49 protein-coding genes and 2 tRNA genes (1 of these 51 running past the window's edge) are annotated in these 57,671 nt (G+C 58.4%); 25 read left to right on the top strand and 26 right to left on the bottom strand.

What is annotated here, in order from left to right:
- The first annotated feature begins 1 nt into the window (after position 1).
- Positions 2–76 (top strand) — tRNA-Asn (locus AC2FJB_RS00005).
- A 126-nt stretch (positions 77–202) separates the two neighbouring features.
- A tRNA-Asn gene (locus AC2FJB_RS00010) sits at positions 203–277 on the top strand.
- A gap of 21 nt (positions 278–298) precedes the next feature.
- On the opposite strand, the gene AC2FJB_RS00015 is transcribed toward AC2FJB_RS00010, so the two are convergent.
- The 4 genes from AC2FJB_RS00015 to zwf form a co-directional block, all read right to left on the bottom strand.
- The gene (locus AC2FJB_RS00015; RefSeq protein WP_496719327.1) at positions 299–1,918 is read right to left on the bottom strand and encodes a long-chain-fatty-acid--CoA ligase; all 1,620 of its coding nucleotides are present in this window, start codon (positions 1,916–1,918) and stop codon (positions 299–301) included.
- 185 nt (positions 1,919–2,103) lie between these two features.
- Positions 2,104–3,708, bottom strand: coding sequence for a glucose-6-phosphate isomerase (gene pgi, locus AC2FJB_RS00020; protein WP_496719326.1), 1,605 nt, complete (start codon positions 3,706–3,708; stop codon positions 2,104–2,106).
- Between the two features lie 4 nt (positions 3,709–3,712).
- Positions 3,713–4,384 (bottom strand): 6-phosphogluconolactonase, encoded by a 672-nt coding sequence (pgl, locus tag AC2FJB_RS00025; RefSeq protein ID WP_299643068.1) that lies wholly within the window; start codon positions 4,382–4,384, stop codon positions 3,713–3,715.
- Entirely contained in the window at positions 4,381–5,835 is a 1,455-nt protein-coding gene (gene zwf, locus AC2FJB_RS00030) for a glucose-6-phosphate dehydrogenase (RefSeq protein WP_496719325.1), read from the bottom strand. Before zwf ends, pgl begins: the two co-directional genes overlap by 4 nt.
- Positions 5,836–5,998: 163 nt before the next feature.
- On the opposite strand from zwf, the gene AC2FJB_RS00035 reads away from it, so the two are divergent.
- The gene (locus tag AC2FJB_RS00035; RefSeq protein ID WP_496719336.1) at positions 5,999–6,952 is read left to right on the top strand and encodes a radical SAM protein; all 954 of its coding nucleotides are present in this window, start codon (positions 5,999–6,001) and stop codon (positions 6,950–6,952) included.
- Here the strand turns inward: AC2FJB_RS00035 and AC2FJB_RS00040 are convergent, their stop codons facing one another.
- Together AC2FJB_RS00040 and AC2FJB_RS00045 are read right to left on the bottom strand one after the other, a co-directional pair.
- On the bottom strand, positions 6,953–7,630 hold the full coding sequence (locus AC2FJB_RS00040) for a lipid-binding SYLF domain-containing protein (protein WP_496719324.1): 678 nt from the start codon (positions 7,628–7,630) through the stop codon (positions 6,953–6,955).
- Positions 7,631–7,731: 101 nt separating this feature from the next.
- Positions 7,732–8,001: an usg protein gene (locus tag AC2FJB_RS00045; RefSeq protein WP_117868812.1), complete on the bottom strand. Its 270-nt coding sequence runs from the start codon at positions 7,999–8,001 to the stop codon at positions 7,732–7,734.
- A gap of 193 nt (positions 8,002–8,194) precedes the next feature.
- On the opposite strand from AC2FJB_RS00045, the gene gyrA reads away from it, so the two are divergent.
- Positions 8,195–10,921 carry a DNA gyrase subunit A gene (gene gyrA / locus AC2FJB_RS00050; RefSeq protein ID WP_496719323.1) on the top strand — a complete coding sequence of 909 codons (2,727 nt, stop codon included), beginning with the start codon at positions 8,195–8,197 and terminating at the stop codon, positions 10,919–10,921.
- Between the two features lie 131 nt (positions 10,922–11,052).
- Complete coding sequence (gene trhA, locus AC2FJB_RS00055) at positions 11,053–11,715, top strand: PAQR family membrane homeostasis protein TrhA (RefSeq protein ID WP_117868810.1); 663 nt, start codon at positions 11,053–11,055, stop codon at positions 11,713–11,715.
- A gap of 157 nt (positions 11,716–11,872) precedes the next feature.
- Here trhA and AC2FJB_RS00060 read toward each other — a convergent pair whose 3' ends face one another.
- The 4 genes from AC2FJB_RS00060 to AC2FJB_RS00075 all read right to left on the bottom strand — a co-directional run bounded on the left by AC2FJB_RS00060 (position 11,873) and on the right by AC2FJB_RS00075 (position 16,193).
- The gene (locus AC2FJB_RS00060; RefSeq protein WP_496719322.1) at positions 11,873–12,595 is read right to left on the bottom strand and encodes a CE1 family esterase; all 723 of its coding nucleotides are present in this window, start codon (positions 12,593–12,595) and stop codon (positions 11,873–11,875) included.
- A gap of 175 nt (positions 12,596–12,770) precedes the next feature.
- Positions 12,771–14,240 (bottom strand): carboxypeptidase M32, encoded by a 1,470-nt coding sequence (locus AC2FJB_RS00065; RefSeq protein WP_496719321.1) that lies wholly within the window; start codon positions 14,238–14,240, stop codon positions 12,771–12,773.
- 1 nt (position 14,241) lies between these two features.
- Positions 14,242–15,390 (bottom strand): heme A synthase, encoded by a 1,149-nt coding sequence (gene ctaA, locus AC2FJB_RS00070; RefSeq protein WP_496719320.1) that lies wholly within the window; start codon positions 15,388–15,390, stop codon positions 14,242–14,244.
- Positions 15,391–15,449: 59 nt separating this feature from the next.
- Positions 15,450–16,193 (bottom strand): RNA methyltransferase, encoded by a 744-nt coding sequence (locus tag AC2FJB_RS00075; RefSeq protein WP_117868805.1) that lies wholly within the window; start codon positions 16,191–16,193, stop codon positions 15,450–15,452.
- A gap of 155 nt (positions 16,194–16,348) precedes the next feature.
- Here AC2FJB_RS00075 and AC2FJB_RS00080 point away from each other — a divergent pair, with 155 nt between their 5' ends.
- A complete protein-coding gene (locus tag AC2FJB_RS00080) occupies positions 16,349–16,969 on the top strand; it encodes a thiamine phosphate synthase (RefSeq protein WP_496719319.1) in 621 nt (206 codons plus the stop codon).
- On the opposite strand, the gene AC2FJB_RS00085 is transcribed toward AC2FJB_RS00080, so the two are convergent.
- Positions 16,966–18,108: a HupE/UreJ family protein gene (locus AC2FJB_RS00085; RefSeq protein ID WP_496719318.1), complete on the bottom strand. Its 1,143-nt coding sequence runs from the start codon at positions 18,106–18,108 to the stop codon at positions 16,966–16,968. The genes AC2FJB_RS00080 and AC2FJB_RS00085 overlap by 4 nt on opposite strands.
- 171 nt (positions 18,109–18,279) lie before the next feature.
- Between AC2FJB_RS00085 and AC2FJB_RS00090 the strand changes: the two genes are divergently transcribed.
- The 3 genes from AC2FJB_RS00090 (at position 18,280) to AC2FJB_RS00100 (ending at position 20,823) form a co-directional block, all read left to right on the top strand.
- Positions 18,280–19,173: a PfkB family carbohydrate kinase gene (locus AC2FJB_RS00090; RefSeq protein ID WP_299893700.1), complete on the top strand. Its 894-nt coding sequence runs from the start codon at positions 18,280–18,282 to the stop codon at positions 19,171–19,173.
- Positions 19,170–20,081, top strand: coding sequence for a pseudouridine-5'-phosphate glycosidase (locus AC2FJB_RS00095; RefSeq protein WP_496719317.1), 912 nt, complete (start codon positions 19,170–19,172; stop codon positions 20,079–20,081). Before AC2FJB_RS00090 ends, AC2FJB_RS00095 begins: the two co-directional genes overlap by 4 nt.
- 64 nt (positions 20,082–20,145) lie before the next feature.
- Positions 20,146–20,823, top strand: coding sequence for a DUF502 domain-containing protein (locus tag AC2FJB_RS00100; protein ID WP_117868800.1), 678 nt, complete (start codon positions 20,146–20,148; stop codon positions 20,821–20,823).
- Here the strand turns inward: AC2FJB_RS00100 and AC2FJB_RS00105 are convergent, their stop codons facing one another.
- Complete coding sequence (locus AC2FJB_RS00105; RefSeq protein WP_496719316.1) at positions 20,824–21,849, bottom strand: patatin-like phospholipase family protein; 1,026 nt, start codon at positions 21,847–21,849, stop codon at positions 20,824–20,826. It lies immediately after the preceding gene.
- A 67-nt stretch (positions 21,850–21,916) separates the two neighbouring features.
- Complete coding sequence (locus tag AC2FJB_RS00110; RefSeq protein WP_496676456.1) at positions 21,917–22,690, bottom strand: 3-hydroxybutyrate dehydrogenase; 774 nt, start codon at positions 22,688–22,690, stop codon at positions 21,917–21,919.
- 298 nt (positions 22,691–22,988) lie between these two features.
- Here AC2FJB_RS00110 and AC2FJB_RS00115 point away from each other — a divergent pair, with 298 nt between their 5' ends.
- Both AC2FJB_RS00115 and AC2FJB_RS00120 read left to right on the top strand, forming a co-directional pair.
- Complete coding sequence (locus AC2FJB_RS00115; RefSeq protein ID WP_496719315.1) at positions 22,989–24,806, top strand: extracellular solute-binding protein; 1,818 nt, start codon at positions 22,989–22,991, stop codon at positions 24,804–24,806.
- Between the two features lie 558 nt (positions 24,807–25,364).
- Positions 25,365–25,604 (top strand): hypothetical protein, encoded by a 240-nt coding sequence (locus AC2FJB_RS00120; RefSeq protein ID WP_117868796.1) that lies wholly within the window; start codon positions 25,365–25,367, stop codon positions 25,602–25,604.
- Here the strand turns inward: AC2FJB_RS00120 and AC2FJB_RS00125 are convergent.
- Positions 25,593–26,216, bottom strand: a complete 624-nt coding sequence (locus AC2FJB_RS00125; protein ID WP_117868795.1) for a helix-turn-helix domain-containing protein — start codon at positions 26,214–26,216, stop codon at positions 25,593–25,595. The two genes, AC2FJB_RS00120 and AC2FJB_RS00125, sit on opposite strands and share 12 nt — an antisense overlap.
- 64 nt (positions 26,217–26,280) lie before the next feature.
- Between AC2FJB_RS00125 and AC2FJB_RS00130 the strand changes: the two genes are divergently transcribed.
- From AC2FJB_RS00130 to AC2FJB_RS00145, 4 genes are all read left to right on the top strand, one after another.
- Positions 26,281–27,798 carry a class I adenylate-forming enzyme family protein gene (locus tag AC2FJB_RS00130; RefSeq protein WP_496719314.1) on the top strand — a complete coding sequence of 506 codons (1,518 nt, stop codon included), beginning with the start codon at positions 26,281–26,283 and terminating at the stop codon, positions 27,796–27,798.
- Positions 27,795–28,454 carry a DsbA family oxidoreductase gene (locus AC2FJB_RS00135; protein WP_496719313.1) on the top strand — a complete coding sequence of 220 codons (660 nt, stop codon included), beginning with the start codon at positions 27,795–27,797 and terminating at the stop codon, positions 28,452–28,454. Before AC2FJB_RS00130 ends, AC2FJB_RS00135 begins: the two co-directional genes overlap by 4 nt.
- Positions 28,455–28,530: 76 nt before the next feature.
- A complete protein-coding gene (locus AC2FJB_RS00140) occupies positions 28,531–29,739 on the top strand; it encodes a multidrug effflux MFS transporter (RefSeq protein WP_299893715.1) in 1,209 nt (402 codons plus the stop codon).
- A gap of 58 nt (positions 29,740–29,797) precedes the next feature.
- Positions 29,798–31,456: a tetratricopeptide repeat protein gene (locus tag AC2FJB_RS00145; RefSeq protein WP_496719312.1), complete on the top strand. Its 1,659-nt coding sequence runs from the start codon at positions 29,798–29,800 to the stop codon at positions 31,454–31,456.
- A 144-nt stretch (positions 31,457–31,600) separates the two neighbouring features.
- Here the strand turns inward: AC2FJB_RS00145 and mfd are convergent, their stop codons facing one another.
- Both mfd and AC2FJB_RS00155 read right to left on the bottom strand, forming a co-directional pair.
- A complete protein-coding gene (mfd, locus tag AC2FJB_RS00150) occupies positions 31,601–35,059 on the bottom strand; it encodes a transcription-repair coupling factor (protein WP_496719311.1) in 3,459 nt (1,152 codons plus the stop codon).
- 21 nt (positions 35,060–35,080) lie between these two features.
- Positions 35,081–35,605: a component of SufBCD complex gene (locus AC2FJB_RS00155; RefSeq protein ID WP_496676474.1), complete on the bottom strand. Its 525-nt coding sequence runs from the start codon at positions 35,603–35,605 to the stop codon at positions 35,081–35,083.
- Between the two features lie 120 nt (positions 35,606–35,725).
- Between AC2FJB_RS00155 and hemB the strand changes: the two genes are divergently transcribed.
- The 4 genes from hemB to AC2FJB_RS00175 all read left to right on the top strand — a co-directional run bounded on the left by hemB (position 35,726) and on the right by AC2FJB_RS00175 (position 40,575).
- Positions 35,726–36,724, top strand: coding sequence for a porphobilinogen synthase (gene hemB / locus AC2FJB_RS00160; RefSeq protein WP_299893725.1), 999 nt, complete (start codon positions 35,726–35,728; stop codon positions 36,722–36,724).
- A gap of 142 nt (positions 36,725–36,866) precedes the next feature.
- Complete coding sequence (locus AC2FJB_RS00165; protein WP_117868788.1) at positions 36,867–37,439, top strand: lipid-binding SYLF domain-containing protein; 573 nt, start codon at positions 36,867–36,869, stop codon at positions 37,437–37,439.
- A gap of 168 nt (positions 37,440–37,607) precedes the next feature.
- On the top strand, positions 37,608–40,070 hold the full coding sequence (locus AC2FJB_RS00170; protein WP_496719310.1) for a penicillin acylase family protein: 2,463 nt from the start codon (positions 37,608–37,610) through the stop codon (positions 40,068–40,070).
- Positions 40,071–40,179: 109 nt separating this feature from the next.
- Positions 40,180–40,575, top strand: a complete 396-nt coding sequence (locus AC2FJB_RS00175) for an SgcJ/EcaC family oxidoreductase (RefSeq protein ID WP_496719309.1) — start codon at positions 40,180–40,182, stop codon at positions 40,573–40,575.
- A gap of 1 nt (position 40,576) precedes the next feature.
- Here AC2FJB_RS00175 and AC2FJB_RS00180 read toward each other — a convergent pair whose 3' ends face one another.
- From AC2FJB_RS00180 to trkA, 5 genes are all read right to left on the bottom strand, one after another.
- Positions 40,577–40,882 carry a putative quinol monooxygenase gene (locus AC2FJB_RS00180; protein ID WP_496680772.1) on the bottom strand — a complete coding sequence of 102 codons (306 nt, stop codon included), beginning with the start codon at positions 40,880–40,882 and terminating at the stop codon, positions 40,577–40,579.
- Between the two features lie 14 nt (positions 40,883–40,896).
- Positions 40,897–42,174, bottom strand: coding sequence for a GTPase HflX (gene hflX, locus AC2FJB_RS00185; RefSeq protein ID WP_496680774.1), 1,278 nt, complete (start codon positions 42,172–42,174; stop codon positions 40,897–40,899).
- The gene (gene hfq, locus AC2FJB_RS00190; protein WP_005982826.1) at positions 42,174–42,413 is read right to left on the bottom strand and encodes an RNA chaperone Hfq; all 240 of its coding nucleotides are present in this window, start codon (positions 42,411–42,413) and stop codon (positions 42,174–42,176) included. The genes hflX and hfq overlap by 1 nt, the downstream gene beginning before the upstream one ends.
- Before the next feature lie 132 nt (positions 42,414–42,545).
- Positions 42,546–44,084 (bottom strand): TrkH family potassium uptake protein, encoded by a 1,539-nt coding sequence (locus tag AC2FJB_RS00195; RefSeq protein ID WP_117868784.1) that lies wholly within the window; start codon positions 44,082–44,084, stop codon positions 42,546–42,548.
- The gene (trkA, locus tag AC2FJB_RS00200; protein WP_496676491.1) at positions 44,084–45,460 is read right to left on the bottom strand and encodes a Trk system potassium transporter TrkA; all 1,377 of its coding nucleotides are present in this window, start codon (positions 45,458–45,460) and stop codon (positions 44,084–44,086) included. The genes AC2FJB_RS00195 and trkA overlap by 1 nt, the downstream gene beginning before the upstream one ends.
- A 96-nt stretch (positions 45,461–45,556) precedes the next feature.
- Here trkA and AC2FJB_RS00205 point away from each other — a divergent pair, with 96 nt between their 5' ends.
- On the top strand, positions 45,557–46,036 hold the full coding sequence (locus tag AC2FJB_RS00205; RefSeq protein ID WP_171632096.1) for a hypothetical protein: 480 nt from the start codon (positions 45,557–45,559) through the stop codon (positions 46,034–46,036).
- 77 nt (positions 46,037–46,113) lie between these two features.
- Here AC2FJB_RS00205 and ntrX read toward each other — a convergent pair whose 3' ends face one another.
- From ntrX to dusB, 5 genes are all read right to left on the bottom strand, one after another.
- A complete protein-coding gene (ntrX, locus tag AC2FJB_RS00210) occupies positions 46,114–47,523 on the bottom strand; it encodes a nitrogen assimilation response regulator NtrX (protein ID WP_117868782.1) in 1,410 nt (469 codons plus the stop codon).
- A complete protein-coding gene (locus AC2FJB_RS00215) occupies positions 47,520–49,784 on the bottom strand; it encodes a sensor histidine kinase NtrY-like (RefSeq protein WP_496719335.1) in 2,265 nt (754 codons plus the stop codon). The genes ntrX and AC2FJB_RS00215 overlap by 4 nt, the downstream gene beginning before the upstream one ends.
- A gap of 123 nt (positions 49,785–49,907) precedes the next feature.
- A complete protein-coding gene (locus AC2FJB_RS00220) occupies positions 49,908–51,275 on the bottom strand; it encodes a response regulator (RefSeq protein WP_299893740.1) in 1,368 nt (455 codons plus the stop codon).
- The gene (locus tag AC2FJB_RS00225; protein ID WP_496719308.1) at positions 51,275–52,363 is read right to left on the bottom strand and encodes a two-component system sensor histidine kinase NtrB; all 1,089 of its coding nucleotides are present in this window, start codon (positions 52,361–52,363) and stop codon (positions 51,275–51,277) included. The genes AC2FJB_RS00220 and AC2FJB_RS00225 overlap by 1 nt, the downstream gene beginning before the upstream one ends.
- Positions 52,360–53,343, bottom strand: a complete 984-nt coding sequence (dusB, locus tag AC2FJB_RS00230) for a tRNA dihydrouridine synthase DusB (protein ID WP_496719307.1) — start codon at positions 53,341–53,343, stop codon at positions 52,360–52,362. The genes AC2FJB_RS00225 and dusB overlap by 4 nt, the downstream gene beginning before the upstream one ends.
- 182 nt (positions 53,344–53,525) lie before the next feature.
- Here dusB and AC2FJB_RS00235 point away from each other — a divergent pair, with 182 nt between their 5' ends.
- From AC2FJB_RS00235 to AC2FJB_RS00255, 5 genes are all read left to right on the top strand, one after another.
- On the top strand, positions 53,526–54,656 hold the full coding sequence (locus AC2FJB_RS00235; protein ID WP_496719306.1) for a bifunctional 2-C-methyl-D-erythritol 4-phosphate cytidylyltransferase/2-C-methyl-D-erythritol 2,4-cyclodiphosphate synthase: 1,131 nt from the start codon (positions 53,526–53,528) through the stop codon (positions 54,654–54,656).
- Entirely contained in the window at positions 54,653–55,150 is a 498-nt protein-coding gene (locus tag AC2FJB_RS00240; RefSeq protein WP_496719305.1) for a phosphatidylglycerophosphatase A family protein, read from the top strand. Before AC2FJB_RS00235 ends, AC2FJB_RS00240 begins: the two co-directional genes overlap by 4 nt.
- Positions 55,147–55,623, top strand: a complete 477-nt coding sequence (locus tag AC2FJB_RS00245; protein WP_496719304.1) for a CinA family protein — start codon at positions 55,147–55,149, stop codon at positions 55,621–55,623. The genes AC2FJB_RS00240 and AC2FJB_RS00245 overlap by 4 nt, the downstream gene beginning before the upstream one ends.
- Positions 55,624–55,820: 197 nt before the next feature.
- Entirely contained in the window at positions 55,821–57,002 is a 1,182-nt protein-coding gene (locus AC2FJB_RS00250; protein ID WP_496719303.1) for an ammonium transporter, read from the top strand.
- Positions 57,003–57,144: 142 nt separating this feature from the next.
- Positions 57,145–57,671 carry the 5' portion of an orotate phosphoribosyltransferase gene (locus tag AC2FJB_RS00255; protein WP_117868774.1) on the top strand. Its footprint extends 151 nt past the window's final position, so the window shows 527 of its 678 coding nt (coding positions 1–527); the start codon lies at positions 57,145–57,147; its stop codon lies beyond the right edge, outside the window.

Raw genomic sequence — 57,671 nt, forward strand, 5'->3', positions numbered from 1 at the left:
TTCCGGCGTAGCTCAGCGGTAGAGCAGTTGACTGTTAATCAATTGGTCGTAGGTTCGATCCCTACCGCCGGAGCCAAATCCCCCCTCGTTCAGACCTTCAATGACGCCAAAAATCGCATCGGTTTCTGCCGGTTTTTTCGTCGAAAAAACACACGCCCCCTCTGGACGCCGGGAAACCGGATTGCTATACGGCGCGAACCGTTCCGGCGTAGCTCAGCGGTAGAGCAGTTGACTGTTAATCAATTGGTCGTAGGTTCGATCCCTACCGCCGGAGCCAATTCCCCAAAACGCAGCAGACCTACCCTGTCAGGGCATTCCCGAACTCTGCTCGCAGCTTGCGTTTCAAGACCTTTCCTGTTGCACTCAGTGGCAGCGCATCAACAAAGACAACCTTGTCAGGAATCTGCCATTTGGCGATTTTGCCATCGAAAAAGGACAGCAAATCCTGTTCGCTAGGTTCTACTCCATCGGCTTTCACGGCAACCAGCAAGGGGCGTTCATCCCATTTCGGATGCGGAACACCGACCACGGCGGCCGTCGCAAGCTGGGGGTGGGCCACGGCGATGTTCTCAAGCTCGACCGAACTGATCCATTCCCCACCGGATTTGATGATGTCCTTGGATCTGTCGCGAATAGTCATGTAACCATCCGGGTCCAAAGTGGCCACATCCCCGGTCGCGAACCAACCATCCTGCAACAGATTCTGATCCTGCAACTGGAAGTAGCTGTCCAGAACCCAGTGGCCTCGCACTAGCAAATCGCCCTGAGTTTCACCGTCATGCGGAAGATCATTCCCATCTTCGTCCACGATTTTCAACTCAACCCCAAAGGGCGGTCTTCCCTGGCTCAGGCGAATCTTGTGCTGTTCTTCCGGCGGCAGCTTCAGGTGTTTGGCCAGTGGGTAATTCGTCGAGCCCAGCGGGCTCATCTCGCTCATGCCCCAGGCGTGAACCGTGTCAACGCCATAGGTTTCGCGGAACGTTTCGATCATCGACGGCGGACAGGCTGCGCCGCCAATAACAGTGCGATCAAGACTTTTGAGTTCGGTTCCGCATGCCGCGGCATGGGCCAGCAGACCCTGCCAGATGGTAGGCACGCCCATGGCCAGTGTCACGCCATAGGTATCGATCAGATTGACCAGCGCTTCACCATGTAAATCCGGTCCAGGCAACACAAGCCGCGATCCCGACATAGCACAAGCGTAAGGCGACCCCCACGCGTTGACATGGAACATCGGCACAACAGGCATAACAACATCCATCGCAGAATACCCGATCACATCCCGTGTGTTCGATGCAAAACTGTGCAGCAGTGTTGACCTGTGAGAATACAACACGCCCTTTGGATTGCCCGTCGTTCCCGACGTGTAGCACAGACCGCAAGCGGTTTTTTCATCCAGGTCGGGCCACTGGAAATTCGCATCTCCTGTCTGGATCAACTCGTCATAGAACTTCAGATCAGGAACCTGAGCCGCAGCCTCTTCATTGCGAGGCCCCATGAGGATAAAATGCTGAACCTCGGACAAAGCGTCATGCAGCGCGGCGACCAGCGGAATGAACGTCGCATCAAAGAACAGAACCCTGTCCTTGGCATGATTGATGATAAAGGTCAGCTGCTCGGGGAACAGGCGGGGATTGACCGTGTGACAGACATAGCCCGCGCCGGAAGTGGCAAAATAGATCTCAAGATGCCGCCGATTGTTCCAGGCCAGTGTCCCGATCCTGTCCTGCGGCTCCAGCCCCAGAGTCGTCAATGCCGACGCCATTCGTCGTGCATTGACTGCAATCTCGGACCAGTTGGTTTCAGTGACCGTTCCATCCGTTTCGACCGAGACAATCTCGGTCTGACCGTGATAGCGCTTTGCGTGTTCGATCAGCGACGAAATCAGCAGGGGCTGCGTCATCATCTGTCCCAGCATGGACATCCTCCCGTCCTTGGCGAGACCTTAGACGGCCTCTGCCTTTTCCACCTGACATTGACAGCTTGGGGCGTGACCCGATGCGTCAATCCAGTCGTTTCCTACGGAGGAACCCTGCCAATCATTTAATTGTCTGACAATAAAAGAATGCTGTCCACCAAGGTGACAGGCAGCATTTTCTGCCGTTAATCCCGGTGTTTCAGCGCATAGGCGACCAATGCAGCGGTTGATCCGTCTTTATCTTCAGCGCTCGCAACACCATCCACGACAGGCCCAAGAGAGTTGGCAAGCTCTTTGCCCAACTCCACCCCCCACTGATCAAAGGAATTGATGCCCAGCAGAACGCCTTCAACGAACACACGATGCTCATACAGCGCGATAATCTGCCCCAGAACGAACGGTGTAAGCTTCGGATACATCAGCGTTGTGGAAGGACGATTACCGGGAAATACCCGGTGTCGCGCCTGCCGATCAAGTTCGTCGCCATCAAGGCCTTTTTCCGCCATGCGTGCACGGGCTTCATCCAAAGAACGACCACGCATCAAAGCCTCTGACTGCGCCAGACAGTTGGCCAAAAGCAGGCGGTGATGGTGAATCAGCTCAGGTTCGTGCCCTTCGGCAGCGACCATGAATTCGCAGGGTATGACATCCGTGCCCTGATGGATCAGCTGATAAAATGCATGTTGACCGTTGGTTCCCGGCTCACCCCAGACAACGGGCCCCGAAGGGACGGTCAGGGTTGATCCGTCCATCGCGACAGATTTGCCATTCGACTCCATTTCCAACTGCTGGAAATATGCAGGCAGGCGCAGCAGCCGCTGATCATAGGGCAGCACGGCCCGGCTGGTATAACCCAGAACCTGACGATGCCAGATGCCGACCAGCGCCAGTATCACAGGCATGTTTTCACCCCAATCCGCCGAGCGGAAATGCAGATCCATCGCCTGCCCGCCGCGCAGAAACGCGTCAAATGCATTTGAACCGACGGCAATCATGACTGGCAATCCAACCGGCCCCCAGACCGAATAGCGTCCGCCCACCCAATCGGCGAAACCAAATACATGTGCCTCGGGGATGCCGAAAGCCTGCGTCTTGTCCAGCGCGCTGGATACGGCAGCAAACTGGCGGGACGGATCCCCCCCACCCTCAGACATCCAGGCGCGGGCCGTGCGCGCATTGGTCATCGTTTCGATCGTGGTGAATGTTTTCGACGCGACAATCACCAGCGTCCGTGTCGGGTCCAGCTGGCGCAACGTGTCTGCAATATGGGCCCCATCCACATTAGAGACGTAATGCACACGCGGACCATCGTGATAAGGGGCCAGTGCGTGCGTGGCCATCACCGGGCCAAGGTCAGATCCTCCGATGCCGATATTCACCACATCGGTAAAACTGCCCCCTGCCCCTGCAATGGCGCCGCCGCGCACCTCCTCGGCAAAGACACGCATCCGATGCAGTGTGCCCAGAACCCCGGGCATAACATCCTGATCGTCCACCTCGATCGGCCCGCCATCAAGGTTGCGCAAGGCAGTGTGCAGCACCGCGCGCCCTTCGGTTTCGTTGATCTTCTTCCCGGCAAACATGGCGTCGCGCTGTGTCGCAAGCCCGGCTTCTTCGCACAATTGCAGCAGCGCCACGCGCACGTCTTCATCGATCTGTGTTTTCGAATAATCGAACAGCATATCCTTGGATGAGACTGAAAACGACCCGGCTCGGTTTGCATCCTCTGCGAACAGATCGACGATACGGCGTTCGGCCGTCGCAAGTGTCTTCAAAGCATTCAGCTGCATTGCCTCACTCCGCCCAATGAACCGTCACGCCACTGAGAACGGCGGCGATCGGTGCCTCTTCCGGTGGCATTGACATGGCTTTTTCCAAAACGTCTCGTTTTGCCTGCCCGTAGATGACCAGATGTTTCGACAAAGCCCCGTCCAGAACAGGGGCCGTCAAAGAAATCCGAGCTTCTGGCTGCACATCGGTCCGGGCGACGATCAAGGTTGGCGCTTGGCTGTCGAGAGCCTTGGCAAGCCCCTCCATTCCGGGGAACAACGAGGCCGTATGCATGTCTTCCCCCATCCCCAGGACCAGAACCGACAATGGCAGCACTGGCGCGATCAGCGATTCAACCTCGGGCAACGCCGCTTCAGGCTCTGTGCCCGGCACATAGAGTGGAATAAACTGCGCCACGGATGCCCGGTTGGTCAGCAGTCTCTCCCGGATCAGGCGTTCGTTCGAACGTTCATGATCAGCCGGTACGCAGCGCTCATCCGTGGGCAGAACGCGTACGCGGTCCCACTCAAGATCAGCGGCGCACAGACTGTCAAAAATCGGCCCCGGCGTTGTCCCGCCGGGGACGGCCAACGCAACCGTGTCGTTGTGCAACAAAGCGGCTTCAAGCTCACCCGCCAACGCGTTTGCCACATCGATCGCAAGCATTTCCCGATCGGCATATTCCTGAATGTTCATGGCTTTATTCCTTGCCAGCGGCGACCGTCGCGTTTCATCAGCAGCTCGGCGTCGCCAGGCCCTGTGCTGCCGCTGTCATAAGGTTTGGGCACGTCCCCACGCGCCAGCCATCCGGCGATGATCGGATCGGTCCAGGCCCATGCGGCCTCGACCTCGTCTCCACGCATGAACAGCGTCTGGTTACCCCGGATCACGTCCATAACGAGGCGTTCGTAAGCATCTGGCGGGTCCTGGTTTTCCGGCCCCAGCGCTTCGGCAAAACTCATATCCAAAGGCACGTCGATCAACCGCATCCCGCCCGGCCCTGGTTCCTTGATCGTCACTTTCAGCGTGATCCCCTCATTGGGTTGCAATCGGATCGACAACGCATTGGCGTGACGCCCGGCTTCTTCCCCGAAAATCGAATGCGGTGCGTCCTTGAACATCACGTTGATAATCGAAGAGCGCGCCACCAGCCGTTTACCCGTACGCAAATAAAACGGCGTACCCGCCCATCGCCAATTGCTGACATGCGCCTTCAGCGCCACGTAGCTTTCGGTGGTCGAGCGTGGATTGCCAACACATTCACGGTATCCCGGCCCGTCCGGCCCCTCCGAAAACTGGCCGCGCACGATGTGATGCGGTTCCACAGGATCAAGCGCCCGGATCACCTTGAGCTTTTCATCTCGTACAGCGTCCGGATCGAACTTTGCCGGGGGTTCCATGGCAATCAGACACAGCAGCTGCATCAGGTGGTTTTGCACCATGTCACGCATCGCACCCGCGCGCTCATAGTATTCTTCGCGCCCTTCGATACCGACGGTTTCCGCAACCGTGATCTGGATGTGGTCTACATACTGGCTGTTCCACAGCGGTTCGAACAACATATTGCCAAACCGTACCGCCATCAGGTTCTGGACGGTTTCCTTGCCCAGATAATGATCGATCCGGTAAATCTGGCTTTCATCAAAATGCGCAGCGAGTGTGGCATTCAGCTCTCGCGCACTGTTCAGATCATGCCCAAACGGCTTTTCCACCACAATGCGCGTCTCTTCCGTCGCCAGATCATAGGCCCGGACACGCTCGGCCAGGGGTCCAAACAGACTGGGGCCGACCGAGAAATAGAACGCGCGCACGCGGTTGGGTGAGAGTTTTTCACCCAGCACATCCCATCCTGCGTCTGACATAGCATCCAGCGGGACATAGTCGACCCGCTGCAGGAAACGGGACAGTGCCTGCGAATCCGCGGCCCGGACCACGGCATGCTGGTGAAGCGACTTTGTGACCATCCGTCGGAAATCATCTGCGGATTGGCCCGCACGCGCTGCTGCGATAATCTTCGCATCTTCATGCCATTGCCCGGCGCAAAAGCGACGGTAAAGCGCAGGCAGGATCTTGCGCTGCGCCAGATCGCCGGTGCCACCGAAAATAATCAGATCAAAGGGATCAACTGGTATGACGCGTGAAACCATGAGTTGTCCTTACCTCGCCCCTTCCGGCATGTCCAATGTTAGCGCAACCATATACCGAGAAATCACACTGATCAAAACTCTGTCAGAACCGCTGCGTCACCCTTACCAAATCGGCGGCGAAGGGCTAGATCAGAGCGACGACCTCAAAGAACCGGATGCGGGAATGAAAGACAACGCCCCTCAGCTTGCCAATAACGGCAAGTTTCAAAACAAATCGGTGACAGCTGACGGACAGGCCCGCGCAACGGTTTCCCTGACACGCCCCGAAACCCTTTGGTTCAATACAGGCACGTTGTGCAACATCGAATGTGTGAGTTGCTACATAGCCAGCAGCCCCACCAATGATGCTTTGGTTTACATCACGGCTGACGAGGTTCGTGACTACCTGGATCAAATCGAAGCTCGCAATTGGCCCGTGCGCGAGATCGGGTTCACGGGTGGTGAGCCGTTCATGAACCCGGAAATGATCGACATGACACGCTCCGCGCTGGAACGAGGATACGAGGTTCTGGTCCTGACCAACGCAATGGCTCCGATGATGCGCCGCAAAATGCGCGAAGGCTTGCTGGGGTTGCAAAAGGAATTCAACCACATGTTGACTCTGCGCATTTCGGTCGATCACTTCCGCCCGGCCCTGCACGATGAAGAGCGCGGCGAGGGCAGTTTCGACAAAACCCTGGCCGGGATGGAGTGGTTGCGCGACCACGGTTTCAACATGGCCATCGCCGGACGCACCGTCTGGGGAGATTCAGAGGCGGAAAGCCGTACGGGTTATGCCAGGTTCTTTGCCGAGCACGGATTCGATATTGACCCGCAAAACCCGGCTCGGACCGTTCTGTTCCCCGAAATGGACGAAACTGTTGAAGTCCCCGAAATCACCACGGCTTGCTGGGGAATCCTGGGCAAATCCCCCAACGACGTCATGTGCGCAAGCGCCCGCATGGTGGTCAAACGCAAGGGGGCCGAAAAACCTGCTGTCCTAGCCTGCACCCTACTGCCCTACGAGCCGGAGTTCGAGATGGGTCATACCCTTGCCGAGGCCGAGTCGGACGTGCATCTGAACCACCCTCATTGCGCCAAGTTCTGTGTCCTGGGCGGCGCCAGCTGTTCTGGCTGATCAGTTCAGCTCGGGCGATTCCCAGAACTTGGTGCCCGACGCGCCGGCCGATACGCGCCACCCCTTTTTGTTGAGAACAAAGAACGAGCGCCCATCGGTAAAGCGCAGGGTTTCGCCGGTTTTATCCTCGCCATACATGGCCCCTGTTTCTGCGGTCGCGTCGTAACCCTGGCTGATGAACTTATCCAGATCAGCAGGGGTTTCGAACAGGATCACGAATTTGGTCTCGAAACCGCCGATGCCGATGGCACCGCCAACACCGCCTGTCCCCATGTTCATATACGTATGCTGTCCGGTGTCTTTCGACACTGCTACGCCACGGCCATAGCCCGCCGACACGGGAAACACTGTCACCTTACGAGAATCGAACACCGCATATCCGGCACTGATGTCATACAGGGCCTGCGCCTCGGGGTTCTCCGTCAGAAGCTGATCCAGAATTTCGCCTGCCATCGCGTCAAGCTTGGCGCGCGTTTCCTCCGGTGTTGCCTCATTGGACAGCAATTCTGAAGTTGAATCGATGGTCTCATCGACGGCGGCGGCACCTTTGTCGATCGTGTTCCCGACGCTCTCGGCGCCTTTCTTGATCTTGTCCAGAACACCTTCTGCAAAAACAGGGCGGTTCACGCAAAGCGCTGCAGCAATAAGCGCCGCAGCAAAGAGAAAGGCTCTTGTCATGATTTGTTTTCCTGTGACACCAACAGATTGGCTGCCACCATACGCGACTTGCCTCAAATGAGAACGGGATTTCCGACGTTCAGGCAAACTTAGCCGACCGCTCAGTTCACGCGAAACTCACCGACCATGTTGCGCCACTCACCCGGCGCAATCATCTTGCGGTGAGTGAATTTGACAGAATGCAGCGGCCCTTCGATCTCTCGCTGCCAAAACTCGATGAATTCGAACAGCTTGGGATGATCCGGCGCAAGGTCATATTCCTGCCAGATGAAGGTATTCAGGACGTGGATATAATCGGGCATATGGTAGAAGAATTCAGCCGTTGTCAGACCATAGCCCTTGAGCATCAATTCTGTTTCGCTTGTCTTCATGCAGACCTCCGGTTTGTTGCAAGATGTCTTCAGGTTAGCACGAAAACTTCCTAATTCTTAGATAACAATATGTTACTTGGGTGTTACCGAGGATTTCAGCCTCAGGAAACGCTGCTTGCTTGCACCTTATGTGCCGGGTCTGATAAGGTGCATCCACAAGATATAGACCCAGCACAATATACGGGCAGTTTACGTGAGCGATACGCCAGAAATTCCTGAAAACATGGACGAAACCCCGCCCGAGCGCCCTGTCTACGACGGCCCGACGGTCTCCATCGAATCCGAGATGCGCACCTCCTACCTGGATTATGCCATGTCGGTCATCGTCAGCCGCGCGATCCCCGATCTCCGTGATGGGCTGAAACCGGTTCACCGCCGCATCCTGTATGCGATGCACGAAACCGGAAACACCCACGACAAATCTTATCGCAAATCGGCCCGTCCGGTTGGCGATGTGATGGGTAAATACCACCCGCACGGTGACAGCGCGATCTATGACGCGTTGGTGCGGATGGCACAGGATTTCTCGATGTCGCTGCCCTTGCTGGATGGACAGGGCAACTTTGGCTCGATGGACGGCGACAACCCGGCGGCCATGCGATATACCGAAGTGCGAATGGACAAGCCCGCAAGCGCCCTGCTGGCGGATATCGAAAAAGAAACGGTCGATTTTCAGGACAACTACGATGGCAAGGACCGGGAACCGACCGTCTTGCCCGCCCGTTTCCCAAACATGCTCGTCAACGGTGCCGGTGGTATCGCCGTGGGTATGGCGACCAACATTCCGCCGCACAATCTGGGCGAAGTGGTCGATGCCACGCTGGCACTGATCGACGACCCGGACCTGACGTCAGAACAACTGATCGAATATGTCCCCGGTCCCGATTTCCCGACCGGCGCCGTTATGCTGGGACGGTCCGGCGCGCGCAAAGCTTATCTTGAGGGGCGCGGCAGCGTCATCATCCGCTCTAAGACCCGCGTCGAAGAGATCCGTAAAGACCGTTACGCCATTGTGGTTGATGAGATTCCCTATCAGGTGAACAAGGCCGCGATGATCGAAAAGATCGCCGAAGCCGTGCGCGAGAAACGCATCGAAGGCGTCAGTCACGTACAGGATGAGTCCGACCGCAACGGTGTTCGTGTCGTAGTGGAACTGAAACGGGATGCCACGCCTGAAGTGGTGCTGAACCAACTTTTCCGCTTCTCGCCGATGCAGACTTCGTTCGGCTGCAACATGCTGGCGCTGAATGGTGGCCGACCCGAGCAACTGACACTGCGCCGGTTCCTGACCTCGTTTATCGACTTCCGCGAGGATGTTGTCGCGCGACGTACTGCATACGACCTGCGCAAGGCCCGCGAACGTAGCCACATTCTGTGTGGTCTGGCCGTGGCGGTATCCAACGTCGATGAAGTGGTCGCGACGATCCGTTCGTCGGCAGATGCGGCTGAAGCGCGCGAAAAGCTGATGACCCGCCGCTGGCCCGCATCCGAGATCGAAAGCTATCTGCGCCTGATCGACGATCCGCTGTCCAAGATGAACGACGACGGAACCTACAACCTGACCGAGGTTCAGGCCCGCGCAATCCTTGATCTTCGACTACAACGGCTGACCCAAATTGGCGTCAAAGAAGTCACCGACGAGCTGGAAGAACTGGCTGGTAAGATCCAGGAATACCTTGATATTCTGTCTTCACGCGAACGCATCATGAGCATCATTGCTGATGAACTGCGCAGCGTACGCGAGCAATTTGCAGTACCGCGCCGCACCGAGATCGTCGACTGGTCCGGCGACATGGAAGACGAAGACCTGATTGAACGTGAAGACATGGTCGTGACCGTCACCTCGGGCGGCTACATCAAGCGAACCCCGCTGGCCGATTTCCGAGCGCAGAAACGCGGTGGCAAGGGTCTTTCGGGAATGCAGACCAAGGAAGAGGATGTTGTTACCAACCTCTTCGTGGCGAACACGCATACCCAACTGCTGTTCTTCACCACAGAAGGCATGGTCTACAAACTCAAGACCTGGCGCTTGCCGCAGTCCAGCCGTACCGGCAAAGGCAAGGCGATCGTCAATATCCTGCCGATCCCAACCGGGGTTTCCATCGCCGCGATCATGCCTGTCGATGTGCCGGATGAAGAGTGGGAGAACCTTCAGATCATCTTCGCCACCAGCGCGGGTGACGTGCGCCGCAACCGCCTGTCGGATTTCACCAACGTCCGCCGAAACGGCAAGATCGCAATGAAACTGCCTGAAGGCGTGGAACTGGTGAATGCGCGCATCTGTTCGGAAGATGAAGACGTGATGCTTGTGACCAACTCAGGTCGGGCCATCCGCTTCCGGACTACGGATGTGCGCGTCTTCAACTCGCGCGAGTCGACCGGTGTGCGTGGCATCAAACTGACCAATGGCGACCGCGTGGTCTCGATGTCGGTGATCCGCCACTTTGAAGCTGACTCAGACGAGCGTGCCGCGTACCTCAAGATGCGCCGCGCCGTAGCCGGTGTCACCGACGATGGTGAGACGGACGATGAGGAGGGCAATGCCGACAGCCTGCTGCCGCAGGAGCGGTACGCCGAGATGTCAGCGGCGGAAAACCTGATCCTGACCATCACTGCCGGCGGTGCGGGCAAGCTGAGTTCCAGTCACGACTACCCTGTCCGCGGACGAGGCGGCATGGGTGTTGCTGCGATGGACAAGGCGATGCGCGGCGGAGAACTGGTGGCTTCTTTCCCGGTTGAACTCGACGACCAGATCATGCTGGCGACATCCAAAGGCCAATCGATCCGGGTTCCGGTGGAAGGTATTTCCTTCCGCTCCCGCTCGGCAGGTGGCGTGAAAGTCTTCAATACCGGAAAGGGCGAAGTGGTCGTCAGCGTTGCCTGGATCGCTGATCAGGGTGATGAGGAAACCGAAGAATAACCCTCACGCTCAATTACGGATCTGAAACAAAACGCTCGCTCTGCGGGCGTTTTGTCATTCTGGATCACGATATCGACAACTCTCCGGATGATCCGCTTGCCCGAAGCCATTCTGCCGCCTAGCTTTTTCATATGTGGTCATTTGCGCATATCCGACCAGCTTACAGTCGCACGGAACGTATCAGCGACGGGGTGGTCCATGTGCTCGGTGTCTCAAGTGCGTTGGTTGCCGTACCACTGCTGATCACAATGACCATCTATTACCGGTATGATCAATCTGCGGTTCTGGGTGCCTCGGTTTACGGGGTGACGCTGATACTCATGCTCACGTTTTCCGCCTTGTATAACATGGTCGAAAACGAGGAATGGCGCGGGTTCCTGCAGCGCCTCGATCATTCCGGCATCTACGTCAAGATCGCAGGGACCTACACACCGTTTCTACTGTTGTCCGGTGCTCAGCCCCCGGGGCTATTACTCGGATTGTGGTCTTCGGCAACACTTGGGTCGGTTCTCAAGATGCTGGACCCAAACCGGTTCCGATGGTTCGGGCTTGCGCTATACCTATTGATGGGTTGGGCGGTGGTCTGGGCCGGGCAATCCATGTTGGCAGACCTGTCGCCTACGATCGTTACACTGATGATTGCCGGAGGGCTCGTGTACACGGCCGGGGTCGCCTTCTACCTGCTGGACTGGCTGCCGTTCCACAACACGATCTGGCATGTATTTGTGCTGCTGGGCAGCGTTTTGTTCTTTGCAGCGGTCGCGGCCCGAATCGAACTGTTTCAGGTCGTTTAGGTTAACCTGCGCGTATTTGTTCGGGAGAAAGTTTGCGTAAAACGAAAGTTGGCGTCGCCCGAAAATAGTATTCCGCGTGAAGCCGAAGACAAATTGCGCGGCATGTCCCGCGACCGTCTCTCCGTCTTCACCAGACCCGATTTGTGTTGGAAGCCCCCTATTCCAAAGCGCTCACTGTCTCAAACCAGTCAAGCATCAGATCGCTCCAGCCATTTGGAACGCCATGCCCGACCTCATCGCCGATAACAGAAATGGTCGAACCAGTATCACAATCGCTCAGAACGCGCTGATCATAGCTATCCTGCGGAACGACTTTATCCCTTTTACAGCCCGCAGAGACCCCAAGCCTTAGTGTGGCTTCCACTGCCCCCATATATCCCGGATCAGACCACGAAGACCCGGAACCCGCGAAAGGAATAACTGTGTCGTCATAACCATGGCTAAAGTACATGTTGAAATCGAAATCTGCTGACGCACATTTCCCAGGTTCGCCGCGCACTGGTGTTCCAGCAACGGGGGCAAAAGCCTTCAGACGTGGGTCAACATCTGCACAGGCAAGATACCAAGCGAAGGATTCACCTCGGGAATGGCCAGTGGTTACGATCTGCGCCGGATCAATAGGGGATCGAGCTAAAACGTCCTCAAGCACATTCGCAATGAACTCAAAATCATGCCGGCCATAATATGCGTCATTCCAAACCCATCCTGTGCCCGGGCCGCTTTGGTACTCAATTTCCAGCGCAGTCGGAGCGACGATGGCATACCCGTGTTCCAGTATCGACTTGACGGGAAATGCACTCTGGATAGCCTTTTGCCCCGTTCCGCGGGATCCATGAAGAAAGATCACGGCCGGGAATGGTCCTTCGCCCTTGGGATTCAATACGTTTTATTGTCGCCTGGAAACCATACATGGGGTACTACGCCATCACATCCCTGTGCTTGATACAGATGTGAGAAGCTATCCGCAGGTCGCGCTGGTTTGAGTGCTAAAACCAGAGCCATTGCTTCAATGCCAAGAGCAATGAGCCTTACTGTTCAGTTGCCGCTCCGTGCTTTCACAGCCCATATATCGCGCTAAACTTCTGTTCCAGATATCCCAGCAAAGGTTCGGGTCCCGGCTCAATGCCGCTTGCCCGTCGGATAATCTCGCGCGGGGCATAAAGCCCGCCGTGCTGCTGGACGTGTTCGCGCAGCCAAGCAGTTGCGCCAGATGTGTCGCCTTCTGCCAGTTGCGCATCCAGATCGGGCACGCCACCGCGCAGGGCCTGATACAGGCATCCAGCATAGACGTTGCCCAGCGAGTAGGTCGGAAAGTAACCAAACAGCCCGACCGACCAATGCACATCCTGCAAACAGCCATTCGACGGCTTGTCCACCGCATAGCCGAAGTCAGCCTTGAAGCGGTCGTTCCACGCCGCCTCAAGTTCGCTGACCTGCAAGTCTCCGGCCATCAGCGCGCGCTCCAGATCGAACCGCAGCATGATATGCAGGTTATACTGGACCTCGTCCGCTTCGGTGCGGATATAGCCGTTGTGAACCCGGTTGACAGTGGCGTAGAAAGCGTCAGCATCGGCAATTCCGAAATCGCCGAATGCGCCCTTCATCTGATCGAACAACCAGCCCGTAAAGGCACGGGAACGGCCGAGCTGGTTTTCATAGATCCGGCTTTGGCTTTCATGCACGCCCATGGACACGCCGCACCCCAGTGACGTCAGCAGGTAGTCGCGGTCGATCCCCTGTTCGTAAGCGGCGTGGCCGACCTCATGAATGGTTGAATAAAAGCAGTTGAATGGGTCTGTTTCGCTGGTTCGCGTGGTGATGCGCACATCAAGACCCGAGCCCGAGCTGAACGGGTGAACCGCCTTATCCACACGGCCGTTGTTGAGGTCATAGCCGAAAGCGACCGCCAGCTTTTGCGCAAGCTGCATCTGGGTCATCTCATCAAAGCTGCCGCTCAGCGCAGCAGGTTCCGGGCGATCCAGAACGGCCGCGCGCAAGGCCACCAGACGCGGGCGCATCTCATCGAAAATGGCCGCGATCTGAGCGCCAGTCGTATAGGGTTCGTAATCTTCAACCATGGCGTCATAGACATCTCCGCCCTGCGCCAGCGCCTCACCTTCCTGACGCTTCAGCGATACGACCTCTTCCAGCACCGGAAGGAACGCCGAGACATCTTCGTCCGCGCGCGCCTGGGCCCAGGTTCCCTGTGCGGCGGACGTAATTCGGGCAATCGCCGTAGCCAGATCGGCAGGCACCTTGACCGCCCGATCATAGGCGCGCCGGATTTCGCGCAGTTGCGCCTTACCGACTTCATCCTGTGGGGCAGCCTGATCCAGCCACTCTGCAACGCGTGGATCCGATCGGCGCGCATGAAGGACCGCCTCGATAGCCGCCATTTCTTCGGCACGTTGGGGAGCAGCCCCGCGCGGCATGACGGTTTCCTGGTCCCAGCCGAGCCGACCCGCGATCTGGCCCAATGCTGAGGTTTCACGCTGAAAGGCCATCAATTCGTTGAAAGCGGTCATATTATGTTGCTCCGCGCAGAGATGTTGCGATTGGGTAAGCCGTGAGGAACCGAGCGCGCAGGATCAGGGTCCAGACAACGACGGCCATGAACTGGTGGAAGATCGCTATCTGCCATGGGGCGCCGTAGACGACCGTCACGATGCCGACGACGACCTGCAAAGACAGCGCTGCGAATGCCGCATTGAAGGCAAAGCGCGTTTGAGGATGCGCACTGGCACCACCACGTCGCCACACGACAATGGCAAAGATAAACAGCAGGTAACCGGCACAACGGTGAATGAACTGCACCAGTCCGGGGCTTTCAAAGAAGTTTCGCCACACCGGCTCCAACGCAGTGGCATCCGGTGGCAACAATTGCCCCCCAATCAACGGCCAGTCGGTGTAAGACCTCCCGGCGTCGATCCCGGCGACCAGCGCGCCGATGAGTATTTGCAAAAAAGCGAAATGCATCAGGCCAGTCGCAAGCGAGAACAGTTTTGCCTCTTTGGCACGACGCGCCTGCATCAGGTCACGTTCATCGCGGCCAAGCTCAAAGATATACCACGCCAGGAAGCCCAGAATCACGAAGGCTAGCCCCAGATGCGTGGCCAGACGATAACTGGCAACCGCCGTCATGCCTTCGCCCTGCGTTACGCCCGAGGCGACCATCCACCAGCCGACCGCGCCCTGGACACCGCCCAGAAGGCCGGGGATCAACAGCTTGCCGGTCCAACCCGTAGGTACCTTGCGCGCGATATGGAATCCAAAGAACCCGATGGCCCAGACCAGCCCTATCACGCGGCCCAGTTGGCGGTGCCCCCATTCCCACCAGTAAATAGTTTTAAAGTCACTCAGCTCCATCCACTGGTTCTGGATCTGCCACTGGTCAATCTGCTTGTATTTGTCGAACTCAGCCTGCCAATCCGCTTCGGTCATCGGCGGGACGGCACCGGTGATCGGACGCCATTCGGTGATCGATAGGCCACTGTCCGTCAGGCGCGTCAGGCCGCCGACTGCGATCATCACGACCACCAAGGCAAACAGGATCATCAGCCAAACGCGGATCGCATTGCGCGCGCCGCCACGCCCCCGGTCGATCATACCGGGTTGAACCGCCTGTTGTTTTTCCGTGTCCGAGACCTCTTCGAAGATGCTGCGCTTACCGCTCATGCTGTCCTCATGTCCTGATTTCGTCGCAAGCTAGGGTGTGGCGGAAGATAGGTCCAGCCTCAGCCTTTGTCTTTCCAGCGGACCATCTGCCGCATGATCCCGTGCAGCATCTGCACATCGGCCCGCGTCATCCGCATCCGCGACCACAGATTGCGCAGGTTGGTTTTCATGCCCTCGGCCTTTTCGGGGGGATAGAAGAACCCGGCCTCTTCCAGCCGGTCCTCGTAGTGCTCGACCAGTTTTTCAACCTCGATCCCCGTGGCCCAGTCACCCTTTCCCAGATCAGTGGATTCATGCACCACGTCGCCAGTCTGGCGCATCCACTCATAAGCGGTCAGCAAAACGCATTGGCCCAGGTTCAGCGACGCGTATTCCGGGTTCACCGGAACCGAGATGATTGCGTTTGCCTTGGCGATGTCTTCGTTCTCCAACCCCGCACGTTCGGGGCCGAACAGAACCGCAACCTTTTCGCCCGCCGCGACTTTTTCAGCAGCGATCTGCATGGCGCGCTCGGGGCTGTAGACGGGTTTCGTCAGCCCGCGTTGCCGTGCAGTGGTGGCGAAGACAAAGGTGCTGTCGGCCAGCGATCCGGCCAGATCGTGAAACAGCAGTGCTTCATCCAGCAACCGGCCTGCACCGCTGGACATCGCCACTGCCTTGGGGTTTGGCCAGCCGTCACGGGGCGCCACGATGCGCATTCGGTCCAGTCCAAAGTTCCACATTGCCCGGGCAGCAGCACCGATATTCTCACCCATCTGCGGGCGAACAAGCACGAAGGAAGGCTGGGATTTGTCGCTTGGCATGGTTCACCTTATGAAAACTTGGCCTGCTGTAATCGGCAGGCACTTGCAGGGCAAGTCGCTGGGGGTGTTATTTGCGCGGCCTCAGCCATAAAAGTTTGCTTCCCCGCCGCAATCCGCTAAACCGCGCCAAACACTGAAACCCGAAGGACGCGCCCATGGACACCCCCGAGCAGCCGCAGATTTACCTGATAACGCCTCCGACGATCGAGCTGAGCACGTTCCCCGGCAAACTGGCATCGGTTCTGGACGGGGCCGAGATCGCCTGCATCCGCCTGGCGCTGGCAGGCAACGACGAAGACACCATCGCCCGTGCCGCTGATGCCTGCCGCGAAGTGGCCCACGCCCGCGACGTGGCCATCGTGATATCGAACCACGTGCTGTTGGCGCAACGTCTAGGGCTGGACGGGGTGCATCTGGATGACGGCGCACGCTCGGTCCGCGCCGCGCGCAAGGAACTGGGCACCGATGCGATTGTCGGCAGCTTCTGCGGCGCGTCCAGCCATGACGGCATGGCGGCGGGTGAACACGGCGCGGATTACGTGGCCTTCGGGCCCGTCGGAACCGCCACGTTGGGGGACGGAACCCGCGCCGAAAAGGATTTGTTCCAATGGTGGTCTCAGATGATCGAGGTCCCGGTCGTGGCCGAAGGCAGTCTGACGCCCGAGCTGATCCGTGATCTGGCCCCCTGCACCGATTTCTTCGGTATCGGCGACGAAATCTGGGGCAGCGACGACCCGCTGGGCGCGCTGAACACGCTGCTGGCGGCGATGTCTTAAGCCAGCAACCAGGGTTCAGCCATCCAATACACGCCGATTCCGGCGATCAGCATCGAGGCCAGAACCGAAATCCGGCCTCGTGTTCTGTGTGACCCGCCAGCAACCAAAAGCGCGCAGGCAAAAGTCAGAACAGCCACAAGGATGACAGGCAGTGTATTTCCGACGCCAAACCCAAAAACAGCCGGGGCCAGATGATCGGGCGGCACCCCGATCCTTGTCAAATCCGAAGCCAGTGCCAATCCTTGAACACAACCTGCGGCAAGCACAGCTAACAGTCGCCAGACCTGCAAGTGCCGGGCCACCAGGTTCCAAAGCGCCAGAATGATGATCGAGGCCACCAACGCCTGGTCCTGCACATTTTCTGGCACGTCCAGCACGCCGTACATGCCCAACCCGAGCCCGATAAAAACTCCTGCTGCCAAAAACGCCACCTGAGACACCACAGGCCGCAGGCTCAGTGTCAGCATTACGAGTGTCAGAACAACGATGGATGGCTTGAGGGGGCTTTGAACAAAACGGCTGATCCCCTTTGCGAAATACGTCTGCAGTGTCTGCTCTGTTGTCAGCGATGCCCCGCCCTGCAACGGGATCAGTGGGCTGATTTCTCCGGCAGTCAGAAACCCTGTATACGGGGCCATCACGTTTTGCTGACGAAGAACGACTGACCCGCTGTACTGCGGCCAGGTCAGGCGCAGATTCGATGCATGATCCGGCAAACGTGCAGTCAACAACAACCTGGAAACACGCACTTTTTCCGTGTCGCCCACCACCGGAATACGCACACCTTCATAAGACAAATCCAGGCGACCAGGCGCTTCGACCACAAGGCTTTGCTTCCAGACCTGAACAAAGTCTCTGATCTGCGGTTCCAGTTCCGACGACACCTTCCGCCGCAGAGATCGGTACTGTGTATCGTCAGAATAGGTTTCTGGCTGTGTCGGGTCGGCCCCGGCCAGCATCGCCTCGGCATTCAATTTCACCTCCAGAAACAGCGTGTCAGCTTTGACCCAGAAATCAACAACTGTCGGAGGGGCGGTTTGTGCCTTAACAGATCCAGGAAGCACAGTCAGAAGAACAATAATACTCAGGGCGCAGGTTTTGAGGACTCGAAGGATGGCACGGAAGGCAGGGCCATTCATACGAAACGCTCCAACAGGAAAATCAAATCACCAATCATTGCTCTCGATTGTTCCCGCGAAGGCCACGGATCGCAAGCCCAAAGGAAACATCAGCCCCGGCAGATCGGGAATCTCTTATAGCGATAACGTTCCGGCTTGCACGGGCACCATCGCTGCGGCATGACATCCCGTATGACTCAGAACACCAATATCCTGTGCATCGGCTCGGTCCTGTGGGACGTCATCGGTCGATCGGCCAGCGCCATGAGGCAAGGCTCGGACGTGCCGGGCCGGATCACCCGCCTGCCCGGCGGCGTCGCGATGAACATCGCCATGACACTGGTACGCTTTGGCATGACGCCCACCCTGCTGACTGCCATTGGCCGCGATCCCGAAGGCGACGAGCTGGTTCACGCCTGTTCGCGCCTCGGCATGGTGACGGATCACATCTATCGTTCGCAGGATTTGCCGACTGACCGCTACATGGCTGTCGAAGGGGCGAACGGGTTGATCGCGGCGATTGCCGACGCGCATTCGCTGGAAGCCGCTGGCGCAAAGATACTACGCCCCTTGATGCACGGGCCATTGGGCTATGAGAACACACCGTTTGAAGGCCCAATCGCACTCGACGGCAACCTGACACTGGACCTGCTTGAAGAGATTGCTCAAAGCCCTGCTTTCTCTCGCGCTGATCTTCGCGTGGCCCCGGCCTCGCCCGGCAAAGCCGAACGATTGCTACCCTTCCTGAAACACGCACGCGCCACGCTTTACGTGAATCTCGAAGAGGCCGGCATCCTGTGTCAGCGCGAGTTCACCGACTCCGAATCCGCAGCTAAGGGCCTGCTGGATCGTGGCGCGCTGCGCGCTCTGGTCACCGATGGCGGCAATTCAGCCACCGTCGGGAGCTCTGATGATATCCTGACACAAACACCCCCTGCCGTTCTGGTCACACGCGTGACCGGCGCCGGGGACACTTTCATGGCGGCCCATATCGCCTCAGAATCCGGCGGTGCATCCAGTGACGAGGCTATGGCCCGCGCCCTGCACGCCGCTGCAACCTACGTTTCCGGAGAAACCCCACTGTGATCGACATTCAATACTCAGCCGAGGTCAGCGCCGCCAAGGACGCGGGCCTGCCCATAGTTGCGCTGGAAAGCACCATCATCACCCATGGGATGCCCTACCCGCAGAACATCGAAGTCGCGGCACAGGTCGAAAAGGACATCCGAGATGCGGGTGCGGTTCCTGCGACAATGGCCGTGATCGAAGGCAAATTGCATGTGGGGCTGGAGCAGGATCAGCTGCAATGGCTGGGTCAGGCCCAGGGTGTCGCCAAGATCTCGCGCGCGGACATGGCAGCGTGCATCTCGACCGGTGGCACCGGGGCCACCACCGTTGCGGCGACTATGATCGCAGCGCATTATGCCGGGATCGAGATTTTTGCCACCGGCGGTATCGGCGGCGTGCATCAGGGTGCCGAGACCACGTTCGACATCTCTGCCGATCTGCACGAGCTTGGGCATACACCGGTGACTGTCGTCGCAGCCGGGGCGAAAGCCATCCTCGACCTCGCCAAAACGCTTGAGGTTCTGGAAACGCTGGGCGTGCCTGTGATTGCACATGGTCAGGACGAGTTTCCTGCGTTCTGGTCGGCAAAGTCGCCCTTTGCCGCGCCCCTTCGTATGGACAGTGCCGACGCCATCGCCAAAGCCCACTCCACCCGCCGCGCGCTGGGTCTGCCCGGCGGGCAGTTGGTGGCAAATCCGATCCCGGCCGCTGATCAGATCCCGTCCGAGGAACTGGCCCCGATCATCGCCGAGGCTCAGTCAGATGCGGATGCCCATCGTATCACCGGCAAAGCCGTGACCCCCTATCTGCTGCAACGAATCTTTGAAAAGACCGAAGGCCGGTCCTTGGTCGCCAATATCGCCCTTGTTCGAAACAATGCACGGTTGGCGGCAAAGATCGCGCAAGCGCTGGTCAAACAGAGGTGACGTTAACCTATTGTACCAAGACCGTGGATTGACTACCTAATTCCCGAAACCATTCGGAACCACCATGAATACACCGTTCGACGAAGAACCTCACCGCCGCCCAGGCATGCTTTCACGGCTGCGCGCGTCCTTTCTGACGGGCGTCGTTGTCATTGCGCCTGTCTGGTTGACGGTCTGGCTGATCTGGTCGGTGGTCGGCTGGATCGATAGCGCGGTTCTTCCACTGGTGCCACACCAGTTCCAGCCAGAACAGTACGTGGGCATCAACCTGCGCGGTGTAGGCGTAGTCATCTTCCTGATCTTCACCATTCTGGTCGGCTGGATCGCCAAGGGTATTCTGGGCCGTTCCCTGATCCACTTCGCCGAAAGCGTTGTTGACCGGATGCCCGTCGTGCGCTCGGTCTACTCCGGGATCAAACAGATTTCGGAAACGGTGTTTGCCCAGACTGAGCGTTCTTTTGAAAAAGCCTGCCTGATCCAGTACCCGCGTCGCGGGATCTGGGCCATCGGCTTTGTCTCCACCAGCGCCAAGGGTGAGGTAAGCGAACGTGCCGAAACCGGCGGAGAGCTGCTGAGCGTATTCGTACCCACGACGCCCAACCCGACGTCGGGGTTTCTGTTGTTCTTCCCCGCAGAAGACGTGATCTTGCTGGATATGAGCATCGAAGACGCAGCCAAACTGGTGATTTCAGCGGGGCTTGTCTATCCGAATGGAAAAGATCCGACCCAGCCACCCGAGTGATCAGCTGAACATCGCAGGCAGATCGATTGTGCTGGTCTGCCCCAAATCGTCCTTGTGTTTGGCAAGAAAACCGTCCGCGGCGTCCCGTCCGGCCTGTTTCAGCTTATGCAGAATGACCGGATTGGGCACGGTCTTGGTGGCAACAGACAGGCTGTTCATCAACTCGTTATCTGCAATCATGTGAACCAGAACGCGGCTCATCTCTCCGGAGGTCAGCTTGCCCTCTTTCAGCAACCGTTGGACAAAGCTGATCGCCCGCAACTCGCGAAACAGGGATGAGTTGAAGCTGATCTCGTTGATCCGGTTCTGAATTTGCTGCGGTGTGACCGGAACTTCGTCGCGCTCCAGCGGATTGATGTTCACGATCACCACGTCATCCGGCAAATCATCGTTGAACAGCGGATAGAGAGCCGGATTGCCGGTATACCCGCCGTCCCAGTAGGCTTCGTTCCGGTTTGTTTTCGGATCAAAAATCTCAACCGCCTTGAACAGGGTTGGTAAACAGGCCGAGGCCAGAATAGCGTCCGTGCTGATCTCGTCGCCGGTAAAGACGCGGATCTTGCCGCTGCGTACGCAAGTGGCACACACGAAAAGGCGCGGGCCTTCTTCCGCGCAAATCTCGTCAAAATTGAACCTGTCCACCACCGGTTCCAGCGGGTTGCTGTAGAACGGCCCATACGCATAGGGCGACACCATTCGCGACCACGCATCCCCGATTGAAAACGGTACCGAATACTCCATCGCCTGCGCAATGGTCGCCGGTTCCAGGCCGCGAAACCAGTTGGCGAAACGCATGTCGCCAATAGCGCCCATGCGCTGCCACAACCCGTCCAGGCGCGCCCGCGCTCCTTCGCGCCCTGAATGAACCATTCCCGACTTGTACGCCGCTGCGTTCAGCGCCCCTGCGGAGGTTCCGGTGATGGCAGCGACCTCGATGTCTTCCTCATCCAGCAGCCGGTCAAGCACACCCCAGGTGAACGCGCCATGCGCGCCACCCCCCTGCAAAGCCAGATTGATCCGTTTCACGTCGCTGCCCCTTCGTCTCTGCAAATGAATGCTTCGGGGGAATGAGGGCAATGGCCCCCTTTAAACCTCAAAGTGCTGTCCAGCCACCATCGACTGAAATTGTGGTTCCGGTGATCTGAGCCGCCGCGTCCGAACACAGGAAGATAGTCGTTCCACCCAATTGCTCGACGGTGGCGAACTCCTTGGAGGGTTGCCGTTCCAAAAGAATGTTCTTCACCACATCCTCGCGGCTCATGTTGTATTCTTTCATCGTGTCGGGGATCTGCGCCTCGACCAGCGGCGTCAGAACGTAGCCCGGGCAGATGGCATTGCAGGTGATCGGTTCCTGCGCGGTTTCCAGCGCTACGGTCTTGGTCATTCCCACCACGCCGTGCTTGGCCGCAACATATGCCGCCTTGTAAGGGGATGCCGTCAGACCATGGGCCGAGGCGATGTTCACCACCCGCCCCCAACCCGCCTTGCGCATCATCGGCAACGCAGCCGCTGTGGTATGAAAGGCCGAGTTCATGTTGATTGCGATAATCGCGTCCCATTTTTCAACCGGGAACTTATCGATCGGAGAGACATGCTGAATACCAGCATTGTTTACCAGAATATCACAGGACCCCGCCTGTTCGATCAGTGATCGGCATTCCTCGCCCTTGGACATGTCGGCCTTGATGTAGCGCGCATTGGTTCCGGTCTCTTTCGCAATCTCTGCGGCAAGCGCATGATCTTCATCCCGATCCGTAAAGGAATTCAGAACCACATCGGCACCCGCCTTGGCCAGCTCGCGCGCTACGCCCAGCCCGATGCCCGAATTTGATCCCGTGATGATTGCCGTTTTACCGGACAGGCTCATGTCCATTCTCCCTCAAGCGTTAATCAGGCGCACCATGCCATGCTGCACCTGCAAAGAAAACGGGGAAACACATCAGATTGGAATCCCGGCCTGAGACTTCGCGACGCACAAAAAAACGCCCGCACGAAGCGGGCGTTAAGTTATTGAGGCAGGTTTCATACAGGCAAGAAACCTATCGAGCAGTGCAACCTTTATAAGCAATTCTGCGCCTTGGTCCAAGCTAAAAGTTTGATAATAAGAAAAATCATCACTACGATGATCTCCAACAAAATAAGGCCAGAGCAGGATTGTTTCCAAAATGAGCCCGGAATTTCTCCGTCCGTTTCGATCACTTGCGGCGGGAATCGCCAGCATTTTCGTGATGTCTGTCGCCCATGCAGAATCGTCTCATGGCATAGCTATGTACGGGGACCCGGCCCTACCACCGGATTTTGTGTCTCTCCCCTATGCGAACCCGGATGCGCCCAAAGGTGGCAAAGCTGTTTTCGGAAACACGGGCGGCTTTAACAGTCTGAACCCGTTTTTGCAAAAAGGCACTTCGCCATGGCAATTGCCTTTCTGGACCCATGAAAGCCTGATGGGGCGATCCTGGGACGAACCTTTCACACTTTACGGGCTGTTAGCCGAATCAGTTGAGACCGATCCAGACCGGTCCTGGGTCGAATTCACCCTGCGGGAAGAGGCGCGTTTTTCCGACGGAAGCCCGGTCACGATCGATGATGTGATCTGGTCTTACGAGACTTTGGGCACGCAGGGGCATCTGCGCTATCGCGGTCTTTGGGGCAAGATCGACGACATCGAACAAACAGGCCCGCGCTCGGTGCGGATCACGTTCAATGAACCCGATCGAGAGCTTGCGCTGCTGGCAGGGATGCGTCCGATCCTGCAAAAGGCACAATGGGAGGGAAAGGACTTCGCTGACGCGCAACTGCATGATGTGCCGATTGGAACCGGCCCTTATGTGATCGATAGCTACGAAGCGGGACGCTACGTGAATCTGCGACGCAATCCGGACTATTGGGGGAACGACATTCCGTTTCGCCGCGGCACCATGAACCTTGATGAGCTGCGGATCGAATTCTACGGCGACGGCAGCGTCTTGTTCGAAGCCTTCAAGGCCGGAGAGTTGTCGGCCGTCCGTGAATTCAATGCCGACAAATGGGATACGCAATACAACTTTCCCGCTGTGCAGCGGGGCGATGTGATCAAAACTGAAATTCCGCATGGAAAACCTTCGGGAATGACCGGGTTCGTGATGAATACACGAAAGGCCCCGTTCGACGACTGGCGTGTGCGCGAAGCGCTGATGCTTGCCTTCAATTTTGAGTTCATCAACGACACGGTAACCGGTGGCGCCCAACCAAGGATCACGTCTTATTTCTCGGGGTCCGACCTTGCCATGCAGCCCGGCCCGGCCCAAGGGCAGCTAAGAGACCTGTTGCTTCCTTACGCTGACATCCTGTTGCCAGGCACGCTGGAAGGGTATGAACTGCCGAAGGGTGACGGGTCGGCCCGGAACCGGGCAAACCTTCGCGAGGCCACCAAGCTTTTGACCGAGGCAGGTTGGACCGTTCAGGACGGCGCACTGCACAATGGAAATGGTGATGCCTTTCAGGTGACTTTCCTGCTTCAACAGGGCGACAGCGAGATGGCAACAGTAGTCGAGATCTATTCCCGCGCGCTGGAACGTCTTGGCATTCAGGTCACGACGGAACAAGTCGACAATGCCCAATATGTCGGACGCACCTCTGAACTGGACTTTGACGTTACGACATTCCGCCGAGCGCTTTCTCTGTCTCCTGGCAACGAACAGCGTCTTTATTGGGGCAGCGAGACTGCTGATGCCCCCGGCACACGCAACCTGATGGGCGTATCCTCGCCCGCAGTTGACGCAATGATCGATGCCATGCTCGCCTCAAAAACCCGCGAGGACTTCACCGATGCCACCCGCGCGCTGGACCGGGTACTGACAGCAGGCCGCTATGTCATCCCGATCTGGAGCTTTGACATCGGACGCATTGCGCATGTCAAGGAACTGAAGCACCCGAAAACCCTGCCCATCTACGGTGACGGTCCGCAATACATGCCAGAAGTGTGGTGGTACGACGCCCGGTAGAGGCGTGATCCCAGGGCCAGCCGATGGGTATGTGATCCGGGCTGGTCTTTCCAAGCGGGCATTCCGAACGTCAGAAGCTCGAAGTTTCAGCTGTTCTGTACAATCTGCGGTCAGGAAGATTCCATCAGTCGGCAAAATTCAGCACATTGCCGCGTCATACAAGATATCGTTTGATCGCACCCAAACCGCCGTACTGGGCCGCCAACACCATCACCACCGGGTGATCCCGCAGAAAACGCCCTCAAACAGTTTTACTCATCTAGAAAAACCTGTATAAAAATGGCATATTTAGTCGTCATAGATAGCTTATGCCAACCCAAGATCCCGGACTGCCCGGACAATCGGACGCTGGGAACCAAAGAACAACCGGGCCCGCCACCACTCACACCAAATGTAGGCCCGTCGCCCCGCTGCGGATACTTCGCAGCGGGCACAATTCCCCCCCAAAAAGGCGCGGCCTCAGGATGCGACATTTTGTCATGTCTTTCGTTACGGCACCCCGTTCGTACTCTGATGTGGGGGAGAGCAGTCCTAATCGTTGCTAAGGGAAGCTCATTGATGATGAACTGGACCGATCTTACAAAAGACTGGAGCGCGGCCTGCGAACGCGCAAAGCGGCGTTTTCCGAACTTGCGTGACAAAGACATGATGCGCGTGTTGAAGGATCGAAAAGGATTTGAAGCCTATTTGGCCGAACGTCACCAACTTACAATGAATGAGGCGCATGAGGAGGTCGAAGACTTCCTGTTCACCGAAGGGCTGAACCGTGAATTCAGCAGTGCCGCTTTAAGCAAGTGATGTGACCCAAAGGATAGTCGCGTCTTCGTCACTGACGGAAATCACATTGTGGCCCATGCTGCCGTCGTAATAGGCGCTGTCGCCCCTGCGCATCTCCACCGGCTCATAAAACTCGGTGTAAAGCTTGACGACACCGGTCAGTACATACATGAACTCTTCTCCGTCATGGCGCACCCAGCCGTCAAATTCCTCCATTGATCTCGCGCGGACCCGCGCACGATAGGGCAGCATTTGTTTCTTGGTCAGGGTTTCGGCCAGCAACTCATGTTCATAAGTGGTTGTGGCGTGCGCCGTGCCGTCGCCCAGACGGGTTATCGCCATACGCCCGATCACCTGATCGCGCTGGGGCGGCGTGAAAAGCTGCGGAACCGAAATCTCCAATCCAGTCGCAAGCTTCTTGAGCGCGTCGTAGGTCGGCGACATCTGCCCGTTTTCGATCTTGCTTAGGGTCGAACGTGCCAAACCGGCCTGACTGGCGGCTTGCTCCAATGTCCATTCCCGTGCTTTGCGCAGCTCTCTCACACGCGCGCCAAGGTCCAACGGTTCAACTTCGGTGTGTTCGCCAGAGTTGCGGGCAATTCGGATCAGAGATTTGGGATCTTGAGTGCTCATGCCCCTTCTATAGGCCCGGCCAGCCACGCTTGCAACGCGACAGGCGGCGCGATAGCCAGAGGCCATGTTGTCAATCTTCGATCAGGGGGCGCCTGCGCCCTGCCCCACGCCTTTCAATCTGGCAGCTCATGTTCTGGGCTGCGCGGATCAAGCCCCGGAGAAAGTGGCTTTGTCAGTCTTGCGTGAAAACGATACGCAGGATTGGAGCTTTCGCAATCTGAAAACAGCCGTGCTGGGCACCGGCGCGGGGTTGCTGCGGGCAGGATTGAAACCCGGAGATATCGCCCTGATGCGGCTGGGCAATACGGTGGACTTCCCGATTGCCTATCTGGGTGCAATTGCCGTGGGTATCGTACCGGTGCCGACATCGTCGCAACTGACGGAACCCGAAACCGCCAAAATGATCGACGAGCTTTCTCCGGCGGCCATACTGCGCGATCCGGATGTTGCCTGTGCCTCGCATTCCAAGCAGATCAGGCTGGACGCGTTGAAAGCGATGCGAAACCTGCCCACTGCAGGTTTTGACATGGGCGATCCGGAACGTATGGCCTATGTCGTCTACACCTCTGGAACTTCGGGCAAGCCTCGTGCCGTGGCCCATGCCCACCGGGCAATCTGGGCGCGGCAGATGATGGTCGATGGCTGGTATGGTCTGCGCGAGACCGACCGGCTGTGTCACGCGGGGGCTTTCAACTGGACCTATACGCTGGGCACTGGCTTGATGGACCCATGGACCATCGGTGCGACGGCCCTGATCCCGGAACCCGGAACCGAAATCACTGCGTTGCCTGCCTTACTGCGCCAGCATGGCGCAACGATTTTTGCTGCGGCTCCGGGGGTCTTTCGCAAGATAGTGCAAGGGCGCAATCGGATGGAGCTGCCAGACCTGCGACACGGATTATGCGCGGGCGAGAAACTGTCGCGCGCCCTGCACGAACAGTGGCTGAATGCCACCGGCACCGAGCTGTTCGAAGCCTACGGCATGTCCGAATGCTCTACCTTCATTTCCTCCAGCCCGGACCATCCTGCGCGCGGCGACGCACTGGGACAACCGCAACCCGGGCGTCGAGTGGCGATCCTTGGTCCGGACGGTCCGGTGCCACAGGGGCAGGAAGGTACAATTGCCATTCACCGCTCTGACCCCGGGTTGATGCTGACCTATCTTAACGCACCCGAGGACGTTGAAACGCGGATGCAGGGTGAATGGTTTCTGACTGGCGATCAAGGGGCCATGGCAGTGGATGGCCAGATCAGCTATCTGGGCCGCGACGACGACATGATGAACGCGGGTGGCTATCGCGTGTCCCCGGTCGAGGTCGAAGCCGTTCTTGCCCGCTATCCGGGCATAACCCAAGTCGGCGCAGCGGCAGTCGAGGTCAAACCGGACACATTTGTGATAGCGGCCTTCTATACGGGCCCGGAAAAGCTGGACGATACGGCCTTACGCACCTATGTCGAAGCCAACCTGGCGCGGTACAAACAGCCTCGCGCCTTCATCCATCTGCCCGCCCTGCCAACTGGCGGAAACGGCAAACTCCTGCGCCGGGCGCTGCCGGCCTATTTCGAGGCACCAACAAAATGACCCAGACCGTCAAGCTCGACATCCTGTCCGATCCGATCTGCCCGTGGTGCTATATTGGCAAAACCCATCTGGACAAGGCTCTGGCCAATGTGCCCGACCACCCTTTTGTCATTGAATGGCATCCGTTCCAGTTGAATCCTGACATGCCGGATGCGGGTATGGATCGGCGCGAGTATCTTGAGCGCAAGTTCGGCGGCAAGGAAGGCGCGTTGCGCGCCTATGCGCCGGTGGTGGAACATGCCGAAAAGGCCGGCCTGAACATCAACTTCGATGCCATGAAACGTACCCCCAACACGCTGGACGCCCATCGCCTGATCCACTGGGCAGGGATCGAGGGCAAGCAGAACGATGTGGTGGATGCGCTGTTCGACGCCTATTTCGTGCAGGGCCGCGACATCGGCGACCACGAGGTGCTGGCCGACATCGCAGACAGCACCGGAATGGACGCAGCCGTGGTCATGAAGCTGCTGAAATCCGACGCCGACCGCGAGGATATCCGCAACCGCGATGCTCATTCTCGCGAAATGGGCGTCAGTTCGGTTCCGACCTTCATTGTCGCGAACCAACATGCGGTACCGGGCGCGCAACCTCCTGAAATGTGGGAGAAAGTAATCGCTGAGATCATGTCTCAACTTGAGGCTTCCCCTGCAGAATAGCACAGAAGTCTGTGCAAATTTCCAGTCTGGCCTATGCCGACCCGCCGTGATAGCGCGAACGGGTTAGGAGTGCTTCATGGCCAATCGCATGTCGAAGGCGGAATTCATTGCGCTGATTGCAATGATGTTCGCCACCATCGCCTTTTCGATCGATTCAATGCTGCCTGCGCTGCCCGAGATCGGCGCGCAGCTCAGCCCAGATGATGTCAATCGGGCGCAACTGATCCTGACGTCTTTTGTGTTGGGGATGGGGATCGGAACGTTTTTTACCGGCCCTCTCTCAGATGCTCTGGGACGCAAGCCAGTTATTTACGGTGGCGCAGCCCTTTACATTGCGGCCTCAGCGGTTGCCTGGGCCAGCTCCTCACTGGAACTGGTATTGATCGCACGTGTGGTTCAGGGGTTGGGCGCGGCTGGCCCACGCGTGGTAGCCATGGCGATCATTCGCGACTTATATTCGGGTCGCGAAATGGCGCGGATCATCTCTATTGCGATGATGATTTTCACGTTGGTACCCGCAGCCGCACCGATGCTGGGCGCGGGTGTGATCGCATTGTTCGGCTGGCGCGGGATATTTGTGTCGTTCATTCTGTTTGCCCTGGTCATCATCTCTTGGATGGGCGTTCGCCTGCCGGAATCTCTGGCACGAGAAAACCGTCGCCCCTTCCGCTTTCCGCTGATGCTCTCGGCCACGAAAGAAATGTTTACCCATCCGACTGTCCGCCTTTCGATCATGGTTCAGACGCTGTGTATGGGGGTGCTGTTCACCATGCTGACAATGGTTCAGCCAGTCTATGACGTGATCCATGACCGTGCCGACAGCTTTCCATTCTGGTTTGGGTTCGTGGCTTTGATGTCTGGGTCGGCCAGCTTGTTGAATGCAGCACTTGTGGTGCGTGTGGGCATGCGCCGGATGGTGACATGGGCGCTGGGGGGGCAAATCCTGATCACCGCTTTTGTTATGACGCTTAACACCATGCACCTTTCGCCGGACGCCTCATTTGCACTGTTTGTATTCTGGCAAACCATGGTGTTTTTCATGGCCGGGGTAACATTGGGCAACCTGAACGCCATCGCGATGGAGCCGATGGGGCATATTGCCGGAATGGCAGCCTCGGTCATCGGATCCATTTCGACGGTTCTGGCTGCGGCTATTGCCGCGCCGATCGGGTTGCTTTTCGATGGGTCCATCGCGCCTTTGACATTTGGCGTCCTGAGCATGTGCATTCTGGCCTTCGGGCTTATGCTGCATATGGGCCGCGTCGAAGAGCGCCTGCCAGCCTGATCTGTGCGACTCGTCAGAAACACGTTACTCTCGACCTGAACCGAGCGGAGGGCTTCTGATGCGTGAATACTATGATCTGGGCAGCTATTACTGTCCGGTAACGACCTCCGTTCCCGAGGCTCAGCTGTGGTTCGACCGCGGCCTGAACTGGACCTATGGATACAATCACGAAGAAGCCGTGGTTTGTTTCCAGCGCGCAGCTGAACATGACCCCCAATGCGCCATGGCATATTGGGGCGTCGCCTACGCGGCGGGACCGAATTACAACCTGCCATGGGACTTGCAGGACGAGCAGGGACGCAGCAAGGCGCTGGCGCTGGCTTATGATGCCACGCAAAACGCACTTCGATTGACTGACGGCTGCACGCCTGTTGAGCAAGCACTGATCCGGGCCCTTCCAGCGCGATACCCGCAGCGGGATCCGGCCGAGGACATGCACCTTTGGGATCACGATTTTGCCGAAGCGATGCGCGCGGCGTTCGCTGCGCACTCCGATCACCTTGACCTGCGCACACTCTTTGTCGAAGCGCTTTTGAACCTGACGCCCTGGAAAATGTGGGATCTGAAAACCGGCCAGCCTGCTGAAGGCGCAGCAACGCTTGAGGCTCAGGAAGTACTGGAAACAGCCATGGCCAGCGATCCGGCCGCCATGTCGCATCCCGGTCTGCTGCATCTTTATGTTCACCTGATGGAAATGTCGCCCACCCCGGAAAAAGCCCTGAAAGCCGGTGATGTCCTGCGCACATTGGTACCTGATGCAGGCCACCTCGTTCACATGCCGACACATATCGACGTCCTCTGCGGACACTACCACAACGTGGTGCATTGGAACGAAAAAGCCTCGGATGCCGATCTGAAGTATTACGAACGTGAGGGGGCGTTCAATATCTACACCGGCTACCGTCAACACAACTATCACTTCGCCATCTACGGCGCGCTGTTTCTGGGGCAAATCGAACCTGCCCTGCGCGCCAATCAGGGTTTGTGGGAAACGACGCCCGAAGAAATGCTTCGTATCGAAAGCCCCCCCATGGCGGATTACTTCGAAAGCTACATGTCCATGGGGCCGCACATCCTGATCCGCTTTGGTCGCTGGGAAGAGGCCAAGGCGCTGGAGCTGCCCTCCGATCCGGATCTCTACCGTACCCTGACGGCCACGACCCACTACGCCCGCGCCATCGCACGTGCCGCAACCGGTGATGTCGCCCATGCCGAAGCGGAAGAGAACCTGTTTCTCGCAGCCAAGGAATGCGTTCCGGAAACGCGCAGGTTGCACAACAACCGCGTGATAGACCTGCTGGAAATTGCCCGGGAAATGCTGCGTGGTGAGATCGAGTACCGAAAGGGGAATTTCGATATTGCTTTTGCCCATCTGCGCCGCTCGGTCGAGTTGGATGATACCCTGCCCTATGACGAGCCCTGGGGCTGGATGCAGCCCACCCGCCACGCGCTTGGTGCGTTGCTGTTCGAACAAGGTCATACGGCAGAAGCAGAGGCTGTCTATCGCGAAGATCTTGGCCTTGGTGGCTCGCTCAGCCGCGCTTCGATCCATCCCGACAATGTGTGGAGCCTGAAGGGGCTGTACGATTGTCTCAAAGCCCGTGGGGAAGATGTTGAAATCCTACAGGTCAAACAACGCCTGGATCTGGCTCTGGCCCGGGCAGATCGGGCGGTTGCAGCGTCCTGTTTCTGCGCGCAGGCCGCAATGCGTGAATGAGGTGTGTTGGATCGCGCTGCCGCGCGATGCCTCCGGCGGGGATACTTTGAGCCAGATGAAGCTGGGATCCCTTGTTCATCAGGCCGCAATGATCTCGGCCGAGACGCACAGCATGCGGCAGGGGCAAAGCCCACATCCCACAGCTTAACCTGCCTTGGCCTTTTTCTTTTCCGCGACCACTTTTTCAGCAAGGTCGCGGGCAATCGCAAAGGCCCCTTTGATCTTATCGCTGTCTTTCTTCCAATCCCGGCGCACGACGATCTTGTTATCCTTGACCTTGGCCATGCCGCGCTGGTTTTGAATGAACTCGACCAAACCTTCTGGTGATGCGAACTTGTCATTGTGGAACTGGATCGTCGCCCCTTTCGGGCCGCCGTCCAGCTTGGCAATGCCCGCCCGTTTGCACATGGCTTTGATGCGCACGACCAGCATCAGAGTGTTAACCTCTTTCGGCAACTTGCCAAAACGGTCGATCAACTCCGCAGCAAAACCCTCCAGTTCAACCTTGGTCGAGAGCGATGACAGGCGGCGGTAAAGGCCCAGACGAACATCGAGATCGGGTACGTAATCCTCGGGAATCAGAACCGGCACACCCAGATTGATCTGCGGGGCCCACTGGTCATCAGCATCTGACAGCCCCTCCATTTCACCCGCTTTGATCTTGGCAATCGCCTCTTCCAGCATGGATTGATAAAGTTCATAGCCGACGTCACGCATCTGGCCGGACTGCTCTTCACCCAGCAGGTTCCCCGCGCCGCGAATGTCGAGATCCTGAGAAGCCAGCGTAAACCCGGCGCCCAACGTGTCCAGCGATCCCAGGACACGCAGGCGTTTCTCGGCCGTGGCGGTCAGCTTCTGGCGTGGTTTGGTGGTCAGATAGGCATAGGCACGAGTTTTCGAGCGCCCAACGCGACCCCTGATCTGATAGAGCTGCGCAAGGCCGAACATATCCGCGCGGTGCACAACCATCGTGTTCGCCGTCGGAATATCCAGCCCGCTTTCGACAATCGTTGTAGCCAGCAGCACATCGTATTTACCGTCATAAAACGCGTTCATGCGATCATCGAGCTCACCGGCTGCCATTTGCCCATGTGCAACCACATAGGTCAGTTCCGGCAGCTGCTCTTTCAAAAACTCCTCGATCTCGGGCAGGTCCGAGATGCGGGGAACGACGTAGAAGCTTTGGCCGCCACGATAGTGTTCGCGCAGAAGCGCCTCTCGGATCGTGACCGCGTCGAATTCGCTGACATAGGTTCTGATTGCCAGACGGTCGATGGGCGGGGTGCCAATGATCGACAGGTCGCGCACCCCGGTCAGCGACAATTGCAGCGTTCGTGGAATCGGGGTCGCGGTCAGTGTAAGTACATGGATGTCACTGCGCAGTTGTTTCAGCCGTTCCTTATGGCTGACACCGAAATGCTGTTCCTCGTCGATGATCAGCAGACCCAGATTGTTAAACCTTATGTTCGTGGCCAGCAGCGCATGGGTCCCGATCACGATATCCACCGTACCGCGCGCCAAACCGTCGCGGGTTTTCTGGGCCTCTTTCGCCGAGACAAAGCGCGACAATTGCCGAACCTCCAGAGGAAACCCACGGAACCGTTCCCTGAAGCTTGCTGCGTGCTGGCGGGCCAGCAGTGTTGTTGGTGCCACGATCGCCACCTGCACGCCGGACATGGCGGCGACAAAGGCGGCGCGCATTGCCACCTCGGTCTTGCCAAAGCCGACGTCACCGCAGATCAGCCGGTCCATCGGCGCGCCGGAGTGCATGTCCTCCATCACATCCGAGATCGCGCTCAACTGGTCGTCGGTTTCCTGATATGGGAAACGGGCGCTGAACTCTTCCCATGCATGCGGAGGTGGGTCCATTACCGGAGCTTTTCGCAAGGCACGTTCAGCCGCGATGCGGATCAGCTTGTCGGCCATCTCGCGGATGCGTTCTTTCAGCTTGGCTTTCTTGGCCTGCCATGCGCCGCCGCCAAGTCGATCCAAAAGACCTTCGTCATGGCCGTATTTCGACAGCAGTTCGATGTTTTCGACCGGCAGGTACAGCTTTGCCTGCTCGGCATATTCCAGCAGCAGACATTCATGGGCGGCACCGGCGGCCGTGACGACCTCCATCCCCATGTAACGACCGATCCCGTGGTCAACATGCACCACCAGATCACCGGGGCTGAGGGATTGGGTCTCGGTCAGGAAATTTTCGGCCTTGCGGCGCTTCTTGGGTTGGCGGATCAGCCTGTCGCCCAGAACATCCTGTTCGGCGATCACCGTCAGGTCGGGGGCCTCAAAACCGTGCTCCAGCGCCCAGACGGCAAGGTGCAGGCCGCGCTTTCCGATACGCGTGCCATTTGTTATCGGAATCGCCTCGGCCAGACCTTCATCCTCGATCAAGCCAGTCAGACGTTCGCGCGCACCTTCCGAATAGGACGCAATCAGCACCGGACCTTTGTCGAGCCTGGCTGCAATGTGGCTGGCCAAAGCACCGAACAGGCTGATGCTTTCCTGCTGACGTTCGGGGGCAAAGTTGCGCCCGATCCGCCCGCCCGCATCGATGACACCCGGACCCGACGCCTGCGGCAAGGGGCTGAACTGCATGACACGCCGATCTCCGACGGCCGCCTCCCACGCGGCATCATCGAGATACAGCAGGCCCGGAGGTGTGGGTTTGTAGACCGTATCCATACGGGATCGGTTTTCCAGCGCCAGTCGCCGGGTTTCATATTGATCGGCAATCGTGTCCCATCGGGCCAGTCTGGCCGGTGTCACCTGATCATCGACAGTGATCGTGGCATCCGGCAAATAATCAAACAGCGTTTCAAGCTTGTCGTGGAAGAATGGCAGCCAATGTTCGATGCCCTGATGTTTGCGACCGGCGCTTACAGCCTCGTAAAGCGGATCATCGGTGCCGGCAGCGCCGAATTCAATGCGATAGTTCTGGCGGAACCGTGTGATGGCCGCGTCATCCAGAATGACCTCGGACACCGGAGCAAGTTCGACCACGTCCAGCTTTTCGGTCGTGCGCTGAGACACGGGATCAAAACGGCGCGCGCCGTCCAGTACATCTCCGAACAAGTCCAGACGGACAGGGCCCGATTCACCCGGCGGGAAAATGTCGATGATACCGCCGCGAATGGCATAATCGCCCGGCTCCATCACGGTGGGGCTTTGCGTGAACCCCATGCGCACCAGAAAGTTGCGCAGCGCGGTCTCGTCAATGCGCTGATCGACGCGGGCGGTAAAAGCCGCCTCGCGCAACACGTCTCGCGCCGGGACGCGTTGGGTAGCCGCATTCAATGTCGTCAACAACACGAATTTCTGCGGCATCTGGTGAACCAGCGCAGCCAGCGTGGCAACGCGGGCCGCCGAGATATCCGCATTGGGGGACACCCGGTCATAAGGCAGACAATCCCAGCCAGGAAAAACGAAGACCGGCATGTCGGGGGCAAAGAAAGCCAGCGCAGCGCGCATCGCCTCCATCCGCTTGTCATCTCGCGCGATATGGGCCACCGGCCCGTTGCTGCGGGCGATTTCGTTCAGCACAAGCTGCGCGTCAAACCCTTCAGGGGCGCCGCCAACTGTCACGTGGTTCGGAGCCTTCATCGCCTCGCCTTTCAGATTTTGCTATCCCAGAACGCCAATCGAGATGTTCTGATACATGCCCCAGAACGAAGTGACCAGTATCGAGATCATGCCTATGATCTGGGTATAAAGCCGACAGCGCGCAATGGTTTTCGAAACGGAGTCGAGCGTCAGTTCCTGCCGCCGCAATCGTCGTGCATGCACGATGTTCACCAGCAGAACAAGCGTTAATGGAAACAAAAGCAGAAACACGGCCTGTGCGAACTCGACCCCATAGTAGAACCCCAGCGTCGCCAAGCCGGTAAACAAAAAACACCCAAATGCCAGTAAGATGGTGCCGGACATGTCGACGATCAACAGTATTCGGTTGGTATGTATGCGAACGATGTCCAGAAGGTCGATCTCGACCTGCCCGCCAATGCGTCGGGCACGAACCACCAGATCGTAGGGAATACCCATCACCCAGTGGCTTGCCGATGACCAGACAACCGCCAGCACGATCCAGAACCAGAGATTCGAGAAGCTGCGCATGTCGATGACTTCAAAGATCGAAGAGTACCAGTCCAAACCCAACCCTTTATTCAAACCTCTCAGAGAGGTTCTGCCACGCTGCCGCGTCCATTGATACCCTTGAGACCTTTGTGAATTCATGCCACCCAATGCACGAATGTTCAAGGAGAACGCGCCATGAAACCGACCATTGCACCCTATCCCATGACCCGCTTTCGGCGTGCCCGTCAATCTCAGGCAATTCGCGGGCTTGTGCGCGAGAACACCTTGACCACGGATGACCTGATCTGGCCCGTTTTCGTACGCGACGGTGAAGGGATTGAAGAGCCCGTACCCTCGATGCCGGGCGTGGTCCGCCGTTCGGTGGATCTGATTGCAAAAGCGGCCATCGAAGCGCAGGCGCTTGGAATCCCCGCGATATGCATCTTTCCCTATACGGATTCTGCGCTGAAAACAGAAGACTGCGCCGAGGCCTGGAACCCTGACAACCTGTCGAACCGGGCCATCCGGGCGATCAAGGCGGCAGCCCCTGACATCGCGGTGATGACAGACGTGGCGCTGGACCCGTACAATATAAATGGTCATGACGGATACGTCGTCGACGGCGAGATCGTGAATGATCAGACCATCGAAGCGCTGGTCAAGATGACCCTTGCCCAGGCCGACGCCGGAGCCGACATCATCGGGCCGTCGGACATGATGGACGGCCGGATCGGGGAGATGCGCCGCGCATTGGAAGGCGCCGGGCATCACAACGTGATGATCCTCAGCTATGCCGCGAAATACGCCAGCGCTTTTTACGGCCCCTTCCGCGACGCCGTCGGCGCGTCAGGCGCGCTGACCGGTGACAAGAAAACCTACCAGATGGATCCTGCCAACTCGGACGAGGCGTTGCGCCTGATCGAGCGTGACCTGACCGAGGGCGCGGACATGGTGATGATCAAACCCGGAATGCCCTATCTGGATATCTGTCGTCGTGTGAAAGACAGTTTCGGCGCACCCACCTATGCCTACCAGGTCTCGGGCGAATACGCGATGATCCAGGCTGCCGCCCAGAATGGCTGGATCGACGGAGAAAAGGCAATGCTTGAAAGCCTGCTGGCCTTCAAGCGCGCAGGATGCGATGGCATTCTGACCTATTTCTCACCTCAGGTTGCCCGCATCCTGCAAGGCTAAAACCCCGAAGAGTCGCAACTTTTCGCCGACAAATCCCCTTCAGCGGGCAGCTTTCCCGTGACACATCGCCCTAATCGGCGTATCCTTGCCAGCAAGATCGGGATCACCCGACATATCAGGCACAGTTACAGAGAAAAAAACCATGAGCAGTTCCAACTCCCCCCGACTGAACCGTCGCGGCTTTGCCTTGGGCATGGCAGGCCTGACCCTGACCGCTGCCTGCGGCAACGGCGTCGGCAATTCTAACTCGGCCACGATCGACGCCCGCGTCGATGCCACGCTGACCGAGATGTACAGCCGATACCCCAACACCGTGGAAATCGCGAACAAAGCCAACGGCTTGCTTGTCATGCCATTGATCACCGAGGCGGGGTTTGTATTCGGCGGCGGCTATGGCCGCGGCGCGTTGCGTATCAACGGCGCTACAGTCGACTACTACTCGGCCGTCAAAGGCACCGCCGGATTGCAGATCGGCGCTCAGCAATATGCGCATGTGCTGTTCTTCATGACAGAAGACGCGCTGAATGATTTCCGTCGTTCAAGCGGTTGGACCGCCGGGGCCGACATCGGATATGTGGTCAGCGATCAGGGCGACTCGTTGTCGACCGACACCACAACTCTGCGCAGCCCCGTTCTGGCCGCGATCTTCGGGCAAGCTGGCCTTCAGATCGGCGCAACCGTCGAAGGAACGAAATACACCCGCATCATTCCATAACCCGGATTACCACTTCCCCCACGCACGGCCCCGTCGCAGCGCAACACTGCGGCGGGGCATTTAATTTCAACCCTCCCCGCGCAGGTTCTTGCCGCGTTCCTCTTTCGGTCAGACCGACCATCCTCTAGTCTCAGACCAACGTTCACTTAATAAGAATCTGGGGCAGTAATGGGTCTTGTTTTCCGCTGGCTGGTGCGCATCGCGTCGGGTCTGATCATCCTGATCCTCGCCGCTATGGGCCTTGTCTATTTTCTGGCCAGCCAATCCCTGCCGGACTATGACCAAACGCTTGAGGTTAACGGTTTGACCGCCCCGGTCGAAATCGTACGCGACACCGCCAACGTGCCACATATTCTGGGCCAGACCGATCCCGATGTGTTTTTTGGATTGGGATATGCCCATGCACAGGATCGACTGTGGCAGATGACGGTCATGCGCCGTACCGCGCAAGGCCGTCTGTCCGAGGTTTTTGGCCCTCGCGCGCTTCACATCGACAAGCTGCTGCGCAGATTGGACCTTTATGGGCTGGCTCACCGCTCGGTCGAGGTGCAGGACGATTATACCAAGGCCGCCTTGCGTGCCTATTCCGCCGGGGTCAATGCCCGTCTGACCGAGATCAACAAAGAGGCGCTGGGTCGCGGCGCACCTGAGATGTTCCTGTTCAACGCTCCGGTCTCACCCTGGCAACCGGGTGACAGTATCGCGATGATCAAGCTGATGGCGCTGCAACTGTCAGGCCACCTGACCGATGAAGTTCTGCGTGCGCGCACGTCGCTGATGCTGAACAACCCCGATCGTCTGGCGGATATCCTGCCCGACGTTCCCGGGCCCGGCATCGCGGCGTTGCCGGAATATGCCACGCTGTTCCCAAATCTTCCGCGTTATGCGGCGGGAACGGATATTCCCGAAACACCTCTTTCACCCCTTCCCAAACGTGGTCTGGCCGGAGCTTCAAACGCCTGGACCGCCGCGCCGTCACGTTCTGCAAGTGGCGGGACTCTGTTAGCCAACGACCCTCATTTGGGTTTCACTGCTCCCGGGATTTGGTACCTGGCGCATCTCGATCTGAAAAAAGGCGGTGTCATCGGGGCCTCTATTCCGGGTGTGCCCGCCATCATGACCGGACGCAGCGACCGGTTGGGATGGGGACTTACATCCTCGTATCTTGACGATCAGGACGTTCATATCGAGCAGCTCAATCCTGACAACCCCGAGGAATACCTGACCCCAACCGGCTTCAAGGAATTCCAGACCCGCCCTTCGATCATCGAGATCAAGGGTGAGGCTCCGGTTACGCTGACCCTGCGTTGGACGGACAATGGGCCGGTGCTGCCGGGCACGGACTACAAACTGGAAACCATCACGCCGCCGGGCCACGTGGCATCTCTGTCCTGGACGGCGCTCAGCCCGCAAGACACGTCGATGTCGGCGTCCATGGCTCTGATGAACGCCGACAACGTGGAACAGGCCATCGCGGTCGGTGAACAGTTCATCGCGCCTTCTCAGAATCTGTCGCTGGTCGACAAGACGACGATTGGGATAAAGCTGATCGGCGCTATGCCACGGCGTGATCTGCAAAACCAAAGCCGTGGGCGTATCCCCTCGCCCGGCTGGATCGAAGCCAATCGCTGGCAAGGCCGCCTGCCCTATGCCGACAACCCGGAATTCGTGGCCCCCGTCGGCGGTGTTCTTGGCAACACGAACAACAAGATCATCGACCGCCCGTTTCCAGAGCACGTCTCGTATGAATGGGGCGATACGCAGCGCGTGCATCGCTGGGAACGCCTGATGCAATCGCGCGAGGTGCATACCCGCGACAGTTTTATCGAAGCGCAATTGGACACGGTCAGCTTTACTGCGCGGTCCCTGCTGCCGCTGATAGGTGCCGATCTGTGGTTTACCGGGGCTTCGGCCCCTGAAGGAACTCTGGAGCGTCAGCGCCAGATCGCGCTGTCGCTGCTGGCGGACTGGAACGGTGAGATGAACGAACACCTGCCCGAGCCGTTGATCTATGCGGCCTGGCTGCGTGCGCTGCAAATCCGGCTGATCTCGGACGAGCTTGGGCCACTGGCCAGCGAATACAAACATGTCGAACCGCTGTTCATCGAACGGGTCTATCGCGAGATTGACGGCGCTGGTGTCTGGTGCGACGTGATTCAAAGCGCACCGGTTGAGACTTGCACGGAAATGGCACGGCTCGCGCTGGACGACGCGCTGATCTGGATCTCCGAACGATATGGCAGCGCGCTTGAATCTCTGCGTTGGGGCGACGCGCATCAGGCAACTCATGATCATCCCGTGCTGGGATCCGTCCCCATATTGCGGTTTTTTGTTAACATTCACCAATCGACCAGTGGCGGCGACAACACGCTGCTGCGAGGCCGCACGTCGGGCGAAGGGCCGGATCCGTTCCAGAATGTGCACGGCGCCGGGTATCGCGGGGTTTATGACTTCGCCGACCCCAACAGCTCGGTCTTCATTACGGCGACCGGGCAATCGGGTCATTTCCTGTCACGCTACTATGACGATCAGGCGCAGCTGTGGCGGCGTGGCGAATACATCCCCATGTCACTGGATCTTGATCTGGCCCGCGCCGCGGCTGTCGGAACAACCAATCTGATCCCGCGATAATCCGCCTATTCGGCAAGTCCCCGCCCCGATTTTCCAGGCCTCGTGGCGCCCAAGGTCAAATTCGCCTAACATTATCGGACTGATTATGTGGGACCAAAGGGGGACGAGTATGGCCAGTATTCGGGATGTCCTAAATAATCTTGCGCGCGACTACGCAATCGCATGGAGCTCTGGCGACGCTGACGCAGTTGCCGGTTTCTTTGCACGTGACGGGCAGATCACCTTCAACGATAGCGAACCAGCCAAAGGACGCGAAGCAATCGCCAACCTGGTGCGCGAATCTTACGCCAGTTTTCCGGATCTGGAAGTGCGCTGTGACATGATGCGATGGGCCGGAACTCGTGCCATTTTCGTCTGGACGCGCGAAGGGCACCACGCCGAGACCGGCAATCACGTTGTCACGCGTGGATGGGAGGAATGGGAACTGACGCCGGACTACCTTGTACAATCATCAACAGGCTGGTTCGACGCGGATGACTATCAACGACAGATAGACGGAGCCTGACCTACCCCCCGTTGGATGCGCTTTCTATCCTGTAGTGTCGCGGTATCCCCTGAGTGACCCGAGCCCAGTCAGATGCCTGCGCCCTCGCCTGATGCGCATCGAACGCTTGCTGATCTGCAAACACTTCTGACACGTCGAACCGACCCGGCCTGCTCTGATCCTCGATCACGTCGAAAGAAATGCAGCCCTCTTCCGCGCGGGTCAGTTTTACATGGTCCGGCAACGCCGCGCGCACCTCTTCCAGCCGGTCCGCAGGCACATCAATATGGCCGTTCAGGAACACTCTGTGGTCCGGCTTGTCAGACATATCCAGCTCCACCGCTAATTCTTCAGCGCCTCGAACTGAGCCGCTTGTTTCTCGGTCCACAGAACGGTGATACGAAACCCGTCTTCGGTTTGTTCTTCGTTGCGTACAACATCCTGACGGAACAGCCAGGCCCGCTTGTTACCGTCAGCGAAAGACAGGTCCAGAACTGCCTCACGCCGTGCACCTTGCAGACGCATCGCGATCTCGGACAGCAAAGGTGCGATCCCTTCGCCGGTTACAGCAGAAATGGCAAAAATCTCAGGATCTCGTTCCGCGCGCGCCAGCGTCGCCTCGCGCTCATCGGCGCTCAGCAAGTCTATCTTGTTCCAGACCTCAAGCCGGGGCCGCTCGTCGTCGACACCCAGCGAGGTCAGGATCGCCTCGACATCCTGCGCCTGCGCCTCCGTTTCCTCATGGCTGATATCACGCACATGGACGATCAGATCGGCCCCCAAGACCTCTTCCAGCGTCGCCCGGAAGGCCGCCACAAGCTCGGTCGGAAGGTTCGAGATAAAGCCCACCGTGTCTGACAGGATCACTTCGGGACCATCGGGCAATTGCACGCGGCGCATGGTTGGATCCAGTGTGGCAAACAGCATGTCCTTGGCCATCACCTCGGCCCCGGTCAGGTGATTGAACAGCGTGGATTTGCCTGCGTTTGTGTAGCCCACGAGTGCGACGATTGGATACGGCACCTTGGCCCGGGCGGCCCGGTGCAATGTCCGGGTCTTGACCACCTTCTGCAACTGACGCCGCAAACGCACCAGTTGCTCGTCAATGGCACGACGGTCGGCTTCGATTTGAGTTTCACCGGGTCCGCCGACAAATCCCAAACCACCGCGCTGACGTTCAAGGTGGGTCCAGGCCCGTACAAGCCGCGTCCGCTGATAGCTGAGCGCCGCCATCTCGACCTGCAACACCCCTTCCCGCGTGCGGGCTCGGTCGCTGAAAATCTCAAGGATCAACCCGGTCCGGTCGAGGATCTTGACCTTCCATGCCTTTTCCAGATTGCGCTGCTGCACCGGTGTCACCGGCCCGTCGATCAGAACCAGCTCAACTTCGTTGTCGTGAAAACGCTCGCCAAGTTCTTCAATCTTGCCGCTGCCGAACAAATACCCGGCCTGCGCGCGTTGAAGTCGCACGATTTCGGATCCGATCACATCCAGATCGGGCAATGCAGCGGCCAGTGCGACCGCCTCTTCCAGCGCCGGTTCAGGGACACGGCGCTGTTCATCTGATTTGATTTCGGGATGCAGCACCCAGGCCCGGGTGCGCATCCGGTCATGTTCCATCAAGAGGCGTCTTCGCCCTCATACAGATTGATCGGCTGCGACGGCATGATGGTCGAAATCGCGTGTTTGTATACCAACTGCGACTGTCCGTCGCGGCGCAACAATACGCAAAAATTGTCGAACCAGGTAATAACACCCTGCAATTTCACGCCGTTGATCAGGAAAATCGTGACCGGAACCTTAGCTTTCCGTACATTGTTCAGGAAGGCATCCTGAAGATTCTGTCTGTCCGAAGCCATATTTTTATAATCTCGCCATTGTTCTTGCTACGCGCTGCGGACCAACGCGCTCCCTCCGGCAGAGTATGGAGTGCTACGCACAGATATTCCAGATGAAAAATCAGGCGTTAGCGACCGCAAGTTGCACCCGGCTCAATCCCGCCAAAGCGACGGGGTGATCAGGGCAATAATCGCCAGCGTTTCCAGGCGACCTACGACCATCGCCGCGCACAACGTCAGTTTGGCACCAGCGGAGAGGTCGATCAGGCGAATTGGAACGTCCGTGGCCAGGTCGATCAATGGTCCCGTCGTGCTGAGCGTGGCAACGCTGAGCACCATGGCCTGTTCGAACCCGGACCCCATCGCCGCCAGCAGAAGGTTGAACACGGCAAGGGTCAGTGCAAAGAGCATCAGGAAGATCCAGGCGATGAAGGCCCCGTCGCTTTGAATGCGACGGTTTCCGCCCCCTGCACTGCTGATGGACGAAGGATAGATCAGGCGATCAATCTCACGCGCGCCATTCAGATACAGGGCGAAGACCCGTAACAGTTTGACCCCCCCGGCCGTTGTCGCGACCCCGCCGCCGATCAATGCCAGCCCCATCAATAGCAAACCAGGCGTTCCCAAACCTGACAGTTGCTGAGCGTCGTTCCAGTTCGCGCTTTCGAATCCGGCTGTTGTCAGGAAGGCGAGAGTGGTGAACAGCATCCCCCAGATGACTTGCAACGCCTGCAATGGTTCCAGTTGACCACCGATTTCTGTCACGCCCGCAACAACGCGGAAGAACAACAGGATCGCGACAGCAAGTACAATCATCAGGCCAATACGAAATTCTGGGTCCGCATCCAGACGGGAATAACCCGTTGTGGCGGTATCCTTTGAAAAAGTCAGGCGCGAGAGCGCGAAGAACAGGAACAGGAACAGAATGGCCTCGCCCGTAAAACCGGCCTGCGCCCCCTCCATCCCACCCACCGGTGAGATGCCGGACGTGGCCATAACTGCCATTGCATGACACACAGCCGTCAGACCGACTTCGCCAGCAATCAGCAGAAGAACCCAGATCACGGCAGTCAGCCCGACATAAACCGGCGTCAGGGTCTTCGCGACACGGATCAGACGACCACGCGGATCCACGCGTTCGCTTTGCGCCACACCCGACACCGGGCGCCCCGGTTGCCCACTGGCAGTGACCTCGAACCCGCCAAGCGACAGTGGCGCAAGGATCGCGGCGGCAGCGATCCACATCAGCAAGCCCCCCATCCAACCGACCATGGCGCGCCACAAATGCAGCGGGGCCGACAGTCGGGCCGGGTCAGGAAACAGGTCCGCCCCGGTTGTTGTCAGGGCACTGACCATATCGAAATAGGCGTTCAGGAAGATGGTCGTTCCAAGTGCATCGTGAAACGGGATCGCAAGAAAAATGGGCAGGAGGGTAAAACAGGCCAGCATCACCGCCAACTGCCCCAACGTCCCGCGCCGGGGTATGCGGTTGGAGGACGCCATCGCGATCGTAGCGACCAGAAACAAACCCAGAATCCCGGAATACAGAAAGGACCGTGACGTGTCGTGATCGTCCAGTGCCAGCGCGTAAATCGCCGGAATCCACATGGCCAGTGACGCTATGCCCCAGATCAGCAGAAATAACGGCAACCGCCGCAACAAACCAACCCGTTGTGTCCTCGCATGCGCCATCAGAAGAAATCGATTGAAACCTGCATCAGGCGTTCAACCTCTGGCACGTCCTTGGCCATGGCAAAGATTGCGACCACGTCCTTTTCATCGATCCGCAGGCTGCCGGTCGGTCGCAGAACGTCGTCTCCCTTGCGCACCGCGCCCACAAGCACACCCTCGGGGAAGTCGATATCGCGCAGACGTTGCCCGGCCATAGGCGAGGTCGACAGAACCTCGGCCTCGATCACCTCAGCCTCAGCGTCCCCGATTGAATAAACCTGACGCACCCGCCCATGGCGGATGTGTCGCAGGATCGAGCTGACGGTTGTCGCCCGCGGATTGATATAGGCATCGATCCCCAGAGGCCCCATCAGGGCCACCATGCTGGGGTCGTTGATCAACGCAATCGCCAGAGCACACCCTTCGGCCTTGGCACGCACCGCGGCCAGCATGTTCGTACGGTCGTCATCCGTAACCGCCAGCATCGCATCGGCCCGCTCGATCCCTGCTTCGCTCAGCAACCCCGCATCCAGCCCGTCGCCATGCAGCACAATCGTCCGTTCCAGAGCTTCGGCGGCGAGTTCAGCGCAATGGCGGTCGCGTTCGATGATCTTGGCCCGCACACGGCTTTCGCGTTCTTCCAGGGTTCTGGCCACTTCCAGCCCGACATTTCCGCCGCCCACGATCACCACACGATCCTGCCGCTTCTGCGCCTTGCCAAACACCTCCATGGTGCGATCCACGTCCTTGACGTTGGTAAAGACATAACACTCGTCGCCCACAAACAGCTGATCTTCCGACTCGGGGGCAAACAGCGTGCCTTCGCGCCTCACCCCAACCACAATGGAACTGAGGGTCGAGAACAGATCCGTAAGCTGCCGCAACGGTGTGTTTATGATCGGGCAATCCTCTTCCACCCGCACTCCCAGCAGCTGCGCCTTGCCATCCATGAAAATCTCGGTGTCAAAGGCGGATGGGGCAGACAGGCGGCGCATGGCGGCGGCGGCAACTTCGCGTTCGGGACTGATCACCACATCAATCGGCAGATGATCACGACGGTAGAGATCCGAGTGAATCGCCTCGAGATAGGATTTCGACCGCAGGCGCGCAATCTTGCGCTGGATCGAAAAGACCGAGTGCGCCATCTGGCAGGTGACCATGTTCACCTCGTCCGAATGGGTGGCGGCAATGATCATGTCGGCGTCACGCGCCCCTGCCCGTTCCAGCACGTCCGGGTAACTTGCAAACCCGGCGATCCCCTGCACATCCAGCGTTTCCGTCGCCCGCCTTACGAGGTCGGGATTGTTGTCCACGACGGTAACATCGTTCAGCTCGCCCGAAAGATGCCGCGCGATCTGCCAGCCGACCTGACCCGCACCGCAAATAATGACCTTCATGCTTCTGGCCCTTCTGCCTGAAGGGATTGAATGACAGATGCCCCCAAAGCGGTCAATTGAATTGTCATCGCAGCCCAGCTGCGGCAAGATAAGCATATGAAAACGCTGTTTCCTATGCTGCTACCTCTGATGGTATTGTCTTCTTGCGGACCGCTTTCGCTCTACTATCGCGAGGGTGAAACCGTATCGCGCCTGCAAAAAGAGACCACCCAATGCCAGCTCAAGGCGGTCAAAGAGGTCCCGGTCGCCAATCAGATCCGCCAAAGCCCGCCAACCTACTGGCCCGGGCGCACGTATTGCGACGGCAGAGGTCGTTGCTATCAATCGCCCGGCTGGTGGCAGCCTGGCAGGGTCTATACCGTGGATGTAAACCAGGGCTTGCGCAACACGGTCGAAGCGCAATGCATGGCCCAGAAAGGGTTTCGACCAGTTAGCCTGCCGCCGTGCAAGCAGAACGTGAAATCACGCGTGCCCGCAACCCGCACCACCACTTTGCCGCCGCTCAACAGCGCCTCGTGCTTTGTGAAATTCGATGACGGCTCATTTCAGATCATAACGCCCGGTCAGGCCGGCTGATGCCTGATATTTTTCGTGTGCGCGGCCTGCACTTTCAAGTTGGGTCAAGCCCAACCTGAGACCGTGCGACCGGCAGACTATTCTGCCGGTTCAGGTTCATCAATTTGCGCAACACGCGCGCCGGATTTGTTCGAAGTCACCACACCCAGCGACTTCAACTTCCGATGCAATGCGCTGCGCTCCATGCCAACAAAGCTGGCCGTGCGACTGATATTGCCGCCAAACCGGTTGATCTGAGTCAGCAGATACTCTCGCTCGAACGCCTCGCGGGCTTCGCGCAGCGGCAAGGTGGCCAGTGCGCCAGACAACACAACCCGACCGGTCTCCTCTGCCTTTTCTTCTTCATTGGGTAGCTCGCGCGCCTCAATCGGGCCGGATCCATCGCCCAGGATCAGAACACGCTCGATCAGGTTCTTGAGCTGGCGCACGTTGCCGGGCCAGGTCATTGTCTGCAGAAGGGCAACGGCCTCTTCCGACAATTCCCGGATCGGCAAACCCTGGGTTTCGTTGCACATCTCAATGAAGTGCTGCGCCAGAACCGGAATATCTTCGCGCCGATCTTCCAGTGACGGAACTGCTATCGGCACAACATTCAGACGGTGGTACAGCTCTTCCCGGAACCGCTCGGCGGCGATTTCCTCATCAAGATCCTTGTTTGTCGACGAGATCACGCGAAGGTCCACGCGCACCTTGTCACTTCCACCGACGCGCTGGAATTGCTGATCTACCAGCACTCGCAGGATTTTGGATTGAGTGCCAAGGGGCATGTCGGCAACTTCGTCAAAATAGACCACACCACCATGTGCCTCTTCCAACAGTCCGGATTCCACCCCACGTTCTGCCGATTCCCTACCAAACAGAACCTCTTCGACACGCTCGGGCTCGATCCCGGCACAGTTTACGGTGATAAAAGGCCCGTTGGCGCGGTTGGAGTGGGCATGGATGTACCGCGCTGCAATCTCCTTGCCGGACCCCGCAGGACCGCTGAGCATCACGCGACCATTTGACTTGGTCACCTTGTCCAACTGCCCCTGCATGGCGCGGAACGCAGCGGATTTGCCGATCATGTCCGAATTGTTGACTTCTTTCCGCTTCAGAGACGCATTCTCGCGACGCAGGCGAGAGGTCTCCATCGCACGGCGGATCACCACCATCAATTGGTCAATGTTAAAAGGCTTTTCGATAAAATCATACGCGCCCTGCTTGATTGCAGCGACGGCAATTTCGATGTTGCCATGGCCCGAAATGATCACCACCGGTACATCCGGGTTGTCACGTTTCACTGCTTTCAGGATGTCGATGCCATCCATGCGGCTGTCTTTCAGCCAGATATCCAGGATCAACAGCCCCGGCGGTTCAGAGTTGATTGACGCCATGCACTCGTCCGAGTTGGCCGCCAGCCGGGTGGAATAGCCTTCGTCCTCCAGAATGTCGGACACCAGCTCGCGAATATCGCGTTCGTCATCTACGATCAGAATGTCACTCATCTTTGGCCTGCTTTCAGTTTGTTGGTTCTAATTGCCTGCTTCTGTGGCGCTGCCGTTGGGGACATAGTAGCCCCCGGCAATCGGATCACGGCCATCGCGCCAAAATGGTCCTGTCCGTCAAATACGGGCGCGTCCTCGAGGGTCAGCGCGCCGCCATGCTCTTCAATGATCTTCTTGACGATGGGCAGGCCCAGCCCGGTCCCTTCGTCACGTGTCGTTACATAGGGTTCAAACAGCCGTGCCCGATCCTCGGGCAGACCGATCCCGTTATCTGCAATGGTGATGACCGTACCCGCATCATCACTGGTAACCGCCACTTTGATCTGTGGCTGAAGGTTGTCGGGAGCCCCTTTTTTATTAAGAGTTACAATGGCTTCCCCGGCATTCTTGATAAGGTTGGTAAGCGCCTGGTTCAGCATGGTTGCATCCACATCAGCCATGATAGGCTGTTGCGGCAGATCGGCATCGATCAGCACATCCGGTTGCCCAGCCTGTTGCAACAGGACCGCCTCACGCACCAGATCAACAAGGTTCTCTTCCCTGCGTTCAGGTTCAGGCATCCGTGCAAACTTCGAGAATTCATCCACGATGCGACGCAGATCGTTGGTCTGCCGCACAATCACGTTGGTCATCGAATCCAGACTGCTGCTATCTTCCTCGTCCAGCTTGCGCGAGAACTTGCGCTTGATCCGTTCCGCGCTCAGCTGAATCGGGGTCAGAGGGTTCTTGATCTCATGCGCGATGCGGCGGGCCACATCGCCCCAAGCCGCCATCCGTTGGGCGCTGACCAGATCGGTTACGTCATCAAAGGCAACCACATATCCTTCCAGGCCCCCGTCTTCTCCGCGCCGGATGGCCATACGGACCAAAAGGTTCTCAAGCCGCCCCTTGCGGGTCACCTTGATTTCTCCCTGAACGGCCTCTTGCCCGCTGTCTTTCAGACTTTCAAACAAGGGCAAGAACTCTGGCACTGCAATGCCAATGGCCAGATGCTGCTCGCCCCGGGTCCAATCCAGCAACCGCTCGGCAGAACGGTTCACGAATGTGATGCATCCTTCCGGATCTACGCCAACGACACCGGACGTGACCGAGCTGAGCACCGAGTCAAACAGACGGCGTCGGCTTTCAATCTGCCGCGTGTTCTCCAACAGCGTATCCCGCTGCCCTTTCAACTGCCGGGTCATCTGGTTGAAATACCGGCCCAGCATCGCGATTTCGTCATCGCTGGCTTCTTCAATAACCTGAACGCTCAGATCACCGGCCCCAACCCGCTGTGCCGCAGTGGTCAACCGTCCCACGGGACGCGACAGCCGTTCGGCAAACCACATGCCCAAGGACATTGCTGCAAGGATTAGGATCAAGGCAAAGCCCAGATACAAAAGGCCGAACTCGAACAACACCCTGCCCCGTTCACTTTCAAGCTGCTGGTAGAACTGTGCCGTTTCCTTGGTATCGTCCAGCAGGGTCAACAACTGTCCGTCCACCTCGCGGCTGACATAGAGGTAGCGGTCCAGAAAGGCTTTGAGAGGGACCAGCGCACGGAATTCATTGTTGGGCCAGTCGGCAATGATAAGCAGGCCCTTGTCGGCGGCTTCAGCAATCTGCTCGGCGGTTGGGGCTTCGTAGTTGAACAGGTAGGACCGATCGCCACGCGATTTGATTTCGCCACCGCCGTCGATGACATAGGCTTCGCGCAGCCCCCGTTGAATCTGAGCCTGCCCCTGCGCCAGAACTTCGCGCAGTTCTGCGTCCGAGATATAGAAATCCAGCGATCGCGCATTATCCAGATATCGCGCCAGAACAGACGCGTCTTGTGTCAATCCACGACGGTGTTCCTGTTCATAGGCTTCTGCTGCGGTCAGCGAAGATCCCACAACCTGGCGCACCCGGTCGGAAAACCAGCCCTCAAGGCCGATGTTGACGGTCAATCCGGCAAATATCGCTACGGTTACCGTTGGAACCAGCGCCAGCAGTGTAAACGCCCCGATCAGGCGCAAATGCAGGCGCGAGCCCGCCGATTTCGCCCGACGTGCGGCAATCAAGCTGCCAACCTGTCCAAGCACAAGTGCTGCAACAACCAGAACGTATACAAGGTCGGCCAACAGAATCAGTCGCAAGGTCGGAGCTGTCGCGCCAAGATCGAAGGGACCGATAACAAGGTAAGTGGCCAGCGCCAGAACGGGGCCCATGAGGACCAGCCCCAAAGTACCAAAATTGCGCAGTTTCCGTGATTTACTCCATCGACTGATCGATGGGATCATCCCGCTCTGTGCTCGGGTTGCCACTGTCTGCCCTCATCCTGATGTGCCGCTTGCGCGGCTTACCGCCATATATCGTGATCTTTTCCCAACAGATGCCGGGATGCCACGGTTTGTGTGGCGATATTACATCAGTTTGCGTCGACGTGTCACCTGAATATCGAGATCAGTAATCTTTTTTCGCAGCGTATTTCGGTTGATTCCCAGAAGATCGGCACATTTCGCCTGATTTCCGCCAGTTGCATCCAGTGCGATTTCGATCAGTGGGGCCTCAACTTCACGCAATATGCGCTGATACAGACCCGGGGGAGGCAGAATGTTGCCATGCAGATCAAAATACCTCCGCAAGTGACGCTCGACCGAGGTCGACAGCTTTTCGCGTTCTCCACCGCTCAGGACCGGTTCTGCCTCGGGTTGGCTGCCCAGCACCATTTCCACTTCGGTTTTCGAAATTTCATCAGCCCTGCTGGTCAGACCCAACCGGCGCACGGCATTTTCCAGTTGCCGTACGTTCCCAGGCCAGGAATAACGCCGCACCAACTCCACCGCCTCGGGGCTGAGCCAGCGCTTGGTGCCGTTTTCCCGCTCTTCCCGCGTCAGAAAATGCTCGGCCAGCAACGGAATGTCGTCCACCCTTTCTCGCAATGACGGTACGTGGATCGTGGCCCCACACAGACGATAATAAAGGTCCTGGCGGATACGTCCGTTCTCCATCCCTTCGGTCAGGTCTGTTTGGCTGGTGGCCATGAAACGAGGAACGTGATCGCCCGGTGTGTCCATCATGCGCACGATGCGCGCCTGAACTTCATCCTCGATATCTGCGATTTCATCTATCAACAGCGTGCCGCCGCGAACCCGCGCCATCACGCGCGCCGGGCCTTCCAAATCGCGCAGTTCAGCAGCTGTGACTGTGACAAAAGGCAAGGTTCGACGGTCGGAGAAATCGTGAATAGCCCGCGCAATCAGTGACTTGCCCGTGCCACTTTCACCAGAAATCATGACCGAGAGATCCGTGTTCATCACCCGTGCGACCAATCGGTAAAGGGCCTGCATCACCGGTGTACGCCCGACCAGAGGCAGCTCTTCGGGGCGCTCGCTTGTGCCTTCGGTTGGTACTGGCTGGGCACGTTGTTTCTGATCCAGCGCCCGAGCCGTACGTTTCATCAGATCCGGCAGGTCGAACGGTTTGGGCAGATAGTCGTAGGCGTCCGCCTCAGTTGCCTGAATCGCCGTCATGATAGTGTTTTGTGCGGAAATCACGATCACCGGCAAACCGGGGCGGTCTTCGGCAATCTTCGGCAGCATCTCTAGACCGTTTCCATCCGGCATGACCACGTCCGAAATCACCACGTCCCCCTTCCCCTCGCTGACCCAGCGCATCAGAGTGGTCAGCGAAGAGGTCGCGTGCACCTTGCACCCGGCACGCGTCAGGGCCTGCGTCAGAACAGTGCGGATCGTGCGATCGTCGTCCGCAACCAGTACGGTGCCATCCATCAGGTGCTCTCCTTCATGTCGTCGATTGTATCTCGCGGCGCGCGGCGCAGCGACAGTTTGAATACCGTACGCCCGGGAACGGATTCGGCCGAAATCCAGCCGTCATGGTCCGAAATGATCTTGCTGACCAGCGCCAACCCCAGGCCGGTGCCGTTTTCCCTGCCGGATACGAACGGATCGAAAATGTCGCCACGGATGTTTTCAGGCAGCCCCGGACCATCGTCGATAATCTCGATCTGCAAGGGCAGCGAATGCCCCGACCCGTCACTGCGACGCAGCCGGAAGGAATGTTCGAAATAGGTGCGCAGACGAATCGTTCCACCCTGCGGTCCCGCCGCCTCGGACGCATTCTTAAGCAGGTTCAGGACCACTTGCAGAAACTGGTCCGGGTCTCCATAGGCCAGCGGAAGCGACGGGTCATAGTCTTCGATGATCGTCATATCCGCACCAAACCCCAGCAACGCGGACCGTCTTGCGCGATCCAGCACATCGTGGATGTTGACCGGTTTGAAGTCCGGTTTCTGCAGATTGCCGAATTGCTCGACCTGTTCCAGCAACTTCACGATCCGGCGGCTTTCGGCGACAATAAGGTCAGTTAGTTCAAGATCTTGCGGCGATATATTCATGCTAAGCAACTGCGCGGCACCGGTGATCCCGGCCAGCGGGTTCTTGATCTCATGTGCCAGCATCTCGGCCATGCCGATGGCGGATTGTGCTGCCGACTTGACCGTGTTTCCGCGCGTCATCCGACCTGCCAGCTCGCGAGGCGAGATGATCATGATCATGGAACCCGGATGCCCAACCAAAGGTGCAATCTGCAACGCGCATTGCAGCGGTGCCCGGCTACCCGATCCCACATCCACATCATTCACGAACAAAGGTGTGCCCTGCCAACGGGCGCGCTCAAATGCCTCTTCCAACGGTGCGTCCACGGCAATCTGATCCCAAACAGGATGGCCGATCACCGATTTGCGCGACGCGTTCAGAAACCCCTCACCCGCAGCATTCACATCGGATATCCAGTCCTTTTCATCAATAATGAACGCCGGAACCGGCAGCGAGTTCCAGATGCTGGTGTCAGAATTCATGCCGCCACCTCGTCCGTGTCGCTGAGCGCATCCGCCAACAGGCGCAGCACTTCCCCCGGATCGCGTGACGTTAGGACCGCCCGGCGCAGCGGCGCAGGTGTTGCGGCTTCGTCCATGTACCACCCCAGATGCTTGCGGGCGACACGCAGACCCAGATCGGTGCCGTAGAAATCCAGCATCGACTGATAATGCGCGCAAACCATATCAATCAGATCATGACCGGTCGGAATGTCGGGTGTCTCGGCCCCGTACAGGTCGTGACAGATTTGCGCCAACAGCCAGGGCTTGCCCTGAGCACCACGGCCAACCATCACCCCATCCGCGCCGGACTGGCGCAACGCGGTTCGCGCGGCGGCAGTGTCCACGATATCTCCGTTCGCGATGACCGGGATCGATACGGCCTCTTTCACCGCCCGGATCGCCTGCCAATCGGCGTGACCCTTGTAGAACTGACAGCGTGTGCGGCCATGGATCGTGACCATCTGAATACCCGCGTCTTGAGCGCGGCGCGCCACGTCGGGCGCGTTCAACAGATTGTCGTCCCATCCCAACCGGGTTTTCAGCGTCACCGGCAGATCGACCGCGCCCACCACGGCCTCAATCAGTGCAAGCGCGTGATCTGGCGTTTTCAGAAGGGCCGAGCCGGAGTAACCGTTTGTTACCTTCTTGGCGGGGCACCCCATGTTGATGTCGATCACACGCGCGCCACGGTCGGCGACCTGACGGGCCGCCTCGGCCATCCAATGCGCCTCGCGACCTGCCAGTTGTACGGCGGTGTTTTCCACGTCTGCGGACAGTTCCGCCCGCTCCCGCACGCCGGGTTTGGCCTGCACCATCTCTTGACTGGCGACCATTTCACTGACCACCATGCCCGCACCAAAACGCATCACCAGATCGCGAAACGGGCGGTCGGTGATTCCGGCCATGGGCGCCAGCAAAACAGGCTGCGCGACTTCCTTGTCAGAAAGATGCAAAGTCAACGTGCTTAATCCTTGGGCAGTTGTGGTTTTGATATCGTTTTCTGCGCATATGAACAACAAATCAGCGCGCAACAAGCCCGCAAAATCATCATTTGCCTGTTTTTTAATCACATAACCATGGGTGATTGCCTCTGCATTCACCTCCGCCTAAACAATGCCCATCACGAGGAGAGCGTGCACATATGACAACCGCCGCCATCATAGTTGCCGCCGGTCGCGGGTCGCGCGCTGGGGGTGGCGTGCCAAAGCAATGGCGCAGCCTTGCGGGTCGGCGGGTGGCCGATTGGACGATCCAGCGCTTTCGCGGACAAGTGGATCACATTGTTCTGGTGTTGTCAGACGAAGATAGCGCCGCATGGGAAGAATTTCGTGAAACCGACCTGATCCTTACCTCGGGCGGAACGGATCGCGCGGGATCGGTGCGCAATGGATTGGCCGCACTGGCCGGCCTGAACGTGCGGCGCGTTTTGATCCACGACGTGGCAAGGCCTTGCGTCACACCCCGCATCATACAGGACGTTCTGAACGTCCTGGACACATGTCCGGCGGCGGCGCCCGGGCTGGCGGTGACAGATGCGCTGTGGATCGGGCATGAACAGGTTGTGACCGGCACGCAGGATCGCAGCAACCTGTTCGCCGCGCAAACTCCGCAAGGGTTTCACTATGACGCCATCACCGCTGCCCACGCTGCCCATCCGGGCGGCGCGGCAGATGATGTCGAGGTTGCCCGAGCCGCCGGGCTCGATGTCTGCATCGTACCGGGCGATGCTGACAATCTGAAAATCACTTGCCCCGAGGATTTTGCCCGGGTGGAACGCATAATGGGAACGGACATGGATGTAAGGCTGGGCAACGGGTACGATGTGCACCGTTTTGGCGATGGAGATCATGTGATCCTTTGCGGTGTGAAGGTGCCGCATGACCGCGGGCTGCAAGGCCATTCGGATGCCGATGTCGGGATGCACGCAGTCACCGATGCGATCTATGGCGCGCTCGCTCAGGGGGATATCGGACAGCATTTCCCACCTTCGGATCCGCAATGGAAAGGCGCAGCCAGTGAGATTTTCCTGCGCCACGCGGTCGAGCTGGTAGAACAGATAGGATACCGTATCTCGAACGTCGATTGCACGCTGGTCTGCGAATATCCGAAAATTGGCCCGCATTCAGAAACCATGCGGGAAAAGATGTCTGACATCATGAACCTGCGCGCAGATCAGGTTTCGGTCAAGGCGACAACGTCCGAGCGACTGGGCTTCACCGGCCGTAGCGAGGGCATCGCCTCGATCGCCACAGCCTGTCTGGTGAAGGCATGAATATCGCACAGATGATCGGTACGGTTGGCGGCGTTGGCTATATGCGCCCCGCCCCCGGCACCTGGGGGTCGCTGGTGGCCCTGCCGATGGCCTGGGTATTGCACACGCTGGGTGGTTTCCCGTTGCTGGCGATCGCAACGGTTGCAGTTTTTTTCGGCGGCCTCTGGGCCACGCGGGTGATGACCAGGGGTCAGGATGACCACGACCCGTCCGAAATTGTCATTGATGAGGTCGCAGGCCAGTTCATCGCGCTTTGGGCGATTTCCTATCCGTCATGGGCGCATGGAATCGACATTGCCGCGCTCTGGCCCGGCTGGGTTGCTGGGTTCATCCTGTTCCGTCTGTTCGACATCACCAAACCGGGGCCCGTTGGCTGGGCTGATCGCCGCGGAGATCCGATGGGCGTGATGCTGGACGACGTGATTGCGGGTGTTTTTGCAGCCATCGGCGTGATGGTTCTGGCAGGTATAGCACACGGAGTTCTGGGGCTATGAACGTGACAGACCTGCTGGACCGCGCCAAGGCGCAAGGCGTGATGATCGCCACCGCCGAAAGCTGCACCGGCGGCATGGTCGCTGCGGCCCTGACTGACATTCCCGGCAGCTCTGCCGTCGTGGATCGGGGTTTCGTCACCTACACCAACCAAGCCAAACAGGACATGCTGGGCGTTCAGGCCGAAACGCTGAACGCGCACGGTGCGGTTTCCGAAGAGGTTGCCCGCGAAATGGCAGAAGGCGCGCTGCGCAATTCACGAGCGCAACTTGCCGTCTCGATCACCGGTATTGCCGGGCCGGGCGGGTCCGAATTCAAACCTGAAGGGCGTGTGTGTTTCGGGCTGGCCGCCGAGGGACAGCCGACGCATGTCGAAACCGTCGAATTCGGCGCACCCGGTCGCGATGCTGTGCGGCGTGCGGCGCGCGACCACGCCTTGGGCCTGCTGCACACGGCCCTTTCCGCAGACGCCTAAACTTTCAGCACATGGCCCCTGAAACCGCTTTTTTTGAAGTCAGTTGAAAAAAGGCTGCCAAAACAGGCGCTTTTTTTCGCCTTGCCTCTTTTTTCTCCAGCCGACGGTGGCTTGAAACAGCCCACACCGCTCACACAGCGCCGATCTATGCCGAGTTTCGACGGACCGGCGCACTCATTCGGAAGGGAGAATGGCCCATGAACGGAGCAGATACAGCCTGGATCATCGTTGCAACCGCATTGGTCCTTTTCATGACATTGCCAGGTCTCGCCCTGTTCTATGGCGGCCTTGTGCGTGCCCGAAATGTCCTCAGCGTGTTCATGCACTGCTTTTCAATTGCCTGTTTGATGAGCGTCCTTTGGCTGTTCGCAGGTTATTCCATCGCGTTCGGCCCCGGTGAAAGCGGACTTTGGGGTGGTTTGGGCAAAGCCTTCCTCAACGGCGTCGACGTGGACAGCCTTGCAGGAACCCTGCCCGAGATCCTGTTCTTTGCCTTTCAGATGACCTTCGCCATAATCACCCCGGCGTTGATCGTGGGCGCCTATGTCGAGCGTGTGGGTTTTGGCTTTGTCCTGACTTTCTCGGCCCTTTGGATGCTGCTGTGCTATGCACCGGTGGTGCACTGGATCTGGGGTGGAGGGATGCTGGCTGATGGCGGCATTCTGGGCGAGATCGGAGTGCGCGACTTTGCTGGCGGCATCGTGGTGCATGAAACCGCTGGTCTGGCAGCCCTGATCATCGCGGTTATCCTCGGCCCTCGGCGTAACCGTACCACGCCTCCGCATAATCCCGGCTATGTCATGATCGGTGCCGCAATGCTTTGGGTTGGCTGGTTCGGTTTCAATGGTGGCTCGCAACTGGCCGCCGATGGCGGAGCAGCGATGGCCCTGACCGTAACGCACCTGTCCGCTGCCACCGCATCCCTAAGCTGGGCCCTGTGGGAACGTATCCGTTTTGGCAAGGCCTCGATGGTCGGTCTGGTCACGGGCACAATCGCCGGTCTGGCCTCGATCACGCCCGCTTCAGGTTTCGTCGGTCCGGTTCAGGCCCTGATCATTGGCGCGGTGGCCGGCGTTCTGTGTCAGGAAGCCGTCAGCGTCGTGCGCAACAAGCTGAATATCGACGACACGCTGGATGTGTTCGCCGTGCATGGCGTCGGCGGTATCTTCGGCACGATCATGATCGCCCTGTTTGGCCTCGGAACCTGGACCGCGCAGTTGGGTGGGCTGATTATCGTGGGTGCCTTTACGGCAGTTGTCACGTTTGTGTTGGTCAAACTGGTTGCACAGATCACGCCACTTCGCGTAGACGCCGAGACCGAGACAAATGGCCTCGACCTCTCGGTACATGGCGAGCGGGCCTATGACATGAGCAGTTAAGCCCACCTTGGCTGCCCATCGCCCGTAAGGGCAAAAGCGGACCTCTTGGGGGTCCGCTTTTCTTTTGTCCAATCCCTCTCGACTCCGGCACAAGGGTCGGGCTATCAGCCCGCAACGTGTTTTCAGCCCCGAGGTTTGCACCATGATCCCCAGTTCCTTTCCCGACAGCACCGAAATCGCCCGCCTGACCGCACGGATGTTGCTGGAGATCAAAGCCGTGCATTTCAATGCGCGCGAACCGTTCACGCTGGCCAGCGGCCTGCCCAGCCCAACATATATCGACTGCCGCAAACTGATCTCGTACCCGCGTATCCGCTCGACCCTGATGGATTTCCTCACCGTCACAGTAATGCGCGACGCAGGCTTCGAGGCGTTCGACAACATCGCAGGCGGGGAAACGGCGGGGATCCCCTTTGCCGCCATGGTCGCCGAGCGCATGGCCCTGCCCATGACTTATGTCCGCAAGAAACCCAAGGGCTACGGCCGCAATGCCCGTATCGAAGGCGCGATGAGCGAAGGCGAACGTGTACTGCTGGTCGAAGACCTGACAACCGACGGCGGCTCGAAACTGTCCTTTGTCGACGCGATCCGCGAAACCGGTGCTACTTGTAGCCATACTGCAGTGATCTTCTATTACGGCATCTTCCCCGAGACCGAGAAGACACTGGG

Source organism: Ruegeria sp. CDSC085 (assembly GCF_059610465.1).

What these genes read in the sequence shown, in the direction of transcription:
- AC2FJB_RS00015 (WP_496719327.1), bottom strand. Translation starts at nt 1,918, where the DNA reads ATGCTGGGACAGATGATGACGCAGCCCCTGCTGATTTCGTCGCTGATC.
- pgi (WP_496719326.1), bottom strand. Translation starts at nt 3,708, where the DNA reads ATGCAGCTGAATGCTTTGAAGACACTTGCGACGGCCGAACGCCGTATC.
- pgl (WP_299643068.1), bottom strand. Translation starts at nt 4,384, where the DNA reads ATGAACATTCAGGAATATGCCGATCGGGAAATGCTTGCGATCGATGTG.
- zwf (WP_496719325.1), bottom strand. Translation starts at nt 5,835, where the DNA reads ATGGTTTCACGCGTCATACCAGTTGATCCCTTTGATCTGATTATTTTC.
- AC2FJB_RS00035 (WP_496719336.1), top strand. Translation starts at nt 5,999, where the DNA reads ATGAAAGACAACGCCCCTCAGCTTGCCAATAACGGCAAGTTTCAAAAC.
- AC2FJB_RS00040 (WP_496719324.1), bottom strand. Translation starts at nt 7,630, where the DNA reads ATGACAAGAGCCTTTCTCTTTGCTGCGGCGCTTATTGCTGCAGCGCTT.
- AC2FJB_RS00045 (WP_117868812.1), bottom strand. Translation starts at nt 8,001, where the DNA reads ATGAAGACAAGCGAAACAGAATTGATGCTCAAGGGCTATGGTCTGACA.
- trhA (WP_117868810.1), top strand. Translation starts at nt 11,053, where the DNA reads ATGTGGTCATTTGCGCATATCCGACCAGCTTACAGTCGCACGGAACGT.
- AC2FJB_RS00065 (WP_496719321.1), bottom strand. Translation starts at nt 14,240, where the DNA reads ATGACCGCTTTCAACGAATTGATGGCCTTTCAGCGTGAAACCTCAGCA.
- ctaA (WP_496719320.1), bottom strand. Translation starts at nt 15,390, where the DNA reads ATGAGCGGTAAGCGCAGCATCTTCGAAGAGGTCTCGGACACGGAAAAA.
- AC2FJB_RS00075 (WP_117868805.1), bottom strand. Translation starts at nt 16,193, where the DNA reads ATGCCAAGCGACAAATCCCAGCCTTCCTTCGTGCTTGTTCGCCCGCAG.
- AC2FJB_RS00080 (WP_496719319.1), top strand. Translation starts at nt 16,349, where the DNA reads ATGGACACCCCCGAGCAGCCGCAGATTTACCTGATAACGCCTCCGACG.
- AC2FJB_RS00085 (WP_496719318.1), bottom strand. Translation starts at nt 18,108, where the DNA reads ATGAATGGCCCTGCCTTCCGTGCCATCCTTCGAGTCCTCAAAACCTGC.
- AC2FJB_RS00090 (WP_299893700.1), top strand. Translation starts at nt 18,280, where the DNA reads ATGACTCAGAACACCAATATCCTGTGCATCGGCTCGGTCCTGTGGGAC.
- AC2FJB_RS00100 (WP_117868800.1), top strand. Translation starts at nt 20,146, where the DNA reads ATGAATACACCGTTCGACGAAGAACCTCACCGCCGCCCAGGCATGCTT.
- AC2FJB_RS00110 (WP_496676456.1), bottom strand. Translation starts at nt 22,690, where the DNA reads ATGAGCCTGTCCGGTAAAACGGCAATCATCACGGGATCAAATTCGGGC.
- AC2FJB_RS00115 (WP_496719315.1), top strand. Translation starts at nt 22,989, where the DNA reads ATGAGCCCGGAATTTCTCCGTCCGTTTCGATCACTTGCGGCGGGAATC.
- AC2FJB_RS00120 (WP_117868796.1), top strand. Translation starts at nt 25,365, where the DNA reads ATGATGAACTGGACCGATCTTACAAAAGACTGGAGCGCGGCCTGCGAA.
- AC2FJB_RS00125 (WP_117868795.1), bottom strand. Translation starts at nt 26,216, where the DNA reads ATGAGCACTCAAGATCCCAAATCTCTGATCCGAATTGCCCGCAACTCT.
- AC2FJB_RS00130 (WP_496719314.1), top strand. Translation starts at nt 26,281, where the DNA reads ATGTTGTCAATCTTCGATCAGGGGGCGCCTGCGCCCTGCCCCACGCCT.
- AC2FJB_RS00135 (WP_496719313.1), top strand. Translation starts at nt 27,795, where the DNA reads ATGACCCAGACCGTCAAGCTCGACATCCTGTCCGATCCGATCTGCCCG.
- AC2FJB_RS00140 (WP_299893715.1), top strand. Translation starts at nt 28,531, where the DNA reads ATGGCCAATCGCATGTCGAAGGCGGAATTCATTGCGCTGATTGCAATG.
- AC2FJB_RS00145 (WP_496719312.1), top strand. Translation starts at nt 29,798, where the DNA reads ATGCGTGAATACTATGATCTGGGCAGCTATTACTGTCCGGTAACGACC.
- mfd (WP_496719311.1), bottom strand. Translation starts at nt 35,059, where the DNA reads ATGAAGGCTCCGAACCACGTGACAGTTGGCGGCGCCCCTGAAGGGTTT.
- hemB (WP_299893725.1), top strand. Translation starts at nt 35,726, where the DNA reads ATGAAACCGACCATTGCACCCTATCCCATGACCCGCTTTCGGCGTGCC.
- AC2FJB_RS00165 (WP_117868788.1), top strand. Translation starts at nt 36,867, where the DNA reads ATGAGCAGTTCCAACTCCCCCCGACTGAACCGTCGCGGCTTTGCCTTG.
- AC2FJB_RS00170 (WP_496719310.1), top strand. Translation starts at nt 37,608, where the DNA reads ATGGGTCTTGTTTTCCGCTGGCTGGTGCGCATCGCGTCGGGTCTGATC.
- AC2FJB_RS00175 (WP_496719309.1), top strand. Translation starts at nt 40,180, where the DNA reads ATGGCCAGTATTCGGGATGTCCTAAATAATCTTGCGCGCGACTACGCA.
- AC2FJB_RS00180 (WP_496680772.1), bottom strand. Translation starts at nt 40,882, where the DNA reads ATGTCTGACAAGCCGGACCACAGAGTGTTCCTGAACGGCCATATTGAT.
- hflX (WP_496680774.1), bottom strand. Translation starts at nt 42,174, where the DNA reads ATGGAACATGACCGGATGCGCACCCGGGCCTGGGTGCTGCATCCCGAA.
- hfq (WP_005982826.1), bottom strand. Translation starts at nt 42,413, where the DNA reads ATGGCTTCGGACAGACAGAATCTTCAGGATGCCTTCCTGAACAATGTA.
- AC2FJB_RS00195 (WP_117868784.1), bottom strand. Translation starts at nt 44,084, where the DNA reads ATGGCGCATGCGAGGACACAACGGGTTGGTTTGTTGCGGCGGTTGCCG.
- trkA (WP_496676491.1), bottom strand. Translation starts at nt 45,460, where the DNA reads ATGAAGGTCATTATTTGCGGTGCGGGTCAGGTCGGCTGGCAGATCGCG.
- AC2FJB_RS00205 (WP_171632096.1), top strand. Translation starts at nt 45,557, where the DNA reads ATGAAAACGCTGTTTCCTATGCTGCTACCTCTGATGGTATTGTCTTCT.
- ntrX (WP_117868782.1), bottom strand. Translation starts at nt 47,523, where the DNA reads ATGAGTGACATTCTGATCGTAGATGACGAACGCGATATTCGCGAGCTG.
- AC2FJB_RS00215 (WP_496719335.1), bottom strand. Translation starts at nt 49,784, where the DNA reads ATGATCCCATCGATCAGTCGATGGAGTAAATCACGGAAACTGCGCAAT.
- AC2FJB_RS00220 (WP_299893740.1), bottom strand. Translation starts at nt 51,275, where the DNA reads ATGGATGGCACCGTACTGGTTGCGGACGACGATCGCACGATCCGCACT.
- AC2FJB_RS00225 (WP_496719308.1), bottom strand. Translation starts at nt 52,363, where the DNA reads ATGAATTCTGACACCAGCATCTGGAACTCGCTGCCGGTTCCGGCGTTC.
- AC2FJB_RS00235 (WP_496719306.1), top strand. Translation starts at nt 53,526, where the DNA reads ATGACAACCGCCGCCATCATAGTTGCCGCCGGTCGCGGGTCGCGCGCT.
- AC2FJB_RS00240 (WP_496719305.1), top strand. Translation starts at nt 54,653, where the DNA reads ATGAATATCGCACAGATGATCGGTACGGTTGGCGGCGTTGGCTATATG.
- AC2FJB_RS00245 (WP_496719304.1), top strand. Translation starts at nt 55,147, where the DNA reads ATGAACGTGACAGACCTGCTGGACCGCGCCAAGGCGCAAGGCGTGATG.
- AC2FJB_RS00250 (WP_496719303.1), top strand. Translation starts at nt 55,821, where the DNA reads ATGAACGGAGCAGATACAGCCTGGATCATCGTTGCAACCGCATTGGTC.